A 55,883-nucleotide genomic window follows, 5' to 3' on the forward strand; every position below is an offset into this window, starting at 1 on the left:
ATCCACCCACAGCAAGCTGCAGGCTTCAGCGTTCGACTTGCATGTGTTAAGCACGCCGCCAGCGTTCGTCCTGAGCCAGGATCAAACTCTCCATAAGAAAAATACAATCCCAGCCAAAAGAAAAAGACAGAGAAAATGATTTCTCCACCAAATTTTCAATCAACCAGTTACAACAAAAAAACTGGCATCACAAAAACAAACAAACACGCTATTGAGTTCTCAAAGAACAGACGCACTTCGATCCGGCCGGCAGCGCCGGCCTCGTCGAGGCAACTTGCCCATCTTACCATCCGACTTCAGTCTGTCAATCCGGCGCGCTGCCGGCGATCAGGTTCTTCTGTCGGATTCGTCCGCTCCGGTCCTGCCGTGAGGCGGTCTCCGTGAGGCGAACGATTACCTACTCTAGATCGTTTCGATCGTGCTTTGCAAATCGTATTTCCGTGATCTGCGCCACTCGGTCCGCGTTCCGGTTGATCCCGTGCTGCATTCCTTCGAGCAGTGTGCTCTTCTGCCGTTCCAGTGGAAGCGGGGCGCTGTGATCGGTTCGTATCCGACCGATCCGGCCCGCTCGCTTCGGTGTTTCCGTCGAGCAACAGAGATGACTCTAGACGAGCTCCGCCCGGCGATGCAAATCGGCCGGCGGTGCGTGTCCCGCAACCCCGGATCCGCGCCTCGAGCGGGGGCTCGCACCCGGTCAGTGGACCCGCATCTCGTCGACGGGCGCCATGAGGTCGGCGGACTGGTTCCGGACGTTGCCCACGGCTCGATCGACCCGGTAGCGCTCGACCCGGTTCGGATCGAAGCCGTCGACGAGCGTGCGGAGGAGTTCCTGCGCCTCGTCCTTGCCCGCTGTCGGATCAGCCCACGCGTTGATGTCTGTGGCGGTGATCATCACCGGCATCCGGTCGTGGACCTCGGCGAGGTGGCCGGCGGCCGGCGCGGTGATGATCGTCGTCGACACCAGCCAGCCGTCCTGCACCGCCGGGTCCGAGGGTCCCGGGCCGGCAGTCGCGTCGGCCTCGGCGCCGGCGGAGACCTGCTTGCGGAACTCGAAGAGGCCGGCCATGAAGAGCGGGCCGTCCGCGGCCTGCATGAGCCAGGGCGTCTTGGTGCCCGATGCGTCCGTCTGCCATTCGTAATAGCCCCCGACGGGCACTGCGCAGCGCTGGCGGGCGAACGCGGAGCGGAACATCGGCTTCGACTCCACCGTCTCCGACCGCGCGTTGAAGGCCCGGAAGCCGATCTTCTCCTCCTTCGCCCACCCCGGCACGAGCCCCCAGCGCGCGGATTCGAGGCGGCGGACGAGCTCACCGGACTCCGCCGGCCGGTCGATGATGATGGGCAGGACCGCACCGGGCGGCACGTTGTACCGGGGAGCGAATCGATATCCCACGGTGTCGATGTCGAGCTCGTCGACGAGGTCGGTCGGATCGAGGTGCATATTCAGTCGTCCGCACATGGCGCCATCCTCTCACCCCACACCGGTCTGCACCGGCCCCTCACCCCACACCGGGCTGCGCGGGCACTGCTGTGCACCGGCCCCTCACCCTGGACCGGCCTGCGCCGGCGCTGCTGCGCACCGGAGCCGCGCACCGCGATCATCGCTCCCCCGGGTGTTTCACTAGACTGGACGGCGGCGAAGGATCCGGCCGAGCGACGCAGCGGAGAGAGCTGCTCGACGGAGACAGCCGGAACAGCGAAGACTGCCGGGACGGCGGAGACGACGAAGGTGAGGGGACGGTCGATGCGCGCAGAGTTCGATCCCATCGAGGAGTCGCGCAAGCAGTGGCTCGCGCACGGCTGGTCCGATTCCGCCGACGGCATGACGCTGGTGACCTCGATCATGCGCGCCCACCAGCTCCTCCTCGCCCGCGTCGATCGCACCCTCAAGCCGTTCGCCCTGACCTTCTCCCGGTACGAGGTGCTCGCGCTCCTCTCCTTCACCCGCCGCGGCTCGCTGCCGATGAACAAGATCACCAAGCGTCTGCAGGTCCATGCCACGTCGACGACGAACTCCGTCGACCGGCTCGAGGCAGCGGGCCTCGCCGCCCGGCGGCCGCACCCCGCCGACGGGCGGACCACCCTCGTGGAGATCACCGAGGCCGGTCGCACGCTCGCGGCCCGGGCGACCGCCGCGCTCAACGCCGAGGTGTTCGACTCCCCCGGCCTCGAGGCCGCGCCGCTGCAGCGCCTCCTCGGCGACCTCGCCGCCCTGCGCGCCGGGCTCGAACCCGAGGCCTGACCGGGCCCGGCACGCGGCGGCCGCGCCCGGCGCCCTCCGCACTGCCGCTCCCCCGCGACCCCTCCCCTCGGGCCATCTCGGGTCCATCCAGAATTAGTTGGACGTCCAAGTATTCGCGTCTAGACTGGCCGTGATCGCCGCCACACCGAACAGGCCGCCACACCGAACAGCAGGCCGCCACACCGAACAGAAGGAGTCGCCATGGCACGCAGCACCGCAGCTGCCCTGACCTTCGGGCTCACCGAGGACCAGATCGAGCTCGCCGGCATGTGCCGGGAGTTCGCCGACGCCGAGATCGCCCCCCATGCCCTCGACTGGGACGCCGAGCACCACTTCCCCGTCGATGTCATCAAGCGCACCGCAGAGCTCGGGATGGGCGGGATCTACGTGCGCGAGGAGAACGGCGGCTCCGGCCTGGGCCGGATGGACGCCGCACTGATCTTCGAAGCCCTCTCCACCGCCTGCCCCTCCGTGGCGAGCTACATCTCGATCCACAACATGGTCGCCTGGATGCTCGACAAGTACGCGTCCCCCGAGCAGCAGGCGAAGTGGCTCACGCCGCTGACCTCGTTCGAGGCGCTCGGCAGCTACTGCCTTACCGAGCCCAATGCCGGCTCCGATGCCGCCGCCCTGCGCACCACCGCCCGCCGCGACGGCGACCGCTACGTGCTCAACGGCGTCAAGCAGTTCATCTCCGGCGCCGGCGAATCGGAGATCTACCTCGTCATGGCCCGGACCGGGCAGGAGGGCGCGCGCGGGATCTCGACCTTCGTCCTCGAGAAGGGCATGGAGGGCCTGACCTTCGGCGCCAACGAGAAGAAGATGGGGTGGCGCGCTCAGCCCACCCGCCAGGTGTTCATGGAGAACGTCAGCGTGCCGGCGGAGAACCTCATCGGCGAGGAGGGACAGGGATTCAAGATCGCGATGTCCGGCCTCGACGGCGGCCGCCTCAACATCGGCGCCTGCTCGCTCGGCGGCGGCCAGTCCGCGCTCGAGAAGGCGATCACCTACATGGGCGAGCGGCAGGCCTTCGGCACCGAGCTCACCGGGTTCCAGGCGCTGCGCTTCACACTGGCCGACATGCAGGCCCGCCTCGAGTCCGCCCGCTCCCTGATGTGGCGCGCGGCCGCAGCCTACGACGCCGGCGATCCGAATACCTCGCTGCTGTCCGCGATGGCGAAGCTCACCGCGACCGACACCGGGTTCGACGTCGCCAACGACGCCCTGCAGCTGTTCGGCGGCTACGGATATCTGACAGAGTATGGAATCGAGAAGCTGGTCCGCGATCTGCGGGTCCACCAGATCCTCGAAGGCACGAACGAGATCATGCGGGTGATCATCTCCCGCAAGAGCACAGGAGTGGGATAAATGACGACCTCCCCCGATGACGAGGCGACAGTCATCATTCGAACAGTCGGTGCGCTCGGTCGCATCGAACTCAACAAGCCCAAGGCGATCAACGCCCTGTCCACCGACATGGTGCAGACGATCGACCGGGCGCTGCGGCAGTGGGCCACGGACACCCAGGTTGCGGCGGTGCTCATCACCGGCCGCGGCGAGCGCGGACTGTGCGCGGGAGGTGACATCAAGGCGATCCATCGCGACCTCACGGAGGGCGCGAACGCCGGCAACATGACCTTCTGGGCCGACGAGTACGCGATGAACCACCTCATCGCCGAGTACCCGAAGCCCTACGTCGCGATCCTCGACGGCATCACCATGGGCGGCGGCGTGGGCGTCTCCGTCCACGGCTCGCACCGGCTGGTCACCGAGACCACCAAGGTGGGCATGCCGGAGACCGGGATCGGGCTGTTCCCCGACGTCGGCGGCACCTACCTGCTCGCGCAGCTCCCGAGCGAGGTCGGGATGTACATGGGACTGACCGGCCAACCGGTCGGACCCGGAGCGGCGATCGCCTACGGCCTCGCGGACACGTACATCGACCGCGACCGGATCCCCGAGCTCGTCGAGGCCCTCGAGGCCGAGGCCTTCGCCGTCGACACGGTCATCGCCCGCTTCGCCGAGGAGGCCCCCGAGAACGAGCTCTCCGTGGCCGAGGGGTGGATCGCCGCGTGCTTCTCCGCCGACTCCGTCGTCGAGATCATCGACCGGCTGCGGCAGCACCCGAACGAGGACGCGCAGAAGACGGCGGAGCTGCTCGGGACGAAGTCCCCGCGCTCGCTCGCGGTGACCTTCGAGATGATCCGCACCGCGAAGGACATGAAGCTCGAGGAGGTCCTCGAACGGGATCTCCGCGCCGCCTCGGAGATCGGTCGGCGGCCCGACCTCACCGAGGGCATCCGCGCCCAGGTCATCGACAAGGACCGCAATCCGCAGTGGGACCCGCCCACGCTGGCCGGGATCACCGAGGACGAGATCCGGGCCATTCTCGACACCGAACAGGAGAGGACGGTCTTCCCATGACCGATTTCGACACCGTGCTCGTGGAGAAGGGTGAGGGCTACGGCATCATCACCCTCAACCGCCCCAAGGCCCTCAACGCGCTGAATCTGCAGGTGCTCACCGACGTCACCGCGGCCGCCACGCAGCTCGATGCCGATCCCGAGGTGTCGGCGATCATCATCACCGGCGCGGACCGCGCGTTCGCCGCCGGAGCCGACATCAAGGAGATGCAGAGCCTCGACTTCGCGACCGCGTACAAGGCCGATTGGTTCGCCGGGTGGACCCGCCTGTCCGAGGTCCGGGTGCCGATCATCGCCGCGGTCAACGGCTTCGCGCTCGGCGGCGGCTGCGAGCTCGCGATGATGTGCGACATCCTCGTCGCCTCGACCAAGGCGAAGTTCGGCCAGCCCGAGATCAACCTCGGGGTGCTCCCCGGGATGGGCGGCTCCCAACGACTGACCCGTGCGATCGGCAAGGCCAAGGCGATGGACCTGTGCCTCACCGGCCGCATGATCGGCGCCGAGGAGGCCGAGCGCTCCGGGCTCGTCGCCCGCGTCGTCGAGCACGAGCAGCTGCTCGACGAGGCGAAGGAGATCGCCGCGACGATCGCGGCGAAGTCGCAGATCGCCTCGGCGATGGTCAAGGAGGCGATCAACGTCGCCTTCGAGACCACGCTCGAGCAGGGGCTGCGCTACGAGCGCCGGCTGTTCCACGCCTCGCTCGCGACGAACGATCAGAGCGAGGGCATGGCCGCCTTCGTCGAGAAGCGCGAGCCGGGCTTCACCCACACCTGAGCCGGCGGCTGCGCGGCCCGGGGCACGGCACGACCGCGGTCGGCCCGCTCCGCCCACGCGGCGCCCTGTCGTGTACCGGACGTTCGTTCGCCGATGCGCACGAACGCACACCTCGCGGCTCACCCAGGTGCGCCGAAAGTTCCCCCAGGTCAGAACATCGACCTGGGGGAACGTCGCATTCAGTCAGCCCTGACTCTTTCACCTTCCATGCAGTTGCGTTAAAGTCCTAGAGGAGAGGCGTCCGCGGACGCCCGCGCCATCGTCGACATTCTGAGGAGAACTCATGGCTCTGCCCGAGGTGCTCACCCGCCCGCTGCGACTGCCCGTCATCGCATCCCCGCAGTTCATCGCATCCGGACCGGAGCTCGTCAAGGCCCAGTGCCAGGCCGGCGTGATCGGGGCGTTCCCCACGCTCAACGCCCGCCCGCTGCCGATGCTCGACGAGTGGTTCCACGACATACGGGAGTCCAACGAGGCCTATGCCAAGGCCCATCCGGGCGAGCCCGTGGGCACCTTCGCCGCGAACCTCATCGTCCACAAGACGAACAACCGCCTTGAGGAGGACCTCGAGCTCGTCGTCAAGCACGAGGTGCCGCTCGTCATCACCTCGCTCGGCGCGCGCGAGGACGTGTACGAGGCCGTCCACTCCTACGGCGGTGCGGTGCTCCACGACGTCATCAACAACCGGTTCGCCCACAAGGCGATCGAGAAGGGCGCCGACGGCCTCATCCCCGTCGCCGCCGGCGCCGGCGGGCATGCCGGACCGCAGTCGCCGTTCGCTCTCATGCGCGAGATCCGTGCCTGGTTCGACGGACCGATCGCCCTGTCCGGCGCGATCGCCCACGGCCAGTCGGTCCTCGCCGCCCTCGCCACAGGCGCGGACTTCGCATACATCGGCTCCGCCTTCCTCTCCACCCCGGAGGCGAACATCCAGGACGGCTACCGGAAGATGATCGTCGAGTCCGGGGCCGACGACATCGTGTATTCCAACCTGTTCACCGGCGTCCACGGCAACTACCTGCGCGGATCGATCGAGGCGGCCGGCCTCGATCCGAACGACCTCCCGGAGTCCGATACCTCGAAGATGAACTTCGGCTCCGGCGGCAACACCGAGGCCAAGGCCTGGAAGGACATCTGGGGCTCGGGCCAGGGTGTCGGCGCGATCACCGAATCGCTCCCGACCGCGGACCTCGTCGCACGCCTGGCCGACGAGTTCGAGCAGGCGAAGAAGGACCTCTTCGCGCGCCTCGGCGACTGAGTCCCGCCGCCGCTGCCGTCGCCGCGATGGCCGGGCTCTAGGCTGAGCCCATGGGAGTCCTCGCCGCGGCGGCGTTCGCCTTCATCTGGTCGACGGGTTTCGTCGTCGGCCGGTTCATCCACGGCGCCGCGGAGCCCAACGTCTTCCTCGCGCTGCGGTTCGGGATCGCCGCGGTGCTCCTCTTCGCCGTGTGCGCGATCCGGCGCCCGCCGATGCCGGATGCCCGCACCGTCGGGGCGCACCTGGGGATCGGCGCGCTCGTCAACGGCGTGTACCTGTGCCTCGTCTACATCGCGATCGCCGACGGACTGCCGGCCGGCATCATGGCCCTGTTCGGCGGCTGGCAGCCGGTGCTCACCGTGCTCGTCGTCGCGCTGCTCACCCGCCGAGCACCGCGGGTCACCGTCGTCCTCGGCATCGCCGTGTCGCTCACCGGGCTCGTGCTCGTGCTCGGCCCCGGGATGCGCAGCGGTGCGATCACCGGGCTCCTCCTCGTCCTCGCCGTGCTCGCGATCACCGGGCTGACGATCGGCACAATGCTCCAGCCGCGCGTGCGCACCGCGGCGATGCTGCCCTCGCTCGCCTGGCAGATGACAGGCGGCGCGCTCGTCGCCGTGCTCGCTGCGCTCCTGCTCGGCGAGCGCCTGCCCGGGCCGAGCCTGCAGCTGTTCGGCGCGCTCGCATGGTCGGTGCTCGGGATCTCCGTCGTCGGGATGGCGCTCATGCTCCACCTCGTGCGCACGACCTCCCCGACGACCGTGGCGATCGTCGTGCTCGCCGCCCCGCCGCTCGCCGCCGTGCAGACGTACCTGCTGTTCGGCGACACCCTCACCCTCCTCCAGGTGGCCGGCGTCGTGGTGTCGCTCGTCGGGGTGGGAGTGGCCCGGGTCGCCGAGGCGCGCTCAGCTCTTCCTGGACGCGGCGGCCCCGCGTCGGAGGCCGACGGAGAGGATCCCGCCGGCCGCCGGCTCGGATGAGCGGGCCGCCGGCGCTGATGAGCGGGCCGCCGGCGCTGATGAGCGGGCCGCCGGCGCTGATGAGCGCAGCGCCGACTGAGATGGGCGGTCGCCTGCTCAGAGGAGCCAGAACACGAGGCCGACGAGCATGAAGTAGAGCGAGTTCGGCAGTGCGAGGAGCATCGTCTTCACCGGATCGACCTTCGTCTTGAGCGTCGCACCGACGAGCCCGCACACGACGAAGGCGGTGAGCCCCACCGGTGGGAGGTTCTGCGCTCCCGAGGCGATGTGCGAGGCACCGAGGGCCACGTTCACCGGGTCGGCGGCCGAGGCGAGCAGGATGGGGGCGGCGAACGGGATGACGACCGTCTGCGCGGTGGTCTGCGAGCCGGTGAGCATGCCGAGCACCGCGAGACCGATGAACCCGCCGAATGCCACCGCCTGGGAGTCGAGGCCCTCGGCGGCCGCGGAGACCTGATCCACCGCGCCGGAGGCGTAGAACATCCCGACCATGAAGCCGGCGCAGAGCTGGATGAGCAGTGTCTGGCGCACGTTCCCGAGGCCGGTCGCGACGATGCTGCCGGCCTGCCGACGGGCACGGGGGTAGCACAGGGTGACGAGGGTGGAGACGATGATCGCGAGCACGACGACGTGGACGAGTCCCTTGACGACCGGCACGGTCTCGAGCGTGGCGACGAGTCCGCCGAGGCCGGGCACCGCGGTGAAGACGTTGAGGCCGAAGCCGCTGTTGAGGATGACGATGGCGATGAGCACGGCGAGCGGCCCGAACACCGGCCAGGTGCGGCCGAGCATCGTGCCCAGCGGTTCGCTGGGACGCAGCTCGGGCGGCAGGGTACGGCCCTTCACGAAGCGGAAGGATTCGAGGATCGCGAGGACGAGGGCGATGGTCACGGTGATGTAGGCGATGAGGACGACGGGGCCCGGGTCGGTCCCGACGAGGGAGGCGGAGAGGAAGACCGCCTGCGCGATCGGCGGCATGATCGAACCGATCGAGGCACCGACCATGATCATCATCGCGATCTGCTCGGGCTTGACCTTGAGCTCGGCGAGCGCGGTGATGACGAGGAAGCCGATGACGGTGGCGGCGGCGATCGCGTCGCCGAGCAGGGAGCCGGCGAGGGTCAGAGTGATGAAGATCGCTGCGATGAGGCCTTTGGGCGAGTTCCCGAACAGGCTGCGCAGGGTGTCGAGGACCGCGGTCATCGTGCCGAGCCGCACCTGCGATTCGGCATAGATCGCGCCGAACAGACTCAGCGCCATGACCCAGGCGAGCTTGTCGACGCCGTCGACCACGCCGAGCGCGAACTCCCCCGGGCCCACCCCTCCGATCAGCGCGGCCGCCACGCCGGCGATGAGGAGTGCCGCTCGGATGTCCCCGCCGATGAGGGGGATCCGTCTGACGAGCGCGACGAGGAACAGCAGGGCGATCGGAACGATGACGACGAGCACGGGTACCTCCGGAGCGGACTCGGGCAGGCCTGGGGATCAGGCGGGAACCGATGTGCTGTGCATCATATCCGGGCGCACGGACGCACTGACGCACAGAGGGCAGGGTACCGGAGGCGCCGCGCCAGCTGCGTCTTAGCCGGTCCCGGAGCCGTGCCGGTTGTCGACCTCGGCGGCGTCCTTGTCATCGCGGTGGATGCCGGTCCGCGGATCGATCTCTAGGAGGAACGCACGGATCTCCACGAGGTGGTCATCCGGGGTGGGCCGACTGACGATCGGGCTGCCGGAGAACCCGTACCCGGGATTCGGCCCGCAGAGCCAGTCGTGGTCCACGGTGCCGTCCGCGCGCCGGGCGATCGCGAACACCTCGCCGTCGATGGTGACCCGCATGGATGGCATGAAGCCCAGTCAAACAGGTTTCAAGCTATGAGGCGACCACAAAGCCAGAGACTTTTTTGAGGTAGGAACGAGAAGTGCGATGCCGGATATGAAGCACAGAGCTTCAGGAGCCGATGCTCGGGATAGCCTGGGAGCATCTCTTATCGCGTCGGAAGGACCCACAATGACCAGTGTCGGTGACCAGCTGCAACTAATTGCTCGAAAACTGAAGAACACACGCGAGAGCATCGCGACAGAAGAAGCGACGAAGACAACGCTGATCATGCCTTTCATCAGGGATGTGCTTGGCTTCGATGTGTTCGACGTCAACGAGGTCATCCCCGAATTTGTAGCTGATGTGGGCCTGAAGAAGGGCGAGAAGATTGATTTCGCAATCGTCAATGAGGGCGAGGTAGCGATACTCATCGAGTGCAAGAAGGTCAGCGAACCTCTAAACCTCGACAATGCCTCCCAACTGTTCCGCTACTTCCATGTCACTACTGCTCGGATTGCAGTGTTGACGAACGGCAACGAGTACCGCTTCTATACCGATCTCGACGAGCCGAACAAGATGGATTCGAAGCCTTTCCTCGAGCTGAACCTCGACGACATCGATTCTGCGCTGGTACCGGAGATCGAGAAGCTCAGCAAGCAGAACTTCGATCTCGACTCAGTCCTCGGCGCCGCAGAAGAACTGAAGTACGTTTCATCTGCCAAGCGGGTCTTCGCCGGAGAAGCCAAGGAGATTTCTTGGGACATGGCAAGCTTGGTGATTTCGCGCATCTATCCTGGGCGACTCACCCAACGAATCCGCGATCAGCTCACCCCTCTGGTGGGAAAGGGGCTCAATCAGTTCATCTCGGATCAGGTGAACAATCGGTTAAAGGCAGCCCTCAGTGACAACGGCGAAGAGCCTGATTCTTCGTCTGAACCGACCGTCGCCGAAGAACAGGTCGAATTGGTCGACGGACTTGAGACTACAGAGGAAGAACTTCAGGCCTTCCGAATCATTCAGGCCATCGTGGCTCAGGACGTTGATCCGAATCGCATTCACTACCGTGACGCGAAGTCATACTGCGCGATTCTGTTCGATGACAATAACCGGAAGGCAGTCTGCCGACTTCGATTTAATAACACCGATCGACTCCGGGTCGGTCTCATCAAGGAAGACAAGTCTGAAGATGTGCGCGATCTGGATCGGGTAACCGACCTGTACTCGTTCGCCGATCAGATTCGCGAAGCGGCAAGACGCTACCTGTGACACGGAGAATGGGGGCACCGTTGACGGCCAGTTCGTCGACAGTGTCGACCCGTCTCCAAGTAGGACATCGTAGATGTTTCACCGAACGACAGCGCCCCGCCTGACTGCGTGAACAGTCCTGCGGGGCGCCGGCCCGGGATCGGGGTGGTCTCAGAAGTCCCAGTCTTCGTCCTCGGTGTTGACGGCCTTGCCGATGACGTAGGAGGAACCCGAACCGGAGAAGAAGTCGTGGTTCTCATCCGCGTTGGGCGACAGTGCCGACAGGATCGCCGGGTTCACATCGGTCACGCTCGAGGGGAACATCGCCTCGTAGCCCAGGTTCATCAGCGCCTTGTTGGCGTTGTAGTGGAGGAACTTCTTGACGTCCTCCGCCAGGCCCACCGGGTCGTAGAGGTCGTGGGTGTACTGGACCTCGTTCTCGTAGAGCTCGAAGAGCAGCTCGTAGGTGTAGTCCTTGAGCTCCTGCTTCTTCGTGTCGTCGACCTTCTCGAGCCCGCGCTGGTACTTGTAGCCGATGTAGTACCCGTGGACGGCCTCGTCGCGGATGATGAGGCGGATGAGGTCGGCGGTGTTGGTGAGCTTGGCGTGGCTCGACCAGTACATCGGCAGGTAGAAGCCGGAGTAGAAGAGGAACGACTCGAGCAGGGTCGAGGCGACCTTGCGCTTGAGCGGATCGTCCCCGCGGTAGTACTTGAGGATGATGTCGGCCTTGCGCTGCAGGCTCTGGTTCTCCGTCGACCAGCGGAAGGCGTCGTCGATCTGCCGGGTCGAGGCCAGCGTCGAGAAGATCGAGGAGTACGACTTCGCGTGCACGCTCTCCATGAACGCGATGTTCGTGTACACCGCCTCCTCGTGCGGGGTCAGCGCATCCGGGATGAGCGACACCGCGCCGACCGTGCCCTGGATCGTGTCGAGCAGGGTGAGCCCGGTGAACACGCGCATGGTCAGCGTCTTCTCGTCCTCGGTCAGCGTCGCCCACGACTGCACGTCGTTGGACAGCGGCACCTTCTCCGGCAGCCAGAAGTTGGCCGTCAGGCGGTCCCAGACCTCGCCGTCGATGTCGTCGACGATGCGGTTCCAGTTGATCGCGTCGACGTGCGACACGAGGGTGAGCTTCTCACTCATGAATACTCCTGAAGAATGTGGGTGTGTCCGTTCGGCCCGGCCCGATCCGCGGGCGCCGCGCGGCGGTGCCGCACGGCGCCCTGGTCGGTCAGAGCATGCAGGACACGCAGCCCTCGACCTCGGTCCCCTGCAGCGCGAGCTGCCGGATCCGGATGTAGTAGATCGTCTTGATGCCCTTGCGCCAGGCGTAGATCTGCGCCCGGTTGATGTCGCGGGTGGTGGCGGTGTCCTTGAAGAACAGCGTCAGCGACAGCCCCTGGTCCACGTGCTTCGTGGCCTCGGCGTAGGTGTCGATGATCTTCTCGTAGCCGATCTCGTACGCGTCCTCGTAGTACTCGAGGTTGTCGTTCGTCATGAACGGCGCCGGGTAGTACACGCGGCCGATCTTGCCCTCCTTGCGGATCTCGATCCGCGAGGCGACCGGGTGGATCGACGAGGTCGAGTTGTTGATGTAGGAGATCGAGCCGGTCGGCGGCACCGCCTGGAGGTTCTGGTTGTACATCCCGTGCTCGGCGACTTGCGCCTTGAGCTCGGCCCAGTCCTGCTGCGTCGGGATCGACACCCCGGCCTCGGCGAACAGCTCGGCGATCCGCGCGGTGGCCGGTGCCCACTCCTGCTCGGTGTACTTGTCGAAGTACTCGCCCGAGGCGTACTTCGACTTCTCGAAGCCGGCGAAGGTCCGCCCGCGTTCCTTGGCGATCTCCATGGAGGCCCGCACGCAGTGGTAGGCCACGGTGTAGAAGTACATGTTCGTGAAGTCGAGGCCCTCCTCGGATCCGTAGTGGATCCGCTCGCGGGCGAGGTACCCGTGGAGGTTCATCTGCCCCAGCCCGATCGCGTGCGACATGTCGTTGCCGCGGGCGATCGAGGGCACCGAGTCGATGTCCGAGGTCTCCGACACCGCGGTGAGCCCGCGGATCGCGGTCTCCACCGTCTGGCCGAAGTTCTCCGAGTCCATGGTCAGCGCGATGTTGAGCGAGCCGAGGTTGCAGGAGATGTCCTTGCCGACCTGGTCGTAGCTCAGGTCCGCGTTGTAGGTCGTCGGCTCCGACACCTGGAGGATCTCCGAGCACAGGTTCGACATGGTGATCCGGCCGTCGATCGGGTTGGCGCGGTTCACGGTGTCCTCGAACATGATGTATGGGTAGCCGGACTCGAACTGGATCTCCGCGAGCGTCTGGAAGAACTCGCGGGCGTTGATCTTCGACTTCTTGATCCGCGCGTCGTCGACCATCTCGTGATACTTCTCCGTCACCGAGATCTCGGTGAAGGGCACGCCGTAGACCTGCTCGACGTCGTACGGGCTGAAGAGGTACATGTCCTCGTTGGTCTTCGCGAGCTCGAAGGTGATGTCGGGGACGACCACGCCGAGGCTGAGCGTCTTGATCCGGATCTTCTCATCGGCGTTCTCGCGCTTGGTGTCGAGGAACCGGTAGATGTCCGGGTGGTGGGCGTTGAGGTACACCGCGCCGGCACCCTGGCGGGCGCCGAGCTGGTTGGCGTAGGAGAAGGAGTCCTCGAGCAGCTTCATCACCGGGATGACGCCGGAGGACTGGTTCTCGATCTTCTTGATCGGCGCGCCGGACTCCCGGATGTTCGTCAGCGAGAAGGCCACACCGCCGCCGCGCTTGGACAGCTGCAGGGCGGAGTTGATCGAGCGGCCGATCGACTCCATGTTGTCCTCGATGCGCAGCAGGAAGCACGACACGAGCTCGCCGCGCTGCTTCTTGCCGGCGTTGAGGAACGTCGGGGTGGCCGGCTGGAAGCGACCGGTGATGATCTCCTCCATGAGCGCGGTCGCGAGCTTCTCGTCACCGCGGGCGAGGAACAGCGCGACCATGACCACGCGGTCCTCGAAGCGCTCGAGGAAGCGCTTGCCGTCGAAGGTCTTGAGCGTGTACGAGGTGTAGAACTTGAAGGCGCCGAGAAAGGTCTGGAAGCGGAACTTGTGCTGGTACGCCGCCTGGGACAGCTGCTGGATGAACGCGAAGGAGTACTGGTCGAGCACCTCCTTCTCGTAGTAGTCGTGCTCGACGAGGTAGCGCAGCTTCTCCTCGAGGTCGTGGAAGAACACCGTGTTGGTGTTGACGTACTGGAGGAAGAACTGGCGAGCGGCCTGCTTGTCGCGCTCGAACTGGATGCGGCCATCCGCATCGTAGAGGTTGAGCATCGCGTTGAGGGCGTGGTAGTCGAGGTCGGTGTCCTCGCGGATGATCGCCTCTAGGTCGCGGTCGTGCGTAGTCGTTGACACAGTGAATCCAATCCTTCGTCGACGTTCTCGACATCGTCCTCGGTGCCGAGGAGTTCGAACCGGTACAGCAGCGGTACCCGGCATTTGTCGGCCACCCGGTGGGCGGCCCTGCAGTAGTCCTCGCCGAAGTTCGTGTTCCCGGCACCGATGACTCCGACGAGATTGTCCCGGTTGCCTCTGACATTGAGGAACTTGATGACCTGTTTGGGCACCGCCCCGCGGTTGGAGCCGGCGCCGTAGGTGGGGGTGATGAGCACGAACGGCTCACCCACGATGGGGGTGTCCGACCGGGTCAGCAGCGGCAGGCGCAGGCTCGGATGCCTGAGCTTGCCGGCGAACCGGTGGGTGTACTCCGAGCCGCTGGAGTAATAGACGACGAGCATCTCATGCGACGACGGAGGCGGCACCCTGTCCGGAGGAGATCGCGGCGATCTTGTCCGGGCGGAAGCCCGACCAGTGGTCGTTGTCGGTGACGACGACGGGCGCCTGCATGTATCCCATGGCCTTGACGACATCGAGGGCGTTCGGGTCCGTGCTCAGGTCGACCGAGCGGTATTCGATGCCCTTGGAATCGAGGGCGCGGTAGGTCGCGTTGCACTGCACGCAGGCTGGCTTGGTGTACACGGTGATCATTCTGCTGTCCTCCGAAGACGGTTGTTCTCGCTGTCGTCCAGGGCTGCCCGCCGGTCTCCGCAGGAGCCGCGCCGGGTTCTCCGCGTCCGCGGGCCAACCACTAGATGTTGTGTCTGCACTCGAGAGTACCCCTAGATCGTGTGTTACACCAGTGTCATTCCTCACGGCGCGGCGCCGTGCACATGGGGGTGCACAGCCGCCCGGACACCGTCCACAGGAGGCGAATCACACCGGTGTGGTTCCATCACCTGGAACGATGGCCGAGGAGGTCCGCAGACAACGTCCAGCGGCACCGGTTCCGTCCACCGTCCGTCCCCAGGCCGAGGTCGACAATCCACAGGTAAAAACTTCCCCGCAGGTGTGTCGGGGTGTGTCGGAGTCCGTCGGGGTGGGCACCGGAGCACCGGGGTCGCAGCGGGGCTTCCGGTCCGCAGCAGCGGTGGTGCGGCGGAGCTCCCGTGCCGGGTCGGAGCACCTGTGTCCGATCGACGAGCACATGTGACCGGACTGTCACAGCATCCGCCCCGTCGCGTCCGGGCCCCCGTCTAGTCTGGGATCACCGGTCCCCACCGCACCGGCATCTCCCCGCTCCACCGCACCCAGCACGACAGCACCGCACCCGCACGACAGCACCAGGCCGCACGACAGCACGAATGCCAGCAGCACGAACGTCAGCACGAGCACCGGCCCCGCGAGAGGACACCCGATGAGCCAGCCCAACCCGGCGAACACGCAGGAGATCACCCAGGCCGCGACGATCCTGTCCTCCGTGGAGAAGCACCTCGACCGCTTCGTCGTCGGCCAGGGGCGCCTGCGCGAGACCCTCGCCCTGGGCCTGCTCACCGGCGGCCACCTCCTCCTCGAATCGGTCCCGGGTCTGGCGAAGACCACCGCGGCCGCCGCGCTCGCCGGCGCAGTGGGCGGCGAGTTCGCCCGCATCCAGTGCACCCCCGACCTGCTGCCGAGCGACATCATCGGCTCCCAGATCTACAACTCCTCCACCGGCCGGTTCGAGATCCAGCTCGGCCCGGTGCACGCGAACATCGTCCTCCTCGACGAGATCAACCGCTCGAGCGCCAAGACGCAGAGCGCGATGCTCGAGGCGATGCAGGAGAAGCAGACGACGATCGGCGGCACCCGGTTCGACCTCCCCTCCCCCTTCCTCGTCATGGCCACGCAGAACCCGATCGAGCAGGAGGGCACGTACCAGCTGCCCGAGGCACAGCTCGACCGCTTCATGATCAAGGATGTGCTCGACTACCCGGGCCCGGCGGAAGAGCTCGAGATCCTGCGCCGACTCGACGCCGGGGTGTTCGACATCGACAGCCCGCCGGAGCCCGCCTGCACCCTCGAGGACGTCCGCACCCTCCAGCGCTACGCGCGCAGCATCTACATCGACCCCGCGATCAGCCGCTACCTCGTGGAGATCGTGTCGGCCACCCGGCAGGCGTCGCGCTACATCGGCCCGCTCGCCCAGTTCATCGAGTGCGGCGCCTCCCCGCGCGCCTCGATCGCATTCACCAACGCCTCCCGGGCGCTCGCGATGATCCGCGGCCGCAACTACGTCATCCCCGAGGACGTCAAGGACCTCGCGGTGCGGATCCTCCGCCACCGCATCCTCCTCAACTTCGAGGCCGTGGCGGAGAACATCCCTGTCGAGCGCGTCATCGGTGAGCTCCTCGGCGCGATCAGGACGCCCTGATGGCCGCGCTGCTCACCAAGGTCAAGGCGCGGATGACCATCCACGCCCACCGCCGCACCCGCGGTCTCCTCCAGGGCGATTACGCCTCGGTGTTCCACGGCCACAGTCTCGACTTCGACGACCTGCGCGAGTACGTCCCCGGCGACGAGGTGCGCGACATCGACTGGAAAGCCACCGCCCGCCATTCGACCCCGCTCGTCAAGCGCTACGTCGCCCACCGCCGGCATGCGCTCGCGCTCGTCGTCGACTCCGGGATGGACTTCGAGGCCGTCGCCGCCTCCGGGGAGCCCAAGCGCGAGCTCGCGATCCTGCTCGCCGGCATGGCCGGCTACCTCGCCGTCCGCCACGGCGACGACGTCATGCTCGTCCACGGGGACGCCCGCACCACGCGCTCCACCCCGTCGAAGGGCACCGAGGCGCACCTCGAGCAGCTCCTGCGCCGCATCCAGGCCGCCGGTCGGCACTCCGCCGGCTCCCGCATCGCGACCCAGCTCCAGTGGGTCGCCGACACCCTGCGCCGCCGCATGATCGCCCTCGTCATCGCCGACGACACCCCCGTGTCCGCGGAGAATCTGCCGCTGCTGCGCCGGCTCGCCGCGCAGCACGAGATCATGTGGCTCACCATCGCCGACGCCGACCTCTCCGCGCTCGGCGGGACCGCCGGGACCCCGTACGATGTGCTGGCCGCCGAGCGCGCCGGGGTCCCCGACGAGCTCCTGTCCGGCCGCGCGCTGTGGGAGGAGTACCACGCGGCGGAGGCCGCGCGGCGGGCGCAGACCGAGCAGACCCTGCGCCGGGCCGGCATCCCGCACGTGCGCGTCACCCATTCCCACGAGGCGCTGTGGCAGCTGCGCCGACTCATGAAGAGGCAGCGCCGTGGACGCCGCTGACCTCCACCCGCTGCTGCCCGCCTCCGACTGGTGGCTCGTCGCCGCCGCAGCCGGCCTCGCCGGGTTCCTCGTGCTCGCCGGCTGGCCCGTCCTCGCCCACCTGTGGGCACGCTCCGGGGCGCGGACGGACGGCCCGGCCCCCGTGCCCGGCCACACCCGCCGCGAATACCTCGGGAAGATCGACGCGCTCGACACCGCGTGGCGCGCCGGTGAGATCACCGAGCGCGAGGTCGCCCAGCGCCTGGGCACCATCGTGCGCAGGTTCGCCCGCTCCGCCTGGGGCATCGACGTCAGCCACATGACGCTCGCGGAGCTCCGCGCCCACCGGATCGAGCCGATCGCCGTCGCCGTCTCCCGCCTCTACGCCGCCGAGTTCTCCGACGAGGCCGCGATCGACTGCGGCGCCGAGCTCGGCGCCGCGCGGAAGCTGGTGGGACGATGGTCCTGAAGTTCTGGTGGCTCGCCCTCGCCCTCATCCCCGTCGCCGGTCTCACCGTCTGGCTGCTGTCCCGGCCCGGCCGAGCGCGCGCCGGCACCGTGCCCGTCGCCCGCCTCCACCGCCTCACCGATCTGCCCGAGTTCGCGCGCCGCCGCCGCCGCCTGCTCTGGGGCGCGATCGCGGTGTTCCTCGTGTCCGCCTTCGCCGCCCTGACCGCGCTCGCCGGGATCGCCCGGCCGGCGCGCACGGAGACGATCAATCCCGAGCGGCACCTGCGCGACGTCGTGCTGTGTCTCGACGCCTCGGGCTCGATGACCTCGTACGACGCGCAGATCATCGAGTCCTACCTCGAGATGATCGAGTCCTTCGACGGGGAGCGGATCGGGATGACGGTGTTCAACTCCACCGCGGTGTCGGTGTTCCCGCTCACCGACGACTACCTCATGGTCGAGGAGTTCCTCACCGAGGCCAAGCTCGGCTTCGAGACCGGCGGCCTCGAGGGCACCGACTTCTTCGCCGGCACGGTCGACACGGAGATCGGCGGCTCCTCGCTCATCGGCGACGGCCTCACCTCGTGCGTGGACAGCTTCGACAAGAAGGGCGAGGAGCGCAGCCGCTCGATCATCTTCGCCACCGACAACCAGATCGCCGGCACCCCGATCTTCACCCTCACCGAGGCCACGGAGATCGCCGTCGAGGAGGAGGTGCGGGTCTACACGCTCGCCCCTCGTTCCCTCTTCGCCGGATCGGAGATCAGCGAGCTGCAGGACACCGCGCGGACCACCGGTGGGGCCCACCACCAGCTCGGCTCCGCTCAGGCCACCGACGGCATCGTCGAGGACATCCAGCAGCAGGAGGCGCAGAAGACCGACGCGAAGTCGGTCACCCTGGTCCACGACCAGCCGATCGTCCCGCTCACCCTGACGCTGCTCGGGATCATCGCCTGCTTCGTCCTCGCCTGGAGGTTCACCCTGTGATGTCCGAGCTGATGTTCCAGCCCGTCCTCCCCTGGCCGGCGCTCGTCGCCCTCTTCGTCCTGCTCGTCGGCGGGTGCGTGACGCTGGCCGTCCTCACCCCCGCCCGGCGCACCCGCTGGCTGCTGCGCGCCGGCGCGCTCCTCGTGCTCGCCGCGGCCTTCACCCGCCCGGGCGTCCCGCTGGAGACGGCGAGCCAGTCGACCGCGGCGGCCGCCGACGTGTTCGTCCTCGTCGACACCACCGCCTCGATCGTGGCGGAGGACTACGACGGGCAGCGGCCGCGCCTCGACGGCGTCAAGGAGGACATGCGCTCGCTCCTCGAGCAGCTGCCCGGGGCGCGGGTGAGCATGGTGACCTTCGGGTCGAGCGCGGCCGTGCGGGTGCCGCTCACCACCGACCACTCGGCGTTCGCCTCCGCGATCGAGACCGTCGGCCCGGAGGTCACCCTGTACTCCGGCGGCAGCTCGGTGACCGAGGCGCGCGCACTCCTGCTCGAGCGGCTCGCCGCCGCAGAGGAGCAGAACCCCGACAACGCCCGCCTCGTGTACTACTTCGGCGACGGCGAGCAGACCGCCAGCACGGCTCCGGAGTCGATGTCCGAGATCGCCGCGCAGATCGACGGCGGCGCGGTGTTCGGCTACGGCACGCAGAGCGGCGGGCCGATGAAGGAGACCCAGTCGTACTACTCGACCCGCGACGACGGCACCTACATCACCGACAGCACCACCGGCGACCGGGCGCTGTCCGTCATCGACGAGGACCAGTTGCGCACGATCGCCGCCGACCTCGGCGTCGACTACCACCACCGCTCGGCCGGCACCCCGTTCGGCACTGTGCACACCGCCCCGCAGTTCGAGGAGAAGCTCGTCGACGCCGAATCGTTCGGCGGGGTGACCGAATACTTCTGGATCCCGCTGCTCGCGGTGTTCGCCTGGATCGTCGTCGAGGCGACGCTCGCGCTGCGCCGCGTCCGCGCGCTCGCCCGGCTCCATGCCTCACCGCCGGTCCCCTCGACGGCGGCTCCCCCGGCAGCGGGCGCTCCGGCGGCGGGCAGCGCACGGCCGGGTGTCGCACCTCCGGTTGCAGCACAGCAGTACGCCGCACGACCGTCCACCGCGACCCTGGGAGCATCATGGACACCGTGACGAAGCCGCGCACACCGGCCGCCGACGAACGCGCCGCGGGCACCGGACAGGGCGGAGCGGAGACACCTGATCGCAGCGTGCGCCGGCGGCGGCGCCCGCGGCGCCGGGTGATCCTCAGCCTCGTCGCCGGCGGACTGCTGCTGCTCCTCGCCGCCTACTGCGTCCTGCTCAGCGTGCTGCTGACCTCGGCGCAGAAGGCCTCGGCCGCCGGCGACCAGCAGGAGGCGATCGCCGCCGCGCGCTGGTTCGAGCGGCTCAGCCCCTTCGAGCGGCACAAGGGCCCGTTCAACGTCGGGACCGCAGAGGCGTTCGACCGGAACTACGACCGGGCGCGACCCGAGCTCGAGCGCGCCCTCGAACTCACCCCTGTGGCCGATGAGTGCGCGGTGCGGATGAACCTCGCCTACGTCCACGAGAAGGAGGCCGAGGCGTTCCGCGACGCCGACGACACCGAGCAGGCGAACACGTCCTTCGACGCCGCCCGCACCGTCCTGTCCGAGGCGCCCGAGGAATGCCGTCCGCAGGGCGGCGGCCAGGACCAGGCGATGGACGAGGCCGAGGAGCGCGTCGACTCCTCGCAGGAGGAGATGAACAACCCGGGACAGGGCTCCGGCGGGGAAGAGGGCTCCGGCGAAGGGTCGGGCGAGGGCGGGGAGACCGGCACGGAGCCCGGTGACGACGGCGGCGAGGAGCCGGGCGGGGACGGACCCGGTGGGGAATCCGGTACCGGGGAATCGGGCGGCAGTCCCGGTGAGGGCCCCGGCGAGGTCGGCGACGAGAAGCGCGAGGAGCTGCGACAGCGGCAGCAGGACTCGCAGCAGCGTCAGGACGAGGAGAACTCCCGCGACAGCGGCGCCGGATACGCCGAGAAGCCCTGGTGACAGGCCCACCGACCGGGCCCGCACCACGGCTGCGGCGATGCCGGTGACACACCGCGGAGCCTTTCTACTGACGAGTAACGTCCGGTGGAGTACTGTGTCTCCCATGACCAGCCGGGCCCGGGCGGATCCTCGCGGCCCGCACCGCAGGAGGCACCCCATGACCACCCACGAACCCCTCGGTCCGGCCGACTACAGCCGGACGCCGCGCTTCGCCGGCCCGCCGACCTTCGGGCTGCTGCCGCGCCTCGACGAGGTCGAGGCCGCCCGCCCCGGCGCGCCGATCGACGTCAAGATCCTCGGCGTCCCGTTCGACGCCGGGGTGAGCTACCGGCCCGGCGCGCGGTTCGGCCCCGCCCACATCCGGCAGTCCTCGAAGCTGCTCCGCCCGTACAACCAGGCCACGGACGTCCATCCGTTCTCCACCCAGCAGATCGCCGACTGCGGCGACCTCGGCGTCAACCCCTTCGACATCGACGCCGCGATCCGGACGGTCGAGGAGACCGCCGACGCCCTGCGCGCCGACGGCGCCAAGCTCCTCACGCTCGGCGGCGACCACACGCTCGCACTGCCCAACCTCCGCTCGGTGCACCGCACCCACGGCCCCGTCGCGGTGCTCCACTTCGACGCCCACCTCGACACCTGGGACACGTACATGGGCGCGCCGTACACCCATGGCACCCCGTTCCGCCGCGCCTCCGAGGAGGGCCTGCTCGACCTCGCGCACTGCATGCACGTGGGCATCCGCGGGCCGCTCTACGGCAGCGAGGACCTCACCGACGACGCCGTGCTCGGCTTCCGGATCCTCCGCAGCGACGACTACCAGTTCCGCCCGCTGCCCGACATCGTCGCCGACATCCGGCGCCGCCTGGGCGACCGGCCGGTCTACCTGTCGATCGACATCGACGTCCTCGACCCGGCGGCCGCACCCGGCACCGGCACCCCGGAGGCCGGCGGCATGACGAGCCGCGAGCTCCTCAACTCGCTGCGCGGGCTCCAGGGACTCGACATCGTGGGCGCGGAGATCGTCGAGGTCGCCCCCGCCTACGACCACGCGGAGATCACCGGTCTCGCCGCCGCCCAGGTGGGCTACGAGATCCTGTCCCTGTGGGCCGCCGGACGGGCCGGCGCCCAGGCGCCGTCGGGACCGGTCGCCGAGCACCTCGCGGGAGGCCGGGCATGACGGAGCTCCCCGATCACCACCGCAACGGCGGCCTCGCGGTCGTCGCCACGCTCGCCGCGCACGGGGTCGACACGATCTTCGGCATCCCCGGCACCCACAACCTCGAGCTCTACCGCCACCTCCCCCACTACGGCATCCGCGCGGTCACCCCGCGCCACGAGCAGGGGGCGGGCTATGCCGCGGACGGCTACTTCCTCCTCAGCGGCCGACCCGGGGTCGTCATCACCACCTCGGGACCGGGACTGACGAACGTCATCACCGCCGCGGCCACCGCCTATGCGGAATCCCGACCCATGCTCATCCTGTCCCCCGGCGTGCCCACCGGCATGGAGGGCGCCGACGCCGGCCTCCTCCACGAGACCAAGGACTCCTCCGGGGCGCTCAGCCGCCTCCTCGTCGCCTCCCGGCGGGCCCGCACCGCCGAGGGCGCGGCCCAGGCGGTCGCCGAGGCGTTCGCCCTGTTCGCCTCGTCGCGGCCCGGGCCCGTCCACATCGAGGTGCCTCTCGACGTGCTCGAGGGCCCCTGGTGGGGTACCGCCCCGCAGCCGCTCGCGCCGCAGCCGCCGGTGCCCACGGCCGACACCGTGGCCCGCGCCGCCGAGCTGCTCCGCACCGCCGACCGTCCGCTCATCGTCGCCGGCGGCGGCTCGCGGCACGCGGCGGACCGGCTCACCGCGCTCGCCGAGCGCCTCGACGCGCCGGTGGCGACGACCTGCAACGGCAAGGGCGTCCTCGACGAGGCCCATCCGCTGTCGCTGGGCTCGAACGTGCGGTTCGGCGCCGTGCAGGAGGCGAGCCGCGCCGCCGATGTGCTCGTCGTGCTCGGCACCGAGCTCGCCGATTCCGACCTCTGGGGCGGCACCGTCGGTGCGCAGAACGCTCCCGGCACCGCAGCGGGGTCGGCGACGCCCGGACCCGCCGGATCCGCCGACGGCCTCACCGTGGACTCGGCGCTCGACGTGCGTGCCCCGCGCCCCGACGGGCAGCAGGTCATCCGCTGCGACATCGACCCCGACCAGCTCAACAAGAACCTCATCGGCGACGTGCTCGTCCATTCCGACACCGGGGCCTTCCTCGATGCCCTCCTCGCAGCGCTCGGCGAGGATGCCGGACACGGTGGGGGTTCCGGGCTCGGATCCCGGCCGGATTCCGGGTCCGAGGCCGGGTCCGATCCCGAGCCGGTGGGCACCTCGGCGGGGCGGCACCGGGCGGAGTCGCTCCGCGCGGCGTGCGCCGAGGAGTTCGACGGCGCGGGCCTCAACGCGCGCATCACCCGGGCCGTCGCAGCGGCGGGCGGACCGGGCGTGGTCATCGGCGGGGATTCCTCGCAGGTGACCTACGACGGCACCGTCCACGCCCTGGAGGCCCACACCCCGGACCAGCTGCTCTACATGCCCGGATTCGCGACGCTCGGCTACGGCATCCCCGCGGCGCTCGGCGCCAAGGTCGCCGCACCCGAGCGGCCGGTGGCCGCGCTGCTCGGCGACGGAGCGGCGATGTTCTCCGTCCAGGAAATCATGACCGCGGTCGAGCTCGGGCTCCCGATCCCCTTCGTCGTCGTCGACAACGGCGGCTACGCGGAGATCGAGGACCAGATGACCGCACGCGACATGCCCCCGTTCGCCGTCCGGCTCGACCGCCCCGACTTCGCCGCGCTCGGCCGGTCGATGGGCGCCCACGGCGTCACGGTGGCCCTGCCCACCGGTGCCGGGGAGGCGGGCGCGCTCGCCGAGTTCGATGCGACGCTGCGGGGCGCCGTCGCCGACGCCTTCGCCGCCGGCCGGCCGACCGTCGTCCATGTCATCGCACCGCGCCGAGCCCCCTCCGCGGACGCCTGACCGGAGCCTGCCGCCGCGCCCCGGCCTCCGTGCCCCGGCCTCCGCGCCCACCGATCCAGTCCCACCGACCCCAGCCCCGCAGGCCGATGACCTGCTGACCTGCTGACCTGCCGATCCAACTCGCCGGACCCGTCGCGGCCGGCCGCACCGAGGAGAATCCCATGGACGTCGCTATCGTCCTGCTGTACCTGGCCGCCATGATCGCCTTCGGGTTCTGGGGGCGGATGCGCGCCAAGAATCAGGAGGACTACCTGGTCGCCGGCCGGCGCCTCGGCCCCGTGCTGTTCACCGGCACCATGGCCGCGGTCGTGCTCGGCGGCGCCTCGACCGTCGGCGGCGTGGGCCTGGGCTACGAGTACGGGCTGTCGGGCATGTGGCTCGTGTTCTGCATCGGCCTGGGCATCGTGCTCCTGTCGCTGCTGTTCGCCCCGAAGATCCAGCGCCTCGAGATCTACACGGTCTCGCAGATGCTCGGGCTGCGCTACGGCTCCGGCTCGCGCCTGGTGTCCGGTGTCATCATGACCGCCTACGGCCTGATGATCTCGACGACCTCGACGGTCGCCTACGGCACGATCTTCCACGCGCTGCTCGGCATCGACCGGGTGCCGGCGATCCTGCTCGGCGGCTCCGTCGTCATCATCTACTCGATGCTCGGCGGCATGTGGTCGATCACCCTGACCGATTTCGTCCAGTTCATCATCCAGACCATCGGCATCTTCCTCATCCTCCTGCCCCTCGTCATCACCGAGGCCGGGGGCTTCGGGACGATCGCCGACGAGCTCGGCCCGAGCGCGTTCGATCCGGTGGCGATCGGCCCGGAGTCGATCCTCACGTACTTCCTCATCTACACGCTCGGGCTGCTCATCGGGCAGGACATCTGGCAGCGCGTGTTCACCGCGCGGGCCCCCGGCGTCGCCCGCTGGGGTGGCCTGTCGGCCGGCATCTACTGCTTGTTCTACGCCGTCGCCGGCGCGCTCGTCGGCACCGCGGCCCAGGTCATCGTGCCCGGCATCGAGGTCAGCGACGACGTGTTCGTCGCCGTCGTCGACTCCTCCATGACCCCGGTGCTCGCCGGCCTCGTCCTCGCCGCCGCGCTGTCGGCGGTGATGTCGACGTCCTCGGGCGCGCTGCTCGCCGCCTCGACGGTGTTCCGGCAGGACGTCGTCGAGCCCGTGCTCGCCGATCGCGGCGTCCCGCGCTCGCGCCTTGGCAGCGCGCTGGCGCAGAACCTCGTCAAGGATACCGGCGACGAGGTCCGCGACTCCCGCCTCTACCTGCTCGGCCTCGGCATCATCTCGGTGATCCTCGCCTGCCTCATGCCGAGCGTCGTCGAAGCCCTCACGGTCGCCTACAACCTGCTCGTGTGCGGCCTATTCGTGCCGATCCTCGGCGGGCTCGTGTGGAAGCGCGGCACGATCACCGGGGTGCTCGCCGGGATGATCGTCGGCTCGCTCACCACGATCATCATCATGGCCACCATGAACATCTTCGCGAACCCGGCGATCTACCTCGGTCTGCTCGCCTCCGCGATCGCCTACGTCGTCGGCTCGCTCGTCTCGAAGCCCACCTCGCCCGAGGTGCTCGCCGCCTGGCGGGAGCGCATCGCCCGCTGACCCGGGCCTCACCCCGACGGGTCGCCGGTGTACGGCCGAGTGTGCGAACTCCTGCGGATCCGCTCTCAGGAACCTTCGGATATCGAGGTCTCGGGGTGGCGCAGCAGGGAGGCGAAGCCGGCGATCATCGCGCGCGCGTCGACCTCGGTCGTCGGCTGCGCGGCGTCGGCCGCGGCGATGAGCTCCTCCTTGTCGAAGCCGAGCGCGGCGAGCTCGTCGGCATTCCAGCTCCGGACGTTCTCCGGGCCGGCCTCGGGGTGGAACTGCAGGCCCCAGGCCGCCTCGCCCAGCCGGAACGCCTGGAGCTCGCAGGCCTCGCTGCGCGCAAGCAGCACCGCGTCCTCGGGCAGCCGGGTGATCCGGTCCACGTGGCTCTCGATGAAGGCCGTCCGGGTCCGCAGGCCGCCGAACAACGGGTCGGCGGTCGCGGCCTCGGTCAGGGTGATCGGTGTCGAGCCCTTCTCCGGGGCTCCGGAGTTCGCTGCGACCGCACCGCCGCCGACGTGCGCGATGAGCTGCCCGCCGAGGCAGATCCCCAGCTGCGGCATCCCCGTCCCGAGCGCCCGGCGCACGAGCTCGGCCTCGCGCGCCAGCCACGGCGCCCCGGCGGTGTCGTCGGGCATGTACCCGCCGCCGAGCATGATGAGGCAGTCGTAGTCGCCCAGCGCCTCGGGTTCGGGGATCGTGCCGGCGGCTCCGACGCGCACGTCGATGTCGAGGTGCTCGTCGATGAGCCACTGCGTGAGGCGCCGGGGGCCGGACTCGATGTCGTTGACGATGAGGAGGACGCGGGGCATGGGGAGGACGGTGCCTTTCGGTCGAGGTGCAGGGTTTCGCAGTACGGGATCTCGATGTGCAGGATTTCGAGGTGCAGGGCGTCGGGGCGCGGGGTTAGGGTGCGCGGAGTACCGGACCCGGCTCTCAGTGGGCGGCGGTGGTGGCGCGGTGGCGGTCGTCGTGGGCCTCGAGCGCGCGCAGCACGTTCTCGGACCCGAGCTTCCGGAGGTCGGCCTCGCTCCAGCCGCGCCCGGCGAGCTCGGTCAGCAGCGCCGGGTACGTCGAGGCGTCGTCGAGCCCGGTGGGCATCGTGTCGGTGCCGCAGAGGTCGCCGCCGAGACCCACGTGGTCGATGCCGACGCGCTCGCGCATCCGGTCGCAGTGGTCGGCGACATCGGCCGGCGTCACCTCCGGCGGCTCCCCCACCTCGCCGGCCTCGACCCACCGGTGGCGGGCGTCGGTGACGAAGGAGGGGACGAACGTCACCATCGCGACTCCCCCGTTGGCGGGCAGCCGGTCGAGGACGTCGGCGGGGATGTTGCGCGGGTGCGGGTTGAGCTCGAAGGCGCACGAGTGGCTGAAGATCACGGGCAGCTCGCTGATGTCGAGCGCCTGGTGCATGACGCTCGGGGCGACGTGCGAGAGGTCGACGATCATCCCGATCCGGTTCATCTCCGCCACGACCTCCCGGCCGAAGTCGGTGAGCCCGCCGTGGCGCGCCTCGTCCGTGGCGGAGTCCGCCCAGCTGTGGGTTGTCGACCACGTCAGGGTCATGTAGCGCACGCCGAGCCGGGCGTACATCCGCAGCACGGACAGGGATTCGTCGATCTGCTGCCCGCCCTCGACGCCGAGCAGCGAGGCGACCCGCCCGGTGCCGGTCGCCGCGCGGATCTGCGCGGCGGTCGGGGCCCAGACGAGGTCGTCCGGGTAGGCGTCGACCATCCGGTGCACGAGGTCGATCTGCTCGAGCGTGGCGCGCACCGCGGCCGGCCCGGTGATCGAGCTGTGGACGTAGACCGACCAGAACTGGGCGCTCACCCCGCCGTCGTGGAGCTGCCCGAGCGTGGTGAAGGGCGAGACGGCGGCGTCGTGGAGGTCCGCGACGGAGCTCCCGCGCGTCTCCCGCAGGTGCCAGGGCAGGTCGTTGTGGCCGTCGAACACGTCGATCATGTCAGTCCTCCGTCGGGGTGCGGTGCGGGTCCTCGGGACCACTCGCAGCGTCCGCCGCGCGCCCGTAGATCTCCGGCTGCAGGTACGCTCCGATGATCTCACCGGCGCGGCGCATCAGCGGCATGACCTCGAGCACCCGGTCGGTGTCGGACTCCCAGTTGGCGAACACCGCATAGGCCACGCGGGATTCCCGCGTCATCGCGACGCCGGCGTCGCAGCGGACGGTGGAATCCGTGCCGGTCTTGTTCCACACCCAGGATCCGCGCGTGTAGTAGTAGTGCGCCAGCGGGTCGGGTTCGAAGGCCGAGGCGACCATCGAGGTGTCCGCGCCGGCCCCGAGCCAGCGGCGCAGCACTTCCGAATGGGCGGCGTCGAACAGCTCGTCGCGGGCGAGCCGGGCCATGAAGTCGGCGATCTCCGCGGCGGTACCGCTCGACAGCCGGGACGGGGCGCCGGCGGGGCGGGGCCAGCGGAGGAAGTCGTGGAGGGCGGAGTCGGTGTACCCGAGCTCGGCGGCGCTCGCAGCGACCCGGTCGAGGCCGACGCGACGCAGGAGCACGTTCGTGCCGAAGTTGTCGCTGAATGCACCGATGAGCATCCCGATGTCGAACACGCTCAGGGAGTCCTGCTGGAGCAGGTACCAGAGCCCGGATTCGTCGACCCGCTCCGAGGGGCGGCGACGGAGCCGTTCGTCGAGGGACAGCTCGCCGCGCTCGACCATCCGCAGGGTCGCGTGGAGGAGGAAGATCTTCGCGATGCTCGCCGTCGACAGCACGCGCTCGGGGGCGTGCGAGAACAGCGTGGTCCCGGTGTCGACGTCATAGGCGAGCGCGGAGAACTCGACCCCGGGCAGTGCGCCGAAGTCGACGTCCGGGAGCGCGCGGGCAGGGATTCCGGGGGTGGGGTTCTCGGGAGTGCGGTCCGGCTGCCGGTCTGCGGTCATGGGGTCTCCTTCGGATCGATGAGGGTGAGGGCGGGTGCGCCGCCGGCCGGGGCGTGGAGGGCGGCGGCGACGCCGAGCGGCACGCTCAGCGCATCCTCGGCGTGGCCGAAGCCGAGCTCCCACACCACCGGGATGCCGAGGGGGCCGAGCACCTCGTGCACGAGCGCCTCGATCTGCGCGACCGACCCGCAGTCCTCCCAGGAGCCGAGCGCGACCGCCCGGGCCCCGTCCGTCCAACCGCTGCGGACGAGCTGGAGGAGGAGGTTGTCGAGGCGGGCGGGCGTCTCGTCGACGTCCTCGAGGAGCACGATGCCGGTCCCGGACGCCACGGGCAGCGGGTTCTCCGGCGCGCCGAGCGAGGCGGCGAGCAGGCTGAGGTTGCCGCCGGTGATCCGGCCGGGCACGGGCGCGCCGTCGGGTGCCGGGATGAGGGTGCGCGCCTCGGGCCCGGCGATGGAACGACCGCGCCATGGCTCGAACAGCCAGGAGCGGACGTCGGCTGCGATCGTCGTGGAGGTGCGGAACACCGCGTTGCCGACCATCGGGCAGAACAGGGTGGGCACCCGCAGATGGTGCGCCCATGCCTGGTGCAGCGCCGTGACGTCGGAGGACCCGGCGAGCAGCTTGGGTCGGCCGTCGGGCCGGGTCGCGTGGGCGGCGAGGCGGGAGAAGTCGAGGCCGTCGAGCAGACGCATCGCCCCGTAGCCGCCGCGCAGGGCGATGACGGCTGAGGTGCGCGGGTCGCACCAGGCGGCCTCGAGGTCGGCGCGGCGCTGCTCGTCGGTGCCGGCGAGGTACGGAAGCTCGGGGTGGACGGCCCGGACGTGCTCACCGACCACCACCTCGAGGCCCCAGCCCTCGAGGGTCGCGAGGGCGTGGTCGAAACCGGCCGCGTCCGTCGGGCTCGATGCCGCGATGAGGTGCACCCGGTCCCCGGGGACGAGCGGCGGGGAATCGAGGTACGCCTCGGCGGCGGTGCGATTCATACGGTGCCCCCGTTCACTCGCTCACCCGGTCGAGCCGGAAGCTCGGGACCGCGCCGAGCAGCGTGCGCGTGTACTCGTGCTGGGGGTCGAGGAGGACGTCCTCGACCGGTCCGCGCTCGACGATCCGCCCCTCGTACATCACGGCGACGGTGTCGGCGATGTTCCACGCCAGCCCGAGGTCGTGGGTGATGACGAGCGCGGTGAGCCCGAGCCGGCGGCGCAGCTCGAGGATGAGCGACAGGATCTCCCCGCGCACGGACGCGTCGAGGCTCGCCACGGGCTCGTCGGCGATGAGAACCTCGGGGTCGAGGGCGAGCGCCCCGGCGATGACGACGCGCTGCCGCTGGCCGCCGGAGAGCTCCTGCGGGATCGACTCGAGGTAGTCCTCCGCCGGGGTCATCTCCGTGTTCGTCAGCGCTTCGATGACGCGGGCGCGCTCGTCGCCGGTGAAGTGCTGCACGCGCAGGCCCTCGGCGACGGACTCGTAGACGCTGAGCTTGGGGTTGAGCGAGCCGGACGGGTCCTGGAGGATCATCTGCACCTCCTTGCGGAAGGCGCGCAGGTCCTTGGGCCGGCGGCTCAGCGGCTTCCCGCGGAACCGGATCTCCGAACCGGGGTCGGTCTCCTGGAGGCCGAGCAGGCTGCGGGCGAGCGTCGTCTTCCCGCAGCCGGACTGGCCGACGACGGCGAGGATCTCACCGCGGTGGAGCGCGAGGTCGACGTCGCGCACCGCGCGCACATGGCGGCCGCGGGCGGAGAAGGAGACATTGAGGTTCTTCGCCTCGAGCACGACCTCGTCGGTCATGGTGAACTCCGCGGCGCCCGCACCGGCGGCCGCGCCGGGTGCGGCCCCGACCTCGGCAGCGGATCCCGTGCCGGCCTCGGTACCGGTTCCGGCACCGGCACCGGCCCCCGCCCCTGATCCGGCAGCGGTTCCCGCCTCGGCACCGGCCCCGGCGGCGGGGGCGATCCGGGCCGGGTTGCGGGTCACCGGATTGAGCCGGGAGTACCGGTCCCCGATCGTCGGGAACGCCTCGGCGAGCTGCCGGGTGTAGGCCTCCTCGGGGTCGGCGCAGACGACCGCGGAGTCGCCGATCTCGACGATCTCCCCGTCCTTCATGATCGCCAGGCGCTCGCACACCTCGGCGAGCACGGAGAGGTCGTGGGAGATCATGAGGAGGGTGATCCCGCGGTCGGCGACGAGACGCTGGAGCACCTGGAGGACCTGCCGCTGGACGATGACGTCGAGTGCGGTGGTGGGCTCGTCGGCGATGATGACGTGCGGCTCGCAGGCGAGCGCCATCGCGATCATCACCCGCTGCTTCTGCCCGCCGGACAGCTCGTGCGGGTACGCCTTGGCCTTGTCGGCGCTGAGGTCGACCTGCGCGAGGAGCTCGTGCATCCGGGCCGTGCGCTCCTCCTTCGTGCGCCAGCCGTCCTTGACGTGGAGCTCGAGCGCCTCGAGGATCTGCCGGCCCACGGTGCGCACCGGGTTGAGGGAGTGGAGCGCCCCCTGGAACACGATCGAGGCGTCCGACCAGCGCAGGGCGCGCAGCTCACCGAAGTTGAGCTCGCCGAGGTCCCGGCCGCCGACGAGCACCGTCCCGGTGAGCGTCGCGTTCGACGGGAGCAGCCGGAGCAGGCTGAGGATGAGCGTGGACTTCCCGGACCCGGATTCCCCGGCGATGCCGAGCGTGCCGCCGGCGGGCACGGTGAGGGACACGCCGCGCACCGCGGCGATCTCGCCGCGCCGGGTGTTCGAGGAATAGCGGATCGTGACGTCGTCGAAGACGATCTCCTGCATCAGCGGCTCCTCAGGGTCGGGTTGGCGATCGACTCGAAGGCACGGCCGACGAGGGTGAAGGCGAGCACCACGATGACGATCGCGACGCCCGGGGTGAGGATGTACCACCAGTAGCCGCTCGTCGCCGCGGACACGTCCATCGCGTTCTTGAGGATCGTGCCCCAGGACTGCTGGGTGGTGTCGCCCAGGCCCAGGAACGCCAGGGTCGATTCGGCGATGATCGCGGTCCCGACGGTGAGCGTGGTGTTCGCCATGACGAGCGGGAGCACGGCCGGGAACAGGTGCTTGACGATGATGTGCCAGTGTCCGGCGCCGAGCACGCGGGCGCGCTCGATGTAGAGGCGCGACTCCGCGGACAGGGTCTGGGCGCGCACGACGCGCGCGGTGCCCGCCCACGAGGTGATGCCGATCGCGAGCACGATCGTCCACACCCCACGGTCGAGCACGGAGGACAGGACGATCGCGAGCAGCAGCGAGGGCAGGACGAGGAAGAAGTCGATGATGCGCATGATGAGGCCGCCGAGGAACCCGGTGAAGTGGCCGGCGGCCATGCCCATGATCGTGCCGATGATCATCGACATCGCGGTCGCGGCGAGCCCGACGAGCAGAGAGACGCGCGCACCCCACACCATCCGCACCCACAGCTCGCGGCCGTAGTTGTCGGTGCCGAGCAGGTGCTCGGCCGAGGGCGGGGCGTAGCGCGGCTGGTCGAGCTGCTGGGTGACGTCGAGCATCGAGCGGTCGGCGATGACGGGCGCGAGGATCGCGATGAGCGACACGATGACGAGGACGACGGCGCCGAACACGCCGGCCGGGTCCTGGAGGAACATCTTCCAGGCGCGTCCGGCGGCGGCCTTGCGGCGGTTGAAGGCGACGGCGCGCGGTGACAGGACGGTGGACATCTCAGGCCCTCCTGACGCGGGGATCGAGCTGGCGGTAGAGGAGGTCGGCGATGAGGTTCATCACGATGATCGCGGCGGAGAACACGACGAACGTGCCCTGCAGGAGCGGCAGGTCGGGGCCGCTGATCGCCTCGTAGGTGAGCTTGCCCAGCCCCGGCCAGGAGAACACGGTCTCCACCGTCACCGCGCCGGCGATGAGTCCGCCGATGTGCATGAACACGAGGGTGACGGTGGGCAGCAGGGCGTTGGGCACCGCGTGCTTGCGGCGCACGCCGTCCTCGTTGAGACCCTTGGCGCGGGCGGTGGTGAGGTAGTCCGCGCTCATCTCCTCGAGCAGGGAGGCGCGCATGACGAGGAGGTACTGGGCGTAGATCACCGCGACCATGGTGATGACCGGGAGGATGAGGTGCTCGGCGACGTCGATGACGTAGGCGAAGGTGCCGGGTTCGACGCCGGGCGAGACCATGCCGCCGGTGGGCAGCCACTGGAGCGTGCCGCCGAACACCATGAGGAGGATGAGCGCGAGCCAGAAGGTCGGCACCGACCACAGGATGAGCGAGGTGCCGGTGGTGGCCTTGTCGAACAGGGAGTTGCGCTTCCAGGCGGCGAGCTGCCCCATCCACAGGCCGAGCACGATCGCGATGATCGCCGCGGTGCCGGTGAGGAGCAGGGTGGGCCAGGCGTACTGCGCGATGAGCGAGCTCACCGACTGCTGGTAGACGTAGCTCTCCCCCATGTCCCCGGTGAAGATGCCGGTGAGGTAGTCCCAGAACTGGACGAGGAGCGGCTGGTCGAGGCCGTACTCGGCGCGCAGCGCTGCGACCTGCTCGGCGGTCATCGGTCGTTCGCGGGCGATCTTGGCGACGGGATCGCCGGGCAGGATCCGGAACGCGAAGAAGCCGAGGAGGATCACCATGAGCATGCTGATCGCGGCTCCCCCGAGCTTGCGGCCGAAGTAGGCCAGGAACGAGGTGCCGGCCGGCGGCTCGTCGATGTCCTGGGAAGCGATGTCCTGGGCGGTGCTGTCCTGGGGAGCACCGGGAGCGGGGTCCTGCATGGGATCCTCGCCGGCCGCGGTGCGCGGCTCCGCGACGGCCGGTTCGTCGACGTGCGGGTCGACGGGCGGCTCGGCGGACGGGGGGTTGGCTGACACTTCTGACTCCAATCGGTGCGGCGCCCAAGGGGGCGCAGCACAGCGGTCCGGCGCCCGATCACCGGGGTGGTCGGGCGCCGGACGGTGACATCAGGCGCGGTCGTCGGCGCTCTTGCGGCGGGTGAGGGCGAAGATCACCACTCCCACACCGGCAAGCACGGCGATGCCGATGCCGATCCAGGCGCCGGTGCCGAGGCCGCCGGACTCACCGCCGGACTCGCCGCTCACGGGCTCGACCGTGTAGAAGCCCCAGTAGCCGGCCTGACCGGCGATCATGCCGTCGGCCTCGGGCTGGGTGGTGAAGCCGTCGAAGCGGTCCGAGCGGTAGGCCTCGAGCGCCTGCGGGTACCACAGGGCGATCTGCGCGGTGTCGGTGTAGTTGAGGCGCAGCGCCTCGCGCACGAGCTCCTCGCGGGCTCCCTCGTCGAGCTCGGTGTGCTGCTGGGCGTAGAGCTCGTCGAACTCCGGGTTGCAGTAGCCGTCCTGCGAGGACGGTCCGTTGCCCTCGGCGTCGGGACGCGAGGCGCAGGTGTTGATGCCGAGCTGGTAGTCCGGGTCCGGGTTGATGCTCCAGCCGGTGATGTACATGTCGTAGTCCCCGGCCAGGGTGCGGCTGGAGATCGTGTCGGCATCGGACGCCTCGACCTCGAGCTCAACGCCGAGGTCGGCGAGCCACGGACCGAGGAACTCGCCGATCGCCTGCTCGGGCTGGGAGGCGGAGTCGACGAGGAGTCGCAGGGAGAGCTTCTCGCCGTCCTTCTCGCGGATGCCGTCGGCACCCTCGGTCCAGCCGGCGTCCTCGAGGGTCTGCTTCGCGGCCTCGAAGTCGTGCTCGAGGATGGCCTCGTCGTCCTCCGGCAGGTGCCACTTGGGGAACGCCGAGGGGATGAAGCTCGTCGCCGGGTCGGCGTAGCCCTGCATGACCTGCTCGCGCAGGGTGTCGATGTCGATGCCCTGGCGCAGCGCCTGGCGCACCGCGACGTCGGTGAGGGCCTTGTTGCCGGTGCCGTAGGACTCGCCCTCGGGGGTCTCCGCACCGGAGTTGAAGCTGATGGAGGTGTAGCGGCGGCCGGTGCCGGCGTTGATCTCGACGTTGTCCGCCCCCTCGAGCGCGGTGACCTGCTCCGGGGTGAGCCCGGTGATGAAGTCGACCTCGCCGGAGCGCAGCGCCTGCACCTGGGCGTCGGAGTTCGTGTAGTAGATGTACTGGATCGTGTCGATCTGCGGGGCGCCGCGCCAGAAGTTCGGGTTGGCCTTGAGCGTGATCGACTGGTTGGGCTCGTAGCTCTCGAGGACGAACGGGCCGGAACCGACGACGTCGGTGTCGCCCGGGTCGCCGACCGCATCCTCCTTGGCCGACCACACGTGCTCGGGGACGACGGGGATCTCGGTGCCGGGGTTCGGCGCCTGCGGCTCGGTCAGGGTGATGACGACCGTGGAGTCGTCGGGTGCCTCGACGGTGTCGAAGTTCTGCACGAGGCTGCCGTTGGCCGCGCCCATGCCCGCCGGGTCCTCCATCATCTGGGTGTAGGTGTAGACGACGTCCTCGGCGGTGATCGGCTCGTCATCGGACCACTTCATGCCCTCACGCAGGGTGAAGGTCCAGGTCTTGCCGTCCTCGCTCGTCTCCCACGACTCGGCGAGGCCCTCGGTGGGCGAGCCGTCCTTCGCGTCGTACTGGACGAGGTTCTCGTAGACGTAGCGGTTGATGCCCGTCGAGGTGAGGTAGATCGTGGTGAAGGGGTTGAAGCTGTCGATCTGGCCGGCGGTCGCGATCCGCAGGGTCTTCTCCTCGGCCGGGGCGTCGACCGCGCCCTCCGTGGACTCCTCGGTGGCGGCCGAGGCGATCGGGGCGACCCCGGGAGCCAGCGCGAGCACGGTGGCGGCGGCGACCGCAGTCACCATCCGCGGTAGACGGGGGAAGCGGATGCGTGACATCGTCATGGGGTCTCCTTATGAGCTACTTCACATCGAACACAGACGAACCTACAGTGCGCGGGCCTGTGCTTCAAGCAGCGACGCGAACAGGTCGACCTGCGTGAGTTCCCGATGAAACCCCACGTGAGAGCGCACTTTTCGAAGGTTCCTGAGAGCGATTCCGCAGTTCTCTGCACTGTCACGGGGCGCACCGCGATCCCGTGGTCCGGCGGCGCGATCGCTCTGATCGCCTTCGGCGACGTGCGGGAGGGAGGTACGGGGCCGTGGGAGGGGATACGGGAGGGGTATGGCGCCGCAGAAGGGGGTACGGAGCCGCGTGAAACGGACGGCGGAACGCCGCGGAGCAGTGCGCGGCGGAGAAGTGCAGTGCGGAGCAGTGCGCTGCGTTGCGGAGAAGTGTGCTGTGCCTCCGACCCGGTGGCGCATGCGTCGAGTCGAGACGCACTCAGCAGATCACCGCCGGCGCCTCGGGCCCGGCAAATCGTGCGCGGAGAGCCGAATGCGAGTGATTCTCATCGATGCAATTGAATTCCAGCGCATCCGGGCCTCAAGGACGCAGATTCGACCGCGTGGTGCAGGAACACTCGCATCCCCCGGTCGAGGAGAGATGGGTGCCGCTTCCCCGCTGGGGCGGCTCCGCACCCCTGCACCGGCAGCATCGATGCGCTGCACATGGTGCACGCTTGCGAGACCCGAGACCCGAGACCCGAGGTCCGCGATCCGAGGTCCGCGAACCGAGACCCGAGATCCGGGCAGGAGAAAGCCCCCGAGGTCCGCGTGACGACAGCGATCCCCGAGGGCAGTCCACAAGTGGAGATGGCGGGAATCGCCCTTATCGGTTCCTCACCAGGGGAAACGCGGATCAGACAGTGACCATGACCACCACTGAACCAAAAAGTGGTGCTCCGGCGGTGCTACCAACACCCCGGAGCGCGGCAATCAGTGCTAGCTGACTGCGGCTCCGATCATACCAATCGGGTCTGACACGAGGACTGCACCTGCATTGCCGCAGGGCGGTCCTTTCTCGTTCCTACGCCCGATAACCAGTGAACGCCCGGTCATCCACCGAACCGACGCGCCGGGGGTCGGAGCCACGCCAGGCCAGGCGAGGGGCTAGGGCAACACCCAAGACTCTCGAAAATACCGGGGGTCTACGGGTGATGCCGCGAATGTCGCTGAGCGTGGATCGGGGGCGGCGGGCTCTTTGGGGATGGGGACTTTGCAAACCCGCCCGTAGGTCCTATTGGGGAAAGGAACCGGAATGGAACTCGCAGACATCATCACACGGCTCAAGGTCGCATCTATCGAATGGGCGATCGCCAGCCGGCACGGAGACGACGAGGCTGCGGCCCGGTGGCTCGAGGAGTACGAGACCGCCGATCGGCTGCGCGACGAGATCGAGGGGACAGCATGAGCAAGGCATACGATCCGTTCGTCGACGCGGAGAACCGCGGAATCACCGTCCACCGAACCGAGCTGCCCGGCAACCTCCTCGGCGTGGCCAACCTCGCAGGACGACAAGTGTGGCTCGACTGGCGCCTCCTGCAAACCGAGGAGCGGTCCACCCTCGCACACGAGATCGCACACTTCGACGTCGATGCAGACAACGATGGACGAATCGGCGGCGGGCCTAACGGGGCGCTCGTGGCCTCAGTGGAAAACGAGTGCACTCGGATCGCGTCCAAATGGCTCATCGACTTCGACGAACTCGTCAACGCGGCGAAGTGGGCAGACTCCATCGAGGACGTCGCCGACGAGCTGGTCGTCACCGACGAGATGGTGCGGGCCCGGATGCAGACGTTGACGAAGGACGAAACCAAGCGGTTCGACCGGGAGGTTGGACGCGGATATGCAGCGCGGCTCCGCGGGAAGCCCTTGCAGCGGAAAGCACCGCTGAAACGACGCTGAGCGGCTGCGTTCGCGGTGATCTCCCCGTCGATGACCTGCTGGGCGAGGGTGTCATCGTCACGCTTGAGGCGGGCGAGGATGGAGTCGGCGGTATGTCCGGCCTCGCTGTTAGCTCTGGTGGCACCAGGCCTATCGGAAGGGCGTCCACGCCCGACTGCCCCGTTCTCATGGGCTGCCGGCACCTCATCCCTCCATGCCCGCTCCACAGCCTCAGCCACAGACTCGTCCTGCTCCCGCACCCAGCCCACAAGGGCCTGCTTCGAGGTGCTGGACATCACGCCGCGATGTCGGGCTTGAAGTCGAGAACTGCTCCCCACTCCTTGAGCCGCTGCGCCCATGCTGAGTCGCTATTAACAGGTTCGTCATTACCTCGGGGCATACGCTTCCGGCCGACCGGCCGGAAGCGATCCATCCTTTGAGCACGTGGGGACGAGAAACATGTTGCTGACGCCAGCAAGATGGTCCCCATGCATCCCTCGCGCCCATGGCGGCGACTCTGGAGGGAATCTCCTAGAGATTTCCTCCACCCTGCGGCCCCTCGCGCTCGTGGGGGTGATGGGGATTAGCCCCGGCGGGGGTTCATCCTTCTTCTGCTGCCCGCTGTTCCAACCGGCGCATGATTGCTCGGAGCACCTTGAACCCCTTGGAGGATTCGGAGAAGTACATTTCCGCTCGCTCGGGGCTGATCTCGCTGAAGTCCATGTAGCCGGCGCTCGACTCGACAGCCCGCATCTCCGCCACGAGGTTGGAGAGGACGCGGTCCATCGAAAACCTCGGCGGCCGCTCGGAGGGCTTGCTACCAATTTCCGGGACTTCGCGGTGCGCTGCAACTCTGCACCGAGACGAGCAGTAGCGCCGATCCGCCCGTCCGGTCATCAGTTCCCCGCAGTGCGCACATGGACGCTCATTTTGCTCCTCGGCGCCGGCGTAGATCTTCTGGCGGCAACTGTTCGAGCAGGTGGCGAACTTCCGGCGGGTGCCACGGCGCAGCTTCACCGGCACCGCGCACACTTCGCAATGTTCAAGCGCCCAGTCCTCCTCGAGCGTGAACTGCCTCATTAAGAGGGACCAGAGCCCAGTCGTGGAGTCGGCGCCGGCCCTGTCGGTGTTGGCGCACCCCTCGCAGACGACCACATCGACGCCGCGGGCCGGCTTCCACGCATGTCGGGGAGATTTCCGCTGCTGGGGATAGGACGGACGCACCGCAGGGTTCTCATCGGTGAACGGGGCCTCGCAGATAACACATTGATTGTTCCTCATGCCGTTACATTAACCCTGAAACGTCTATGAGAACATCGTTTAGGAGACCGTGGCGCTGATAGTTAGACAGTCGTTACATGGAACTGCAATAGTTGGCAACAACAGTACTCAGGCGGCGCCAGCCCACAGCATCCTCCGCCCCGACTTCCTCGAGCTCCGCCCACTGCGCACCATCCCCACCGGCGAGATCACACCTCGGCGAGCAGCCCCACCGATGAGCGCCCCGATCAACCGAGGACGATAGTAGAGGGCACGGCGGACGGTGCGGCTGTCCTCGTCGTCGCCGGCGAATCGGCTGCGCACCGTGTCCGCGTCGAACTCCTCACCCGAGGCGGCGAGCCGGTCGATCTCCGCACGGATCAGACCACACTCAGGCGGCTCAGACACAGGCTCAGGAGGAGCGAGCAGTCCCTTCTCGATGAGAGAGGCCATGGCGCGGCGAACGGCCCGCATCTGGGATTCTGCGGCCGGTGCACCGTAGACGTGCTCGGCGGTTTGCCGGGTGGTCGCGGACGGGTGTTCGGCGCGATGCTCGAGGACACCCCGCTCCACTCTCCCCAGACCCCGACTCATGATCTAAGTGTACCGGAATGAGGGTGCGCGCGGCACTATTCCTGAACGCTACGGAGCGCAGGAACCGGCTGCCGGTCAGAGACGAACCGCTCCCGGAACCACTCCATCAAACCCATGCCCAGATCCTAGCGGCGGAAAGTGACTGACATTCTGGCTTGCCCCGAGGGTCCATGACACACCGACCACCCCCACACCCCCACACGGAGAAGGAGCCGGCGGCAGGCCAGAACACCCACCACCGGCCCCCAACATGGGCGCTGGCCAGATCAACGCAGTCGAAAGGAACCCTCTACTCTCCGACCATCGATCCCCGCACAACGGCTATGGACGCGGCCGGGGTGACGTTGACGCCCGAGGATCCACCCGACGCAGCCGAGCAGACTCCACATGATTCCCCCGCACAATGTCCAACCACAGATCCGGGACAGACGAAACCCCACCCAGACCCCGCACGAACTCCATCCGCTCACCCCTCCACAACCGAAACCGATCCCGCACCGACACCCCCGGCCACTCCTCCGGCACGAACCGCACCAACTTCTCCGGCAACACCCCCTCAACCCGCGTTTCACGCCTGCGCACGATACACACCCCGCACACCCGTCGACGCCGGCAACTCATCCTCATCCAGACCCGGAATCGACAACGTCGCCAACAACCGCGCCAACACGAGTTTCTGCTGCCGCTCCTCAGCCACCGCAGGATGCAACCGCAACCCCTGCGACGACGGAATCATCAACCCATCAGACTCCACCGCCTCCCGCAGCTGAACCACACGATCCCGCACCCGACACGCCTCCTCCAACAACGCGCCCTCATGCTCAGCGACCTCGAACCGCTCCACAGTCGCCACCCACAACGCACGCCCCGGCCCCTTCAAGCCCTTCGGACACTTCATCGCAACACACCTTCCACCACACCCCCGGAGGGGCCAGGAACACCGTCCCAGCCCCACCGAAGGCCACTTGATTCGCCGAGGAGAGAGAAGTCTCCACTGCCCGGCGGTTCGAAAGCAGGTCGGGCCGAGGAGGTGGGCCCCACCCCTTTCACCATTGCCTCGAGGTTCGGGTGGGTGGGGTGCGGTTCCCTCTTGCTGAGTTGCATGTTCTGCATGCTGGTCTCCAGTTCTTCGGGTCGAGTTCGTCTCCTCCGTGGCTGAGGGCGATGATGTGGTCCACGGTGTCGGCGATGTCGCCGCAGTAGTAGCAGTTGGGGTTGGCTTTGAGGTAGGTGAGGCGGTTGCGGCGGTATGCGGTGGAGCGTTGCCGGGGTGTGCTCATGAGTCCTCCTGGGTGTTGTGCGCCCATGCTGGTGGCGCGGCGGGGTGTTCGGCGTTGGCTTCCTGGTCGGCTTTCCACTGGGTGAACTCGGGGTCGACGATCTCGGTGGTGCCGGTGATGACGTTGAGCCGCACGGTGACGGGCTTGCCGTAGTCCTCGGGTCCGGGAACGGTGTACTCCTCGGTTCTCTGTTCGGGTGCTTTGCCGCCTTCGATCCAGGTTCGGGCCTGGGTGTCGTTCTGGGTTTCGGTGAGTTCGTCCCATGCTTCTGCGCTGATTCCTGCTGCTTCGCGTTGGATCTGATCGACGGCTTCCGCGACGAGATCGGTGCGGTTCTGGTAGTTCACTGCGTTGAAGGAGCGGCCGAGGATCGTGGAGGCCTGCTCACGCAGATCGATGGCGTGCTGTTTGCTTTCCACTGCGGCGTAGTAGCGGGCGGCGGCCTGCCCGAGTGGGGACTCTCGGAGGGCGGTGAGGAAGGCCTGCCGGGCTTCGCGTTCCTCGGTGGTGCGCTGGGCTTTGAGCTGGGTGTACCCGCCGCCGTCGAGGAACCATTCGGCCCATTCCTGGCGGGCCTGCTTCTCCTTCTGCTGGGCCTCGTGGGTGCGGCGCTGCTGTTCGGCGTGGAGTTCAGCGAGGCGGTCGGCTTGTTCTGCCTGCGCGGACTGGGCCTGAGTGGTGGCCTCGGTGATCGCGGCGTGCAGCTGGTCGTCGGTGAGAGTGGTGGTGTCAGGCATTGGTGTTCTCCTTCGTGAGTGCGGTGATGTGTGTGTGGAGCTCGGTGTTCTGCTGCTGGTCGTGGTCGACTTCGAGTGCCTTGCTGACATCGAGGTCGGCCTGTTCACGCTTGCTGAGCATTGCGGTCCTCCTTCCGTGTCCGGGGTCGGTCTGATGGTTTGTAGCCCTCGAGGATCAATCCGGAGGCAAGGCCTCGGCGGACGAGTTCTCGTGCGAGCTCCGCGGTATCTACGGGTTCCTCGAGGCGCTGGGTGGTGTGGTGTCGTCTTTTCTGGGCGCCGACGTCGTGGCGTTGCTTACCCACGGTGGTCCTCCTTCTTCTCGGCGAGGGTCTGCTCGATGCGGTCGACGCGCTTCTCGAGGGTGCGGGTGCGGGGGTGCAGCGCACGGACTTCCCGGCTGTTGTCCGTGAGCTTGTTCCACAACATCGACAGCCGCTGATCGAGGCGCTTGTCGTCAGTGCCGAAGTCGCTCACTGGCCCTCCCCGATGAAGGTCTCCCGGAGTTTCTGCCGGGTCGGGACACCGATGGTCTCGGTGATGTCGACGATCGCGGAGAACGTGTCGAGGATGTCCGCGATGGTGCCCTTGAGGGCGGTGATCTTGAAGGCCTCGGACTGTCCGGCGAGGGCTTCGTTCAGGCGGTCGATGATGGTTTCCCGGTCATCGTCGAGGCTGGCGATGGCGGCTGCGGTCACTCGGTCGAGGTCACGTTCCACGTCGTCGACGTTGAGGACCCCGGCGAGGCTGCCGTTCTGGTCATAGCTGGGAATGATGCGGTCGGTCATGGGGCGGGCCTTTCAGTGATGTGATCGGTTGCGGTGCCGGCGACGAGGGTGGGGTCGGCCTCGGCGTTCCCCACCTCGCAGCCGGGGTGGATGGTGGAGTCGTCGGTCGGGATGAGCGGCAGGCCGCAGGCGGTGCACCATTCGCCGGTGATCGGCCACTCGTGCCCCTCGTCGTCTGTCCAGCGATCGGTCATGCCGATCGCCTCCCCTCGACCTCGCAGCGGATACAGGAGCCTCGGTGGAGGACGTTGCCGCAGACGCCGCAGGTGGTGTCCCGTCCCGGCTCCTGGGGTGCGGGGTCGGGTGAAGGTGGCGCGTAGGTGGCGGTGGTGGCAGAGTCCTGATCCCTGCCATGTTCGCCACCTTGCGATCCGGCACTCGGATCAGCGGGTTCGTGTGCTTGAACTGACTGAGCTGACTGAGCTGACTGGAATCTGCCGCCAGTTAGCTCACCCCGCGATCCGCGAGAATCCACAGTTGGCTCAGTCGGTCCAGTTGGCTCAGTCGGATCAGGCGCTGAACCGGCTCGGTCCAGTTGGCTCAGCCGAGGGTGCTTCCATACCGTCGTCGTCGGCACCGTGCGGGTGCGGTCGTGCTCGACGTGCTTGCGGTTCTTCGCCCGCTTCAATGACGCCTCGGAGAATCCCTCGGGGTCGAGTGGTCGCAGCTGCCTCATGGCGTGTCCTCTCTGTAGCAGCCGGGGTGAGTGGTGCGATGCATGGAGACGTAGATCTGCTGTAGGGGCTCCCCGCACACGGAGCACATTTCTCCGAGCTGGGGGTGCCCGGTTTCGGGTGGCTGGACCTCGCTCTGAGGTGCCGAAGGTGGCACGAAGGTGGCGATGGTGGCAGAGTCCTGGTTCCTGCCACGTTCGCCACCTTCGGTGCCACCTTGGGGATCGACCTGCCACACCCAGCCCGCGCCGAAGTCGGACTTCACGGACAGGATGCGAGGGTTCTTCGACCTCCTTCGGGCGTCCTTAATCGACTGGTCACCGAACCCGGCTGCGCGAGCGGCCTTCATCACTTCACCGGCGTTCGCCTCCGGTGGGGTGCGGTCGATGAGGAAGTCGAAGATGAACTGCTGGGCCTCGTTCCGGTCCTCGGCGTCGTGCCCACCTGAGTCGCGGAGCACGTCTGCTACAGACCGATTCGAGGTGCCGGCCACGGTGAACACACCCGTCACTGCCGGCCCCTTCGGTGTGCGGATCTCCACTCCGTCGATCCGGTAGGCAAGGTCGGGCAGGTCATCGCGCCCGAGGCTGTTCTTCACCTGAGACAGCACCCGCATACCGTCCTCGTCGGAGTCGTCGCGGGCGAACCCAAACACGGAACGCGGGACGTTCTTGAACGCGCCGGATCCGGTGATGAGCGATGCGGCATCGCTGCCGGCGGCCTTGGAGAAATGAGCGATTCCGAGGATCACTGCACCGGACCTGTCTGCCATGCGCGCCAGCGGATCCAGTGCGGTGCGCACGTCCCTCTCCCGGTGAGTGTCGATCCGTTCACCGATGACGGACATGAGCGGGTCGATGACGACGAGGCCGACGTCGTTGCCGACGATGGACTCCTCGAGCAGCCCGTTATCCACAGGCAGGGACAGGGTGACCTGTTCGTCGATCTCGCTCCACACCTCGAACCGTCCCACTCGTTCGAGGTCGGCGCCGGCGGCGATGAGTCGCGGGACGAGGGTGTACTTCCACGAGTCCTCGACCGCGACGTAGAGCACTGTCCGCGGGTGGCCGTAGAACGCTCCCGGCAGCGTCCCGTTCGTGATCTGAGCGGTGAGCCAGATACCGAAGGAGGACTTCCCGGTGCCTTCCCGGCCGGCGGCGACGGAGAGCGAACCGGAAGGGATGCGTCCCTCTCCTGCGTCCTCCCACGCCCACACGACCGGCTCAGGCTCGATCTCCGATGCCCAAGTGATCTGAGCTCGGCGCAGCGGCCTGGGGGGTTCCACCAGTTCCTCGGGTGAGTAGTTGAACACTTCGCTCATCGGCGCTCACCCCGGCTATCCCCGCGGGCCTCTGCCTCGGCGGTCATCTTCTCGCGGGCGGCGCGGGCGTTGATCCCGTCAATGGTGCCGCGAATGACTGCGCTGATCTGCCCCTCGAGGTATTCGCCGGCCCGGACCTGCCTCGCCACGGCCTCGATGAAGCTGGTGTCGGTGAGGCGGGCCTGCTGCTCTCCGTGCCGGTAGCCGGTCGAGTAGGCGATGTCGTAAAGTCGGCGGGCTTCTTCGGTGTCGAATGTCCTGCTCACTGCGCCTCACCGTCCTCGACGGGGGTGATGCGGCAGAGGATCGCACGAGCATCTGCGCCTCGGGCGTTGGCTCGCGCTACTGCTCGCTCAGCGGAACGGAGGCTGAGGTAGAGCCGGCGGCGGTATCGGCCGGTGCGGTCCTCGACGAGTACGACGAGCGCGTGAGCCCGGTCGAGATCTTCGTCTGCCAGTGTCATCTGGGCTACAATTGAGCCAGATCCTGCGCCCACCACATTGCTGGATTTCATCGCCTCGGTTTGCCCGCCGGGGCGATTCTCTTTTGTGTGGATCATGCAACGTCACCGCCGTTCTGCTTGGTGAAGGTGGTCGGGTTGACCTCGCGGCGGAGCTTCATCAGATCGTCGTAGGCGATGCGGATGACGCGCTTTCCGTATCGGTAGGCTCGCAGCTCCCCGTTGGAGATCCACCGGCGGATGGTCGGTGCTGAGGTGCCGGTGATTTCTGCTGCCTGAGCGATGGTGAGCTCGGGCGTGATCTTGGTCGGCATGGGTGCTCCTTTCGGATTTGGGCATGAAAAAACCCCGACTGTGTGAGTCGGGGTTGGGTGGTTGGTCTATGGATTTTGGGCATAAAAAATGCCCCGGTGAAGGGGCATGACTTCTAGGTGAGGTCGGTGAAGAATTCGGTATCTGCGCCGGGGACGTATCCATCGGACGGAATGGATCGGTGAACTAATCGATGACTGCGCTGGGGCGTACCCTCGGACGCCCCCCCGACGTCGTGCCAGGCTGGGTCAGCTCCCCGTCCGGTTATGTCTCGCTCTGTGGCGGATTCGTTCCCGAACTTCGGTTGTCGCTTCTGCGACTGGTGGATCCTGGGCCGGTAGTGCAGTGTCGACGGCGAACCATCTGACACAGCCCCCGTGTGCGAAACTCGGCTGGGTATACCCCCGACGCGAGATCGGGCTGGGCTTGCTGCCACACCGGGATCAATCGTGCGGAAATCCCTGAGTCTTACAGCAGCGGGTGATTCGGTTGCCGTTGATCGGCTCTGCCTCAGCTGGTGCCCCGAATCGGACACTCATTCGATTCGAGCAGGACTCTATACCGCAAGAGTGCTCACTGCAACCATTTGCGCTCACAAGTTCCGCACTTCGCTCGACAGGGAGCTCGCGAGCATCGCCAGCCGGTCGCGGGTCGCGTGCTGGTACTTCGCCACCACCTCGGCGGAGGTGTGGCCGGCGAATCGTTTGAGCTCCTCGAGAGTCGCCCCCGCCTGTCCGATGCGCGTGAGCGCCGTGTGCCGGAGCGCGTGGAAGGTGAACCCGTCGAGCCGGTCGTCCGGGTCAGCACTGTCGTTGTATGTCTCCACCGCGGCATTGAAGGCGTTGCGCAGGGTGTTCGGGTGGATCCAGTCGTCGCCCTTCGGGGTGCGCGGGAAGAGCAGCATGTCGCGTTTTCGCCCGACGTGCTCCCGGAGGTGATCGTTCACCGTCTCGGTGAGGGCCGGTGGGATCGGCACGGAGCGGGTGCCGGCCTCGGACTTCGGGCGGGTCTCATAGAGGCCGCTCCCCCGCGCTTGAACCTGCCGAACGATCCGGATCCAGAGAGTGCCGTCCACAGCTGTGGATATGTCGCGGCGGCGCAGGGCGATGACTTCTCCGAGGCGCAGCGCCGACCACGCGGCGAGGTTCACCGCCAGCGCGTAGCGGGGCGGCATGTTGTTGACGAGGGCGGCGACCTGCTCGGGGGTGGCGACTTTCTCCCCGTCGTCGTGGTCGTGCTTCGGCTGGTGCTTCGTCGCGCCGGGCACACCGCACGGGTTCTCCGAGATCAATGGGGTGAAGGTCGCGGACTGGCCCTTGGCCTTCCCGGTCGCGTAGGTGAAGAGCGCCGACAGGGTGAGGTAGACGTTCCGGGCGACACCGGAGCCCTTCTCCCGCAGCAGATCCGAATACCAGTCCTCGATCTCGGCGGGGGTGACGACGGTGACCGGGACTTCTCCGAACACGGGGCGAATGTGGGTGTTGTAGCGGGACTGGTAGGTGTAGATCGTGCCTCGGCTCCGGCCGGCGCGCTCGAGGAAGGTGAACCACTCGTCGGCGAGGGTGTCGATGGTGACCGCGGACTTGGCCTTCTCGTCTGCTGCGCGGCGGCGTTCTGCTCGAGCTTCGGCGGGCGGGATGAAGATGCCGCGGGCGATCTCCCCGCGGGCGATGCTCAGGGCGGCGCGGGCGTCTCCGATGGTGAAGAAGGAGCCGATGGTGTGCCGGCGCCCCTGGGTGTAGATCCGGGCGCGGTACTGCCCGTTGTGCAGCCGGTCGATCCCACGGGGCAGATCGGAATACTTCTTCGGCATTGGCTCCCCCTCTAGTTGACCGGTTTTGGACCAAATGGGACCACCCATGACCCACCGAATGACCAACTCTATGCTACTCTGTGAGTGGTTGTGAACACTACTGACCACACCGAGAGGGCCTAGATTCCGCGCCAGAAAGCGGAAGAGCCCCGGAATCACTAAGGATTCCGAGGCTCTAGCGTGGAGATGGCGGGAATCGAACCCGCGTCCGTCGGCATATTACCGGGTCTTCTCCGGGCGCAGTTCGTGAAACAGCTTCTTAGGTCCTGGTCATCGCACGAACACGTAGACCAACGAACGGAGTTGAGTAAAAGTCCCATCGACACCCCCAACATGTGCCGACAGCAGTGGCTCCCTAGCTGACGCCAGGAACTAGAGCGGAAGCAACTCTAGGCTGACGGATTCGCAGCTCGCGCTATCAGGCGGCGAGGGCGAAATCGGTGCGGTTGTTAGACTTAGCACCTATTGTTTTGCAGAGGACATTAACGAGTTGACTCTGCATTCTCGGCCCGCTTCTCCCGACGCCATGTCCAACGTCGAAACCGATCATCCCCATATTCACTTGCCAACCGACTGCGCCTGCGCGGAAGCGAACCCGCTCAGCTGCCAGCCGGACCTTTGATGCTACTCCCGACAACAGCCGTGCGTCCACTTTCATTCCCGGCCGTGCCGGGCAGCTGCCCGACTCTTCACCACGTCGTCTGCACCTGTACTTCGTCGTCGTCTGCGCCTGCACTTCATCTTCTGAACCCGCACCTCGTCGTCCGAGCCTGCGCTGTGTCGTCCGAGCCTGTACTTCGTCGTCCGAGCCTGCGCTGTGCCGTCTGAGCCTGTGCTTCGTCGCCCGAACCTGCGCTTCGTCGGCGTCCACGGCTGAGCACCGCACACCGGACCGCAGACCATGCCGGAGCCCGCCATCGGGTCGCATCACCCACCGTTCGACCGTGTCACCCACCGCCAAGGCAGTGTCACCGTGCGGCTGCACGGCCGCTCCGGTCCAGCGCGTCGGTCCACAGGCCACCGGCCGCAGACCCCCGGCAACAGGCGGCAGAATGCCGGGCAGGGGTCTGGGGATCCACCGGTTGTCCACAGCTGATCACACGTTCTGCACAGCAGGTGAACCCATCTGTGGATAACATGCATCGTCGCAGGTCAGGGGCGAGTTAAAATCATTCCGAAACGGTGTGGACAAGCGCCCAACTCGATGGTAAGAATCTCGGTCCACAGCGATACCCACAGGGTGGCGCGAGGGTCACATGTGGCGGCGGAGCGACATCGCGCGCTGGGCTTCGCGGGCGTCCTGCTTCTCGCGCAGCGCCTGGCGCTTGTCCCAGTCCTTCTTGCCGAGCGCCACGGCGATCTCGACCTTGACCCGCGAGCCGACGAAGTAGAGCTCGAGCGGCACGAGCGTGCGCCCGGACTCCTTGAGCTTGTGCGAGATCTTGAGGATCTCGTCCTTGTGGAGGAGCATCTTGCGCCGCCGGCGGGCGGCATGGTTCGTCCACGTGCCCTGCACGTACTCGGGGATGTAGACGCCCTCGAGCCAGGCCTCGCCCTGGAAGATCAGGCCGAAGCCGTCGGTGAGCGATGCGCGGCCCTCGCGGAGGGACTTCACCTCGGTCCCGGTGAGCACCAGGCCGGCTTCATAGGTGTCCTCGATGTGGTAATCGTGGCGCGCCTTGCGGTTGCGGGCGATCGTCGTGATCGTGTCCTTGCCGCCCGTCTTCGCGCCCGTCTTGGCGTTCTTCCCGGTCTTCTTCTGGTTTCCCTTGGCCATGGTCCTCCTCCCGAACCGATCGCTGCCTGCCGTGCGCTGGGCGCGGATGCCGCGCCGCGAGCGCGGAACTCGAGCGTGCCCGAGGTATGGGCACAGACCCACCAGTGTACAGGTCGCCCGAGCGCCGGCCGGCGTCGCCGGATGGCCGGCGTCGCCGGATGGCCGGCGCCGCCGGAGGGGCCGCGCCGCCGGAGGGGCCGCGCCGCCGGAGGGGCCGCGCCGCGCGAGCGAAGCCGCGCTACTGGATGAACGGCATCGGGTTGACGTAGGCGCCGCTCTGCATGATCTCGAAGTGGAGGTGGCAGCCGGTCGAGGAGCCGGTGGTGCCGGCGCGGGAGATGACGTCGCCCTGGGACACCCGGTCACCGGCGCGCACAGTGTTGCGCGTGTTGTGGCTGTAGGTGGATGCGATGGTCTTCCCGTCGACCTTGCCGTGCGAGATCACCACCCGGTTCCCGTAGCCGCCGGCCCAGCCCGAGGAGACCACGATGCCGTCGCCGGAGGCACGCACCGGGTCGCCGCAGGGGATGCCGAAGTCGGTGCCGGTGTGGAGGCGGCGCGAGCCGGTGATCGGGTGGATCCGGTAGCCGAACGGCGAGGTCACCGGGTAGCCGGGCGCGGGGTTGCGCAGCTCGCCGTTGCCCGGCAGGGTCTCGCCGCGCTCCTTGGCCTCGCGCTCCCACTTCTCGACCTCCTCGGCCAGCCGCTCCTGCTCCTCCTGCTGGTTCTTGAGCTCCTCCTCGGTCTTCGCCCGGTTGTCCTCGATGGTCTGCGAGGCGCGGTCCTTCGTGTCGATGAGGGAGTCGAGGTCGGTCTTGCGCTGGCGTGCGTCGTTCTCCGCCGCGGCCTTGGTGAGGACGGCCGCCGCCGCCTCCTCCTTGAGGTCCTCGATCTCCACGGCGATCGCATCGAGCCGGTCCTGGTTGTTCCGGTTCGTCGTGCGCTGCTCCGACAGCCGGGTGATCGTGCGCTGCTGGGAGCGGACGGCGGAGTCGACCCGCCCGAGTCCCTGGGCCCCGGTGTCGCTCGAGGCCATCTGGAGGAGGAGCGCGAGGTCGGAGGTGACGCCGGAGTTCTGGTAGGCCTGCCGGGCGATGCGGGTGACCGCGCCCTGGCTGTCGGCGAGCTCCTGCTCGCCGGCGTCGATCTCGGCGCGGAGGTCCTCCTGCGCGTTCTGCGCCGAGGTCATGCGTGCGGCGAGCTCCTCGTCCTCGCGCTGCGCCTCGGCGAGCTCGTCCTCGGCCTGCGACAGCGCGTCCTCCGCGGCCGGCATCGCCTCCTCGGCGGCCTCCTTCTCCGCGATGACTCGCGCGAGCTCCTCATCGAGTCCCTGGAACTCGCGGGTGAGCTCTTCGACGCGTTCGTCGACGGCATCCTTCTTCTCCTGCGGGTTCGCCGCGAGGCCGGCAACCGGCATGAGCACGGCGAGCGTCGCCGCGGTGAGGGCGAGGACGACCCTGCGGGCGCCGCTGCCGTGGAACCGGCCGTGGTGGAGCATCCGGGTCCGCTGCCGGGTTCTGGTGGGGGTCGGGATGGGTCGCATCGGTCAGACCTTCATGTACCGGCGGAGGGTGAGCACGGAGGACACCCCGGCCATGAGGATGCCGATGACGACGAGCACAGGGGCCACGAGCAGGACGTCGCCGAGCGAGATCAGCTCGAAGCTCGCCGCCTGGTCCTGGAGCCACCCCTGCACGCCGAACTGCACGACGAGGCCGAGTGCGAGCGCGGCGAGCAGCGCGCCGATGACGGCTGCGATCACGCCCTCGAGGATGAAGGGCATCTGGATGAAGGCGTTCGAGGCGCCCACGAGGCGCATGATCCCGGTCTCCCGGCGCCGCGAGTAGGCGGACAGACGGATGGTGGTGGCGATGAGGAGCACGGCGCACAGGAGCATGATGACCGCGATGGCGAGCGCGATCGCGGTGGCGACATTCATGATCGAGAACAGCTGGTCGAGGAGCTGGTTCTGGTCGACGACCTCCTCCACGCCGGGGGTGGCGGAGAAGTACTCGTCGATGATCTCGTACTGTTCGGCGTCGGTGAGCTTGATGCGGAACGACTCCTGCATCTGGTCCTCGGGGATCGTGCCGGCGAGCGAGGTGCCCTCGAACTGCTCCTCGAACAGCTGGTGGGCCATCGCCCTGTCCTCGAAGTGGACCTCCTCGACATAGGGCGCGAGGTCCTGCCCGTCGAGCGCGGCGCGGATCGCGTCCTTCTGCTCCGTGGTCGCCTCACCGGCGGCGCAGGTGGGCGCCTCGGAGTCGGGCGGGCACAGGAACAGGGCGACCTGCACGCGGTCGTACCAGTAGTCCTTCATCCCGTTGATCTGCATCTGCAGGAGGATCGCGGAGCCGACGAACAGGAGGGACACGAAGGTCACGAGGACGACGGAGAGCACCATCGAGACGTTGCGCTTGAGGCCGACGAGGACCTCGGAGAAGATGAACGACAGTCTCATGCGCCCACCTGGTACGTGCCCTGCTCGTCGTCGCGCACGATCACTCCGCCGCGCAGCTCGATGACGCGCTTGCCCAGGCGGTTGACGATGTCGCCGTCGTGGGTGGCCATGAGGACCGTGGTGCCGTTGCGGTTGATGCGCTCGAGCACCTCCATGATGTCGGTGGACGTCACCGGGTCGAGGTTGCCGGTGGGCTCGTCGGCGAGGAGGATGCCGGGCTTGTTGACCACGGCTCTGGCGATCGCGACGCGCTGCTGCTCGCCGCCGGAGAGCTCGTGCGGCAGGCGCCGGTGCTTGCCCTCGAGCCCGACGGTCTCGAGGACGTCGGGGACAAGGGTGGAGATCGCCGCGGACGACTTGCCGATGACCTGGAGTGCGAAGGCGACGTTGTCGAAGACCGTCTTGTTCGGCAGCAGACGGAAGTCCTGGAACACGGTGCCGATGCTGCGCCGCAGGTAGGGCACTTTCCACGAGGGCATCCGGATGATCGACCTCCCCGCCACGCGGATCCGGCCCCGGGTGGGCACCTCCTCGCGGAGCACGAGGCGGATCACCGTGGACTTGCCCGAGCCCGAGGCGCCCACGAGGAACACGAACTCCCCCGCCTCGGCGGTGAAGGAGACGTCGTTCAGGGCAGGGTCGGCCTTGGAATCATAGGTCTTGGTGACCGATTCGAAGGTGATCACGCAGTTTCTTCTCAATCGACTGGAGGACGGGGACCACCTCGACTATACGGAGCGCGGCGGCCGGAACCGCGGACCCTCCGGCCGAACCGTCCAGGCGTGTCGGCAGAGCCGGCGGCCGCCGGATGGCGCGCCGGATCGCAGGAGCCGTTCGCCGCTCTCGGCGGGGTCCGCGCGAGGCGACGAGCGGGGTCCGCGTGCCGGGGTCGGCGGGTCACAGGGCGGGGTCAGCGGGTCGTCCGGGAGGTTTCCGAGCGCCGCGGTCGACGCCGCGGGCCCGAGATTCCGCGGGAGCCGGATTATATTCCCGGAGCGAGGCGCAGAATTCTCAAGGATCCTTGTGCACAGTCTGACAGGACGCCTTGATTATTCAGGTTTCAGCTCCGCTTACTCGCCTTGTGGTCCCGACTCGACCAGAGTGAAGGAGGTAAGGGCCCTCCGGGGCCGCTCGAACACGCACCACCGAGAGGACGATGATTTTCATGAACGATCGCTTCGATCTCGACGATCTCACCAATGCCAATATCTACGACCAGGACAGCAAGAAGGTCGGTTCGATCGGTCAGGTCTACCTCGACGACCAGACCGACGAGGCGAAGTTCGCCACGGTGAAGACCGGACTGTTCGGCACGAACGAGACCTTCGTGCCCCTCAACGCCGCCACCCGCACCGAGGACGGCTTCACGGTCCCCTTCACCAAGGACTTCATCAAGGACGCGCCGAACATCGACGCCGACGGCCACCTCGACCCGGCCGAGGAGCGTCGCATCTTCGAGTACTACAGCCTCTCCTACGACGATGACGGCCGCGTGAGCGATGACCGCGTCGCCGGCGACGGCCGTGACCGCACCGATGCGGTCAACCGCGCCGCTGCCGGTACCGCCGCCGGGGCAGCGGGAGCCGCCGGCACCGCAGGCCGCGATGACGACCGCCGTGACGCCGACCGCCGTGACGCCGACCGCGTTGCCGGACAGGGCGCCGAGGGCAAGCAGGTCGTCGCCCACGAGGAGCGCCTCAAGGTCGGCACCGAGCAGCGCGAGGCCGGCAAGGCCCGTCTGCGCAAGCGCGTCGTGTCGGAGAACCAGCAGGTCGAGGTCCCGGTCCAGCGCGAGGAGCTCGTCGTCGAGCGCGAATCGATCGACCCGAACTCCGCCGAGGCCCGCACCGGCTCGATCGACGGCCGCGCCGACGGCGCCGAGGAGACCATCACCCTGCGCGAGGAGCGCCCGGTGGTCGACAAGGAGACCGTCGCCACGGAGAAGGTCAACGTCGGCAAGCGCACCGTCACCGATTCCGAGACGGTGTCCGGCGAGGTCCGCAAGGAGCAGATCGACGTCGACGCCGATACTCGCGGCACCGAGGGTCGTGCCACCGATGCGCGTGATGTCGACGGCCGAGGCGACGCCCGCCACTGATCGCCACCGGGGCCCGGGGATCACCACGGTGACCACCACCGGGTCCCGCTGATCAGGGTCAGTTCGCCGGAGGGGCCGGTTCCGCAGCTGCGGAACCGGCCCCTCTGCGCTCCCCTGCCGCCGCGTGGGACCACCGTGGGCGGCTGATCGCCCTGTGAGACCCGCCCGGCGTCGATCGTCCGGCCGCAGGTGAGACCACCGTTCGACCCACCTCGCCGTTCCCAAGGCCGCACGGTCACCGTAAAGTGGAGACACCAGGTGACAGGGAACGATGCAGATCAGAGGAGCCCCACATGAGTGACAAGAGCCCGGAGCAGGACACCTCGAACGGCACCGAGGAGGCGGAGTCGGCGGACACCTCGGCCGCACACGTCGTCCTCCGCGACCCGCTGGCCGATGCCACGGTGTTCGAGGTGGGGAGCCGGAAGGTCGGCACCGTCGCCGACATCCACCGCGATCCCGCCGGCGAACCGACCATGGTGTCGGTCAACACCGGACTGTTCGGCTCGCACCCGCTGCTCCCGCTCGATCGGTCGACCGTCACCGAATCGGGGGTCTGGGTGCCGTATCCCAAGTCGGTCATCAAGTCCGCGCCGTCGATGCACGGGTCCACGCTCAGCGACGACGCCGGGTACGCCCTCTACGCCCACTACAACCTCGAGTACACCCCTCCGGCTCCCGTCGAGGAGGAGGTCGTCCTGGAAGAGGAGACTACTGTCGAGGAGACCCCGGCCGAGGCTGCAGTCGCCGAGGAGACGGTGGTCGAGGAAGAGGTCGTCACCGAGGAGACCCCGGCTGAGGAGACAACCGCCGACGAGGCGCCTGCCGACGCACCCACCGCCGAAGAGACCGTGGTCGAAGAGACCACCGTCGTCGAGGAGGCCCCGGCCGACGAATCCACTCCGGACGACGAGTTCACTCCCGCAGAGGAGACCACCCCGGTCGAGGAGACTGCCGACGCGGACGCCGCTTCCGCCGACGCGCCGACCGACACGCCTGCCGCCGAGGAGACCGCCGTCGAGGACGAGGTCGTCGTCGAGGAGACACCGGCATCGGACGAGACCCCGGCCGACGAGGAGCCTGCGACCGATGATCAGGCTTCGATCGAGGAGGATACTCCCGGTAGCGAGTCGACCCCTGCCGGGAAGACTGCGAGCGCGGCCGGCGCGACGGACGCATCGCCGGAACCGGATACGGAAGACGCGAAGGACGAGACTCCGCTGAAGGACGAGGCCCCGGCGACGAACGAGACGCCGGCCGAACCTGTGGCAGACGGCTCGGCAACCGACGAGCAGCCGGATAGCGCACCCGTCGAGGCCGAACCGGAGACCGGCGACCCCGAGGCGACCGAGCCGGGCGGGCCGGATGCTCCGCAGGACCACGAGCGGCTCGATGTGAGCTCGTCGGGGGTGGCGGGCGCCTCGGACACGGTGGGCGACGACGCCGATGCCGCCCACACGCCGGATCACTCCGACGAGCAGGGCATCACCGACTCCACCACCCCGCACGCAGAGGAGAAGGCGGATCGCTCGGAGCTTTCCGACGGCACGATCGACGGCGACGACACCGCACCGGTCGAGCGCGACACGGAGTCCGCCGAGTCCGACACTGACACTAAGCTCTCCCCCGTTGAGAAGACGGAGCACCCGAGCGAGTGATCGGCTGAACCCGCCCTGACCAGCTCACCAGGGAGTGCCTCGGCACACAGCAGCGCCCCGGACCGACATCGACGGTCCGGGGCGCTGTGCGTTTCAGAGCCAGGTTTCAGGCCCGGGTGCGGATCAGGGGTTGGCGGCCTCCGCCTCGGCGGCCTTCTGGCCCTCCTTGCGCCACCGGATGCCGGCCTCGAGGAACCCGTCGAGGTCGCCGTCGAACACGGCCTGCGGGTTGTTGACCTCATGGCCGGTCCGCAGATCCTTGACCATCTGGTAGGGGTGGGTGACGTAGGAGCGCATCTGGTCGCCCCAGCTCGCCTTGATGTCGCCGGCGAGGTCCTTGCGCTCGGCGGCCTCCTCCTGCTTCTTGAGCTGGAGGAGGCGCGACTGGAGGACACGCATCGCGGCGGCCTTGTTCTGGATCTGCGACTTCTCGTTCTGCATGCTCACCACCGTTCCGGTCGGCACGTGGGTGATGCGCACGGCGGAGTCGGTGGTGTTGACCGACTGGCCGCCCGGCCCGGAGGACCGGTAGACGTCGATCCGCAGGTCGTTCTCGTCGATGTCGACGTGGTCGCTCGACTCGATGAGCGGGACCACCTCGACCGCGGCGAACGAGGTCTGCCGACGTCCCTGGTTGTCGAAGGGGCTGATCCGCACGAGCCGGTGGGTACCGGCCTCGACGGACAGCGTGCCGTAGGCGTAGGGGGCGTTGATCTGGATCGTCGCGGACTTCACGCCCGCGCCCTCCGCATAGGAGGTGTCGAGCTCCTGCACGCCGTAGTCCTTCGCTTCTGCCCAGCGCACGTACATCCGGGCGAGCGTCTGAGCGAAGTCGGTGGCGTCGTCGCCGCCGGCGCCGGAGCGCACGGTGATGACGGCGGCCCGCTCGTCGTACTCGCCGGACAGGAGCGTGGAGATCTCGAGCGCGTCGAGCTCGCGGCGCAGTTTGCCGATCTCCGCCTCCGCCTCCGCGAGGGTCTCCGCGTCGTCCTCGTCTTCGGCCATGGACACGAGGAGCTCGACGTCCTCGATCCGGGAGTCGAACTTCTCGAGCTTCTCCAGGGTGGACTGCTTGTGGGAGAGCTTCGAGGTGACCTGCTGCGCGGCCTCCGGGTCGTCCCACAGATCGGGCGCGGCGGCGGCCTCGGTCAGCTCATTCACCTCGGATCGCAGCTGGTCGACGTCGGACACCTCGCGGATCGAGGCGAAGGTCTGCTGCAGGGCAGCGATCTCGGAAGGAAAGTCTGTGGCCATAGTGATTCCAGGGTAGTGCATGCACGGGCGGGTCCCGGCGCCGCCGGGCGCCGCCGGATCCTCCGCGGGCGCACGGTTGTCCATGGACGCGGTGCGCCGAGCGCCCGATGCGTTCGGTGCTGCGGCGACCGGGGACGAACTCGCAGGAAGCGATCGGGGCTGAAGAACTCTCCGCGCGAATCGTGTTCTCGGGACTCGCTCCAGGTGAACGCCCTGCACGCTGCCATTGCCACTGGGAAGTATCGCCCGGCGGCTCCTCGACAGTTATCCACAATTTCGATTCCGGGGCTGGTCCGGGGACCTGCGGTCGTCTACTTTGGGTCCTGTACCCCTCTCGAAACACCCCTCCCGGGCGACCCATCCGGGACGCATCCCCCACCCGACCGCTTCAGCGCCCGATCCC

The 55,883-nt window shown here is 68.2% G+C and carries 54 protein-coding genes, 1 rRNA gene and 1 other RNA gene; 20 read left to right on the forward strand and 36 right to left on the reverse strand.

Annotated features, from left to right (window positions below; genetic code table 11):
• Window positions 1-97 (reverse strand): 16S ribosomal RNA (locus tag MTQ12_RS00005); the annotation flags it as partial.
• Window positions 98-694: 597 nt separating this feature from the next.
• Window positions 695-1,459 (reverse strand): SOS response-associated peptidase, encoded by a 765-nt coding sequence (locus MTQ12_RS00010; protein WP_247422902.1) that lies wholly within the window; start codon window positions 1,457-1,459, stop codon window positions 695-697.
• 285 nt (window positions 1,460-1,744) lie between these two features.
• Here MTQ12_RS00010 and MTQ12_RS00015 point away from each other — a divergent pair, with 285 nt between their 5' ends.
• From MTQ12_RS00015 to MTQ12_RS00040, 6 genes are all read left to right on the forward strand, one after another.
• Window positions 1,745-2,242 (forward strand): MarR family transcriptional regulator, encoded by a 498-nt coding sequence (locus MTQ12_RS00015; protein ID WP_247422904.1) that lies wholly within the window; start codon window positions 1,745-1,747, stop codon window positions 2,240-2,242.
• Between the two features lie 201 nt (window positions 2,243-2,443).
• Window positions 2,444-3,610 (forward strand): acyl-CoA dehydrogenase family protein, encoded by a 1,167-nt coding sequence (locus tag MTQ12_RS00020; RefSeq protein WP_247422906.1) that lies wholly within the window; start codon window positions 2,444-2,446, stop codon window positions 3,608-3,610.
• The gene (locus tag MTQ12_RS00025) at window positions 3,611-4,666 is read left to right on the forward strand and encodes an enoyl-CoA hydratase/isomerase family protein (protein ID WP_137319117.1); all 1,056 of its coding nucleotides are present in this window, start codon (window positions 3,611-3,613) and stop codon (window positions 4,664-4,666) included. It begins immediately after the preceding gene.
• Complete coding sequence (locus MTQ12_RS00030; protein ID WP_247422908.1) at window positions 4,663-5,439, forward strand: enoyl-CoA hydratase; 777 nt, start codon at window positions 4,663-4,665, stop codon at window positions 5,437-5,439. The genes MTQ12_RS00025 and MTQ12_RS00030 overlap by 4 nt, the downstream gene beginning before the upstream one ends.
• A gap of 283 nt (window positions 5,440-5,722) precedes the next feature.
• Window positions 5,723-6,697, forward strand: a complete 975-nt coding sequence (locus MTQ12_RS00035) for a nitronate monooxygenase family protein (protein ID WP_247422910.1) — start codon at window positions 5,723-5,725, stop codon at window positions 6,695-6,697.
• A 50-nt stretch (window positions 6,698-6,747) separates the two neighbouring features.
• Window positions 6,748-7,674 (forward strand): DMT family transporter, encoded by a 927-nt coding sequence (locus MTQ12_RS00040; RefSeq protein ID WP_247422912.1) that lies wholly within the window; start codon window positions 6,748-6,750, stop codon window positions 7,672-7,674.
• A gap of 96 nt (window positions 7,675-7,770) precedes the next feature.
• On the opposite strand, the gene MTQ12_RS00045 is transcribed toward MTQ12_RS00040, so the two are convergent.
• Together MTQ12_RS00045 and MTQ12_RS00050 are read right to left on the reverse strand one after the other, a co-directional pair.
• Complete coding sequence (locus tag MTQ12_RS00045; RefSeq protein WP_247422914.1) at window positions 7,771-9,123, reverse strand: TRAP transporter large permease subunit; 1,353 nt, start codon at window positions 9,121-9,123, stop codon at window positions 7,771-7,773.
• A gap of 132 nt (window positions 9,124-9,255) precedes the next feature.
• Complete coding sequence (locus MTQ12_RS00050) at window positions 9,256-9,519, reverse strand: hypothetical protein (protein WP_247422916.1); 264 nt, start codon at window positions 9,517-9,519, stop codon at window positions 9,256-9,258.
• 163 nt (window positions 9,520-9,682) lie between these two features.
• Between MTQ12_RS00050 and MTQ12_RS00055 the strand changes: the two genes are divergently transcribed.
• Window positions 9,683-10,759 carry a type I restriction endonuclease gene (locus tag MTQ12_RS00055; protein WP_247422918.1) on the forward strand — a complete coding sequence of 359 codons (1,077 nt, stop codon included), beginning with the start codon at window positions 9,683-9,685 and terminating at the stop codon, window positions 10,757-10,759.
• 150 nt (window positions 10,760-10,909) lie between these two features.
• On the opposite strand, the gene nrdF is transcribed toward MTQ12_RS00055, so the two are convergent.
• The 5 genes from nrdF to MTQ12_RS00080 all read right to left on the reverse strand — a co-directional run bounded on the left by nrdF (window position 10,910) and on the right by MTQ12_RS00080 (window position 15,452).
• On the reverse strand, window positions 10,910-11,884 hold the full coding sequence (gene nrdF / locus MTQ12_RS00060) for a class 1b ribonucleoside-diphosphate reductase subunit beta (RefSeq protein WP_137319095.1): 975 nt from the start codon (window positions 11,882-11,884) through the stop codon (window positions 10,910-10,912).
• Window positions 11,885-11,972: 88 nt separating this feature from the next.
• Window positions 11,973-14,135 carry a class 1b ribonucleoside-diphosphate reductase subunit alpha gene (nrdE, locus tag MTQ12_RS00065; RefSeq protein WP_247422920.1) on the reverse strand — a complete coding sequence of 721 codons (2,163 nt, stop codon included), beginning with the start codon at window positions 14,133-14,135 and terminating at the stop codon, window positions 11,973-11,975.
• Window positions 14,105-14,518, reverse strand: a complete 414-nt coding sequence (gene nrdI, locus MTQ12_RS00070) for a class Ib ribonucleoside-diphosphate reductase assembly flavoprotein NrdI (protein WP_137319093.1) — start codon at window positions 14,516-14,518, stop codon at window positions 14,105-14,107. Before nrdI ends, nrdE begins: the two co-directional genes overlap by 31 nt.
• Window position 14,519: 1 nt before the next feature.
• Window positions 14,520-14,768, reverse strand: coding sequence for a glutaredoxin-like protein NrdH (gene nrdH, locus MTQ12_RS00075; protein WP_137319092.1), 249 nt, complete (start codon window positions 14,766-14,768; stop codon window positions 14,520-14,522).
• 510 nt (window positions 14,769-15,278) lie between these two features.
• Window positions 15,279-15,452 carry a hypothetical protein gene (locus MTQ12_RS00080; RefSeq protein WP_247422922.1) on the reverse strand — a complete coding sequence of 58 codons (174 nt, stop codon included), beginning with the start codon at window positions 15,450-15,452 and terminating at the stop codon, window positions 15,279-15,281.
• Between the two features lie 22 nt (window positions 15,453-15,474).
• Here MTQ12_RS00080 and MTQ12_RS00085 point away from each other — a divergent pair, with 22 nt between their 5' ends.
• From MTQ12_RS00085 to MTQ12_RS00125, 9 genes are all read left to right on the forward strand, one after another.
• Complete coding sequence (locus MTQ12_RS00085) at window positions 15,475-16,470, forward strand: MoxR family ATPase (protein ID WP_247422924.1); 996 nt, start codon at window positions 15,475-15,477, stop codon at window positions 16,468-16,470.
• A complete protein-coding gene (locus MTQ12_RS00090) occupies window positions 16,470-17,360 on the forward strand; it encodes a DUF58 domain-containing protein (protein ID WP_247422926.1) in 891 nt (296 codons plus the stop codon). Before MTQ12_RS00085 ends, MTQ12_RS00090 begins: the two co-directional genes overlap by 1 nt.
• Window positions 17,347-17,808 carry a hypothetical protein gene (locus tag MTQ12_RS00095; protein ID WP_137319089.1) on the forward strand — a complete coding sequence of 154 codons (462 nt, stop codon included), beginning with the start codon at window positions 17,347-17,349 and terminating at the stop codon, window positions 17,806-17,808. Before MTQ12_RS00090 ends, MTQ12_RS00095 begins: the two co-directional genes overlap by 14 nt.
• On the forward strand, window positions 17,799-18,776 hold the full coding sequence (locus MTQ12_RS00100) for a VWA domain-containing protein (protein ID WP_247422928.1): 978 nt from the start codon (window positions 17,799-17,801) through the stop codon (window positions 18,774-18,776). The genes MTQ12_RS00095 and MTQ12_RS00100 overlap by 10 nt, the downstream gene beginning before the upstream one ends.
• Entirely contained in the window at window positions 18,776-19,921 is a 1,146-nt protein-coding gene (locus MTQ12_RS00105) for a VWA domain-containing protein (RefSeq protein WP_247422930.1), read from the forward strand. Before MTQ12_RS00100 ends, MTQ12_RS00105 begins: the two co-directional genes overlap by 1 nt.
• Window positions 19,909-20,802 (forward strand): hypothetical protein, encoded by an 894-nt coding sequence (locus tag MTQ12_RS00110; protein WP_247422932.1) that lies wholly within the window; start codon window positions 19,909-19,911, stop codon window positions 20,800-20,802. The genes MTQ12_RS00105 and MTQ12_RS00110 overlap by 13 nt, the downstream gene beginning before the upstream one ends.
• Window positions 20,803-20,959: 157 nt before the next feature.
• Window positions 20,960-21,982 carry an agmatinase gene (gene speB / locus MTQ12_RS00115; protein WP_247422934.1) on the forward strand — a complete coding sequence of 341 codons (1,023 nt, stop codon included), beginning with the start codon at window positions 20,960-20,962 and terminating at the stop codon, window positions 21,980-21,982.
• Window positions 21,979-23,820 carry a thiamine pyrophosphate-binding protein gene (locus MTQ12_RS00120; protein WP_247422936.1) on the forward strand — a complete coding sequence of 614 codons (1,842 nt, stop codon included), beginning with the start codon at window positions 21,979-21,981 and terminating at the stop codon, window positions 23,818-23,820. Before speB ends, MTQ12_RS00120 begins: the two co-directional genes overlap by 4 nt.
• Before the next feature lie 161 nt (window positions 23,821-23,981).
• A complete protein-coding gene (locus tag MTQ12_RS00125; RefSeq protein WP_247422938.1) occupies window positions 23,982-25,433 on the forward strand; it encodes a sodium:solute symporter in 1,452 nt (483 codons plus the stop codon).
• A 65-nt stretch (window positions 25,434-25,498) separates the two neighbouring features.
• Here MTQ12_RS00125 and MTQ12_RS00130 read toward each other — a convergent pair whose 3' ends face one another.
• The 8 genes from MTQ12_RS00130 to MTQ12_RS00165 all read right to left on the reverse strand — a co-directional run bounded on the left by MTQ12_RS00130 (window position 25,499) and on the right by MTQ12_RS00165 (window position 35,112).
• Window positions 25,499-26,230: a type 1 glutamine amidotransferase gene (locus MTQ12_RS00130; protein ID WP_247422940.1), complete on the reverse strand. Its 732-nt coding sequence runs from the start codon at window positions 26,228-26,230 to the stop codon at window positions 25,499-25,501.
• Window positions 26,231-26,354: 124 nt separating this feature from the next.
• The gene (locus MTQ12_RS00135) at window positions 26,355-27,380 is read right to left on the reverse strand and encodes a dipeptidase (RefSeq protein ID WP_247422942.1); all 1,026 of its coding nucleotides are present in this window, start codon (window positions 27,378-27,380) and stop codon (window positions 26,355-26,357) included.
• A gap of 1 nt (window position 27,381) precedes the next feature.
• Window positions 27,382-28,323, reverse strand: a complete 942-nt coding sequence (locus MTQ12_RS00140) for a serine hydrolase (RefSeq protein WP_247422944.1) — start codon at window positions 28,321-28,323, stop codon at window positions 27,382-27,384.
• Window positions 28,320-29,309 carry an LD-carboxypeptidase gene (locus MTQ12_RS00145; RefSeq protein ID WP_247422946.1) on the reverse strand — a complete coding sequence of 330 codons (990 nt, stop codon included), beginning with the start codon at window positions 29,307-29,309 and terminating at the stop codon, window positions 28,320-28,322. Before MTQ12_RS00145 ends, MTQ12_RS00140 begins: the two co-directional genes overlap by 4 nt.
• Before the next feature lie 13 nt (window positions 29,310-29,322).
• The gene (locus MTQ12_RS00150; RefSeq protein WP_247422948.1) at window positions 29,323-31,113 is read right to left on the reverse strand and encodes an ABC transporter ATP-binding protein; all 1,791 of its coding nucleotides are present in this window, start codon (window positions 31,111-31,113) and stop codon (window positions 29,323-29,325) included.
• Window positions 31,113-32,015: an ABC transporter permease gene (locus tag MTQ12_RS00155; protein ID WP_175406901.1), complete on the reverse strand. Its 903-nt coding sequence runs from the start codon at window positions 32,013-32,015 to the stop codon at window positions 31,113-31,115. Before MTQ12_RS00155 ends, MTQ12_RS00150 begins: the two co-directional genes overlap by 1 nt.
• 1 nt (window position 32,016) lies before the next feature.
• Window positions 32,017-33,168 (reverse strand): ABC transporter permease, encoded by a 1,152-nt coding sequence (locus MTQ12_RS00160; RefSeq protein ID WP_247422951.1) that lies wholly within the window; start codon window positions 33,166-33,168, stop codon window positions 32,017-32,019.
• 90 nt (window positions 33,169-33,258) lie between these two features.
• Window positions 33,259-35,112 carry an ABC transporter substrate-binding protein gene (locus MTQ12_RS00165; RefSeq protein ID WP_247422954.1) on the reverse strand — a complete coding sequence of 618 codons (1,854 nt, stop codon included), beginning with the start codon at window positions 35,110-35,112 and terminating at the stop codon, window positions 33,259-33,261.
• Between the two features lie 1,255 nt (window positions 35,113-36,367).
• Between MTQ12_RS00165 and MTQ12_RS00170 the strand changes: the two genes are divergently transcribed.
• Window positions 36,368-36,520 (forward strand): hypothetical protein, encoded by a 153-nt coding sequence (locus tag MTQ12_RS00170; RefSeq protein WP_247422955.1) that lies wholly within the window; start codon window positions 36,368-36,370, stop codon window positions 36,518-36,520.
• On the forward strand, window positions 36,517-37,014 hold the full coding sequence (locus MTQ12_RS00175; protein ID WP_247422957.1) for an ImmA/IrrE family metallo-endopeptidase: 498 nt from the start codon (window positions 36,517-36,519) through the stop codon (window positions 37,012-37,014). Before MTQ12_RS00170 ends, MTQ12_RS00175 begins: the two co-directional genes overlap by 4 nt.
• Window positions 37,015-37,593: 579 nt before the next feature.
• Here the strand turns inward: MTQ12_RS00175 and MTQ12_RS00180 are convergent.
• From MTQ12_RS00180 to ftsE, 18 genes are all read right to left on the reverse strand, one after another.
• The gene (locus MTQ12_RS00180) at window positions 37,594-38,274 is read right to left on the reverse strand and encodes a hypothetical protein (protein WP_247422960.1); all 681 of its coding nucleotides are present in this window, start codon (window positions 38,272-38,274) and stop codon (window positions 37,594-37,596) included.
• A 1,141-nt stretch (window positions 38,275-39,415) separates the two neighbouring features.
• Complete coding sequence (locus MTQ12_RS00185; RefSeq protein WP_247422961.1) at window positions 39,416-39,745, reverse strand: terminase; 330 nt, start codon at window positions 39,743-39,745, stop codon at window positions 39,416-39,418.
• A gap of 148 nt (window positions 39,746-39,893) precedes the next feature.
• On the reverse strand, window positions 39,894-40,127 hold the full coding sequence (locus MTQ12_RS00190) for an HNH endonuclease signature motif containing protein (protein ID WP_247422962.1): 234 nt from the start codon (window positions 40,125-40,127) through the stop codon (window positions 39,894-39,896).
• Window positions 40,124-40,864 carry a hypothetical protein gene (locus MTQ12_RS00195; protein ID WP_247422964.1) on the reverse strand — a complete coding sequence of 247 codons (741 nt, stop codon included), beginning with the start codon at window positions 40,862-40,864 and terminating at the stop codon, window positions 40,124-40,126. Before MTQ12_RS00195 ends, MTQ12_RS00190 begins: the two co-directional genes overlap by 4 nt.
• Window positions 40,857-40,985 carry a hypothetical protein gene (locus MTQ12_RS14895; protein WP_282599066.1) on the reverse strand — a complete coding sequence of 43 codons (129 nt, stop codon included), beginning with the start codon at window positions 40,983-40,985 and terminating at the stop codon, window positions 40,857-40,859. The genes MTQ12_RS00195 and MTQ12_RS14895 overlap by 8 nt, the downstream gene beginning before the upstream one ends.
• Before the next feature lie 176 nt (window positions 40,986-41,161).
• On the reverse strand, window positions 41,162-41,341 hold the full coding sequence (locus MTQ12_RS00200) for a hypothetical protein (RefSeq protein WP_247422966.1): 180 nt from the start codon (window positions 41,339-41,341) through the stop codon (window positions 41,162-41,164).
• Complete coding sequence (locus MTQ12_RS00205; protein WP_247422969.1) at window positions 41,338-41,652, reverse strand: hypothetical protein; 315 nt, start codon at window positions 41,650-41,652, stop codon at window positions 41,338-41,340. The genes MTQ12_RS00200 and MTQ12_RS00205 overlap by 4 nt, the downstream gene beginning before the upstream one ends.
• The gene (locus MTQ12_RS00210; RefSeq protein WP_247422971.1) at window positions 41,649-41,846 is read right to left on the reverse strand and encodes a hypothetical protein; all 198 of its coding nucleotides are present in this window, start codon (window positions 41,844-41,846) and stop codon (window positions 41,649-41,651) included. Before MTQ12_RS00210 ends, MTQ12_RS00205 begins: the two co-directional genes overlap by 4 nt.
• A 478-nt stretch (window positions 41,847-42,324) precedes the next feature.
• Window positions 42,325-43,647 (reverse strand): AAA family ATPase, encoded by a 1,323-nt coding sequence (locus MTQ12_RS00215; protein ID WP_247422973.1) that lies wholly within the window; start codon window positions 43,645-43,647, stop codon window positions 42,325-42,327.
• Entirely contained in the window at window positions 43,644-43,913 is a 270-nt protein-coding gene (locus tag MTQ12_RS00220) for a hypothetical protein (RefSeq protein WP_247422975.1), read from the reverse strand. Before MTQ12_RS00220 ends, MTQ12_RS00215 begins: the two co-directional genes overlap by 4 nt.
• Window positions 43,910-44,110: a hypothetical protein gene (locus MTQ12_RS00225; RefSeq protein ID WP_247422977.1), complete on the reverse strand. Its 201-nt coding sequence runs from the start codon at window positions 44,108-44,110 to the stop codon at window positions 43,910-43,912. The genes MTQ12_RS00220 and MTQ12_RS00225 overlap by 4 nt, the downstream gene beginning before the upstream one ends.
• A gap of 92 nt (window positions 44,111-44,202) precedes the next feature.
• The gene (locus MTQ12_RS00230) at window positions 44,203-44,421 is read right to left on the reverse strand and encodes a helix-turn-helix domain-containing protein (protein WP_247422980.1); all 219 of its coding nucleotides are present in this window, start codon (window positions 44,419-44,421) and stop codon (window positions 44,203-44,205) included.
• A gap of 590 nt (window positions 44,422-45,011) precedes the next feature.
• Window positions 45,012-46,232: a site-specific integrase gene (locus MTQ12_RS00235; protein ID WP_247422982.1), complete on the reverse strand. Its 1,221-nt coding sequence runs from the start codon at window positions 46,230-46,232 to the stop codon at window positions 45,012-45,014.
• Window positions 46,233-46,410: 178 nt separating this feature from the next.
• Window positions 46,411-46,786, reverse strand: a transfer-messenger RNA (tmRNA) gene (ssrA, locus tag MTQ12_RS00240).
• Window positions 46,787-47,484: 698 nt separating this feature from the next.
• Window positions 47,485-48,009: an SsrA-binding protein SmpB gene (gene smpB / locus MTQ12_RS00245; RefSeq protein ID WP_247422984.1), complete on the reverse strand. Its 525-nt coding sequence runs from the start codon at window positions 48,007-48,009 to the stop codon at window positions 47,485-47,487.
• 238 nt (window positions 48,010-48,247) lie between these two features.
• Window positions 48,248-49,552 carry a M23 family metallopeptidase gene (locus MTQ12_RS00250; RefSeq protein WP_247422985.1) on the reverse strand — a complete coding sequence of 435 codons (1,305 nt, stop codon included), beginning with the start codon at window positions 49,550-49,552 and terminating at the stop codon, window positions 48,248-48,250.
• A 3-nt stretch (window positions 49,553-49,555) separates the two neighbouring features.
• On the reverse strand, window positions 49,556-50,470 hold the full coding sequence (ftsX, locus tag MTQ12_RS00255) for a permease-like cell division protein FtsX (protein ID WP_247422987.1): 915 nt from the start codon (window positions 50,468-50,470) through the stop codon (window positions 49,556-49,558).
• The gene (gene ftsE / locus MTQ12_RS00260; protein WP_137319074.1) at window positions 50,467-51,156 is read right to left on the reverse strand and encodes a cell division ATP-binding protein FtsE; all 690 of its coding nucleotides are present in this window, start codon (window positions 51,154-51,156) and stop codon (window positions 50,467-50,469) included. The genes ftsX and ftsE overlap by 4 nt, the downstream gene beginning before the upstream one ends.
• A 479-nt stretch (window positions 51,157-51,635) precedes the next feature.
• On the opposite strand from ftsE, the gene MTQ12_RS00265 reads away from it, so the two are divergent.
• Both MTQ12_RS00265 and MTQ12_RS00270 read left to right on the forward strand, forming a co-directional pair.
• A complete protein-coding gene (locus MTQ12_RS00265) occupies window positions 51,636-52,568 on the forward strand; it encodes a PRC and DUF2382 domain-containing protein (protein ID WP_247422989.1) in 933 nt (310 codons plus the stop codon).
• A 293-nt stretch (window positions 52,569-52,861) separates the two neighbouring features.
• Window positions 52,862-54,226, forward strand: a complete 1,365-nt coding sequence (locus tag MTQ12_RS00270; RefSeq protein ID WP_247422991.1) for a hypothetical protein — start codon at window positions 52,862-52,864, stop codon at window positions 54,224-54,226.
• Window positions 54,227-54,349: 123 nt separating this feature from the next.
• On the opposite strand, the gene prfB is transcribed toward MTQ12_RS00270, so the two are convergent.
• The gene (gene prfB, locus MTQ12_RS00275; protein WP_247422993.1) at window positions 54,350-55,480 is read right to left on the reverse strand and encodes a peptide chain release factor 2; all 1,131 of its coding nucleotides are present in this window, start codon (window positions 55,478-55,480) and stop codon (window positions 54,350-54,352) included.
• Window positions 55,481-55,883 lie beyond the last annotated feature (403 nt).

It is taken from the genome of Brevibacterium sp. R8603A2 (genome assembly GCF_023072605.1).
GTDB classification, from domain to species: domain Bacteria; phylum Actinomycetota; class Actinomycetes; order Actinomycetales; family Brevibacteriaceae; genus Brevibacterium; species Brevibacterium pityocampae.

Coding starts and splice junctions, on each gene's coding strand:
- MTQ12_RS00010 (WP_247422902.1), bottom strand. CDS start 1,459: ATGTGCGGACGACTGAATATGCACCTCGATCCGACCGACCTCGTCGAC.
- MTQ12_RS00015 (WP_247422904.1), top strand. CDS start 1,745: ATGCGCGCAGAGTTCGATCCCATCGAGGAGTCGCGCAAGCAGTGGCTC.
- MTQ12_RS00020 (WP_247422906.1), top strand. CDS start 2,444: ATGGCACGCAGCACCGCAGCTGCCCTGACCTTCGGGCTCACCGAGGAC.
- MTQ12_RS00025 (WP_137319117.1), top strand. CDS start 3,611: ATGACGACCTCCCCCGATGACGAGGCGACAGTCATCATTCGAACAGTC.
- MTQ12_RS00030 (WP_247422908.1), top strand. CDS start 4,663: ATGACCGATTTCGACACCGTGCTCGTGGAGAAGGGTGAGGGCTACGGC.
- MTQ12_RS00035 (WP_247422910.1), top strand. CDS start 5,723: ATGGCTCTGCCCGAGGTGCTCACCCGCCCGCTGCGACTGCCCGTCATC.
- MTQ12_RS00040 (WP_247422912.1), top strand. CDS start 6,748: ATGGGAGTCCTCGCCGCGGCGGCGTTCGCCTTCATCTGGTCGACGGGT.
- MTQ12_RS00050 (WP_247422916.1), bottom strand. CDS start 9,519: ATGCCATCCATGCGGGTCACCATCGACGGCGAGGTGTTCGCGATCGCC.
- MTQ12_RS00055 (WP_247422918.1), top strand. CDS start 9,683: ATGACCAGTGTCGGTGACCAGCTGCAACTAATTGCTCGAAAACTGAAG.
- nrdF (WP_137319095.1), bottom strand. CDS start 11,884: ATGAGTGAGAAGCTCACCCTCGTGTCGCACGTCGACGCGATCAACTGG.
- nrdI (WP_137319093.1), bottom strand. CDS start 14,518: ATGCTCGTCGTCTATTACTCCAGCGGCTCGGAGTACACCCACCGGTTC.
- nrdH (WP_137319092.1), bottom strand. CDS start 14,768: ATGATCACCGTGTACACCAAGCCAGCCTGCGTGCAGTGCAACGCGACC.
- MTQ12_RS00085 (WP_247422924.1), top strand. CDS start 15,475: ATGAGCCAGCCCAACCCGGCGAACACGCAGGAGATCACCCAGGCCGCG.
- MTQ12_RS00090 (WP_247422926.1), top strand. CDS start 16,470: ATGGCCGCGCTGCTCACCAAGGTCAAGGCGCGGATGACCATCCACGCC.
- MTQ12_RS00100 (WP_247422928.1), top strand. CDS start 17,799: ATGGTCCTGAAGTTCTGGTGGCTCGCCCTCGCCCTCATCCCCGTCGCC.
- MTQ12_RS00105 (WP_247422930.1), top strand. CDS start 18,776: ATGTCCGAGCTGATGTTCCAGCCCGTCCTCCCCTGGCCGGCGCTCGTC.
- MTQ12_RS00110 (WP_247422932.1), top strand. CDS start 19,909: ATGGACACCGTGACGAAGCCGCGCACACCGGCCGCCGACGAACGCGCC.
- speB (WP_247422934.1), top strand. CDS start 20,960: ATGACCACCCACGAACCCCTCGGTCCGGCCGACTACAGCCGGACGCCG.
- MTQ12_RS00120 (WP_247422936.1), top strand. CDS start 21,979: ATGACGGAGCTCCCCGATCACCACCGCAACGGCGGCCTCGCGGTCGTC.
- MTQ12_RS00125 (WP_247422938.1), top strand. CDS start 23,982: ATGGACGTCGCTATCGTCCTGCTGTACCTGGCCGCCATGATCGCCTTC.
- MTQ12_RS00130 (WP_247422940.1), bottom strand. CDS start 26,230: ATGCCCCGCGTCCTCCTCATCGTCAACGACATCGAGTCCGGCCCCCGG.
- MTQ12_RS00135 (WP_247422942.1), bottom strand. CDS start 27,380: ATGATCGACGTGTTCGACGGCCACAACGACCTGCCCTGGCACCTGCGG.
- MTQ12_RS00140 (WP_247422944.1), bottom strand. CDS start 28,323: ATGACCGCAGACCGGCAGCCGGACCGCACTCCCGAGAACCCCACCCCC.
- MTQ12_RS00145 (WP_247422946.1), bottom strand. CDS start 29,309: ATGAATCGCACCGCCGCCGAGGCGTACCTCGATTCCCCGCCGCTCGTC.
- MTQ12_RS00150 (WP_247422948.1), bottom strand. CDS start 31,113: ATGCAGGAGATCGTCTTCGACGACGTCACGATCCGCTATTCCTCGAAC.
- MTQ12_RS00155 (WP_175406901.1), bottom strand. CDS start 32,015: ATGTCCACCGTCCTGTCACCGCGCGCCGTCGCCTTCAACCGCCGCAAG.
- MTQ12_RS00165 (WP_247422954.1), bottom strand. CDS start 35,112: ATGACGATGTCACGCATCCGCTTCCCCCGTCTACCGCGGATGGTGACT.
- MTQ12_RS00170 (WP_247422955.1), top strand. CDS start 36,368: ATGGAACTCGCAGACATCATCACACGGCTCAAGGTCGCATCTATCGAA.
- MTQ12_RS00175 (WP_247422957.1), top strand. CDS start 36,517: ATGAGCAAGGCATACGATCCGTTCGTCGACGCGGAGAACCGCGGAATC.
- MTQ12_RS00180 (WP_247422960.1), bottom strand. CDS start 38,274: ATGAGGAACAATCAATGTGTTATCTGCGAGGCCCCGTTCACCGATGAG.
- MTQ12_RS00185 (WP_247422961.1), bottom strand. CDS start 39,745: ATGAAGTGTCCGAAGGGCTTGAAGGGGCCGGGGCGTGCGTTGTGGGTG.
- MTQ12_RS00190 (WP_247422962.1), bottom strand. CDS start 40,127: ATGAGCACACCCCGGCAACGCTCCACCGCATACCGCCGCAACCGCCTC.
- MTQ12_RS00195 (WP_247422964.1), bottom strand. CDS start 40,864: ATGCCTGACACCACCACTCTCACCGACGACCAGCTGCACGCCGCGATC.
- MTQ12_RS14895 (WP_282599066.1), bottom strand. CDS start 40,985: ATGCTCAGCAAGCGTGAACAGGCCGACCTCGATGTCAGCAAGGCACTC.
- MTQ12_RS00205 (WP_247422969.1), bottom strand. CDS start 41,652: ATGACCGACCGCATCATTCCCAGCTATGACCAGAACGGCAGCCTCGCC.
- MTQ12_RS00210 (WP_247422971.1), bottom strand. CDS start 41,846: ATGACCGATCGCTGGACAGACGACGAGGGGCACGAGTGGCCGATCACC.
- MTQ12_RS00215 (WP_247422973.1), bottom strand. CDS start 43,647: ATGAGCGAAGTGTTCAACTACTCACCCGAGGAACTGGTGGAACCCCCC.
- MTQ12_RS00225 (WP_247422977.1), bottom strand. CDS start 44,110: ATGACACTGGCAGACGAAGATCTCGACCGGGCTCACGCGCTCGTCGTA.
- MTQ12_RS00230 (WP_247422980.1), bottom strand. CDS start 44,421: ATGCCGACCAAGATCACGCCCGAGCTCACCATCGCTCAGGCAGCAGAA.
- MTQ12_RS00235 (WP_247422982.1), bottom strand. CDS start 46,232: ATGCCGAAGAAGTATTCCGATCTGCCCCGTGGGATCGACCGGCTGCAC.
- smpB (WP_247422984.1), bottom strand. CDS start 48,009: ATGGCCAAGGGAAACCAGAAGAAGACCGGGAAGAACGCCAAGACGGGC.
- MTQ12_RS00250 (WP_247422985.1), bottom strand. CDS start 49,552: ATGCGACCCATCCCGACCCCCACCAGAACCCGGCAGCGGACCCGGATG.
- ftsX (WP_247422987.1), bottom strand. CDS start 50,470: ATGAGACTGTCGTTCATCTTCTCCGAGGTCCTCGTCGGCCTCAAGCGC.
- MTQ12_RS00265 (WP_247422989.1), top strand. CDS start 51,636: ATGAACGATCGCTTCGATCTCGACGATCTCACCAATGCCAATATCTAC.
- MTQ12_RS00270 (WP_247422991.1), top strand. CDS start 52,862: ATGAGTGACAAGAGCCCGGAGCAGGACACCTCGAACGGCACCGAGGAG.
- prfB (WP_247422993.1), bottom strand. CDS start 55,480: ATGGCCACAGACTTTCCTTCCGAGATCGCTGCCCTGCAGCAGACCTTC.